The organism is Williamsia sp. (assembly GCF_036566845.1).
GTDB lineage: Bacteria > Actinomycetota > Actinomycetes > Mycobacteriales > Mycobacteriaceae > Williamsia.
In genome coordinates this window covers 1-51,481 of record NZ_DATCVM010000240.1, presented here as the reverse complement: position 1 = coordinate 51,481, position 51,481 = coordinate 1, and the positions used below count along the sequence as shown (strand labels likewise).

At 64.1% G+C, this 51,481-nt stretch carries 48 protein-coding genes, 4 tRNA genes and 1 pseudogene; 15 read left to right on the top strand and 38 right to left on the bottom strand.

The features are described 5' to 3' along the window. The 9 genes from VIQ49_RS23260 to rplJ all read right to left on the bottom strand — a co-directional run. The coding region (locus VIQ49_RS23260) for an MlaD family protein (RefSeq protein ID WP_331888959.1) at window positions 1-325 on the bottom strand (325 nt) is incomplete at its 3' end. Further along, the gene (locus VIQ49_RS23255; RefSeq protein WP_331888958.1) at window positions 325-1,359 is read right to left on the bottom strand and encodes an MCE family protein; all 1,035 of its coding nucleotides are present in this window, start codon (window positions 1,357-1,359) and stop codon (window positions 325-327) included. The genes VIQ49_RS23260 and VIQ49_RS23255, both read right to left, overlap by 1 nt. Before the next feature lie 58 nt (window positions 1,360-1,417). Continuing rightward, complete coding sequence (locus VIQ49_RS23250) at window positions 1,418-2,485, bottom strand: MlaD family protein (protein WP_331888957.1); 1,068 nt, start codon at window positions 2,483-2,485, stop codon at window positions 1,418-1,420. Beyond that, window positions 2,482-3,834: an MCE family protein gene (locus tag VIQ49_RS23245; RefSeq protein ID WP_331888956.1), complete on the bottom strand. Its 1,353-nt coding sequence runs from the start codon at window positions 3,832-3,834 to the stop codon at window positions 2,482-2,484. The genes VIQ49_RS23250 and VIQ49_RS23245 overlap by 4 nt, the downstream gene beginning before the upstream one ends. A gap of 4 nt (window positions 3,835-3,838) precedes the next feature. Then, window positions 3,839-4,708, bottom strand: a complete 870-nt coding sequence (locus VIQ49_RS23240; RefSeq protein ID WP_414731698.1) for an MlaE family ABC transporter permease — start codon at window positions 4,706-4,708, stop codon at window positions 3,839-3,841. Further along, window positions 4,705-5,511 carry an ABC transporter permease gene (locus VIQ49_RS23235; RefSeq protein ID WP_331888954.1) on the bottom strand — a complete coding sequence of 269 codons (807 nt, stop codon included), beginning with the start codon at window positions 5,509-5,511 and terminating at the stop codon, window positions 4,705-4,707. Before VIQ49_RS23235 ends, VIQ49_RS23240 begins: the two co-directional genes overlap by 4 nt. Beyond that, entirely contained in the window at window positions 5,512-6,678 is a 1,167-nt protein-coding gene (locus VIQ49_RS23230) for an ABC transporter ATP-binding protein (RefSeq protein ID WP_331888953.1), read from the bottom strand. 326 nt (window positions 6,679-7,004) lie between these two features. Then, window positions 7,005-7,388: a 50S ribosomal protein L7/L12 gene (rplL, locus tag VIQ49_RS23225; RefSeq protein WP_331888952.1), complete on the bottom strand. Its 384-nt coding sequence runs from the start codon at window positions 7,386-7,388 to the stop codon at window positions 7,005-7,007. A gap of 63 nt (window positions 7,389-7,451) precedes the next feature. Next, window positions 7,452-7,991 (bottom strand): 50S ribosomal protein L10, encoded by a 540-nt coding sequence (gene rplJ / locus VIQ49_RS23220; protein ID WP_331888951.1) that lies wholly within the window; start codon window positions 7,989-7,991, stop codon window positions 7,452-7,454. A gap of 535 nt (window positions 7,992-8,526) precedes the next feature. Between rplJ and VIQ49_RS23215 the strand changes: the two genes are divergently transcribed. After that, window positions 8,527-10,455, top strand: coding sequence for a CocE/NonD family hydrolase (locus VIQ49_RS23215; protein ID WP_414731697.1), 1,929 nt, complete (start codon window positions 8,527-8,529; stop codon window positions 10,453-10,455). A gap of 155 nt (window positions 10,456-10,610) precedes the next feature. Further along, window positions 10,611-11,630, top strand: coding sequence for a glucose-6-phosphate dehydrogenase (coenzyme-F420) (gene fgd / locus VIQ49_RS23210; protein WP_331888949.1), 1,020 nt, complete (start codon window positions 10,611-10,613; stop codon window positions 11,628-11,630). Window positions 11,631-11,645: 15 nt separating this feature from the next. Here the strand turns inward: fgd and VIQ49_RS23205 are convergent, their stop codons facing one another. Further along, entirely contained in the window at window positions 11,646-12,776 is a 1,131-nt protein-coding gene (locus VIQ49_RS23205; RefSeq protein WP_331888948.1) for an XdhC family protein, read from the bottom strand. A 287-nt stretch (window positions 12,777-13,063) separates the two neighbouring features. On the opposite strand from VIQ49_RS23205, the gene VIQ49_RS23200 reads away from it, so the two are divergent. From VIQ49_RS23200 to VIQ49_RS23190, 3 genes are read left to right on the top strand one after another with little or no spacing between them, the layout of a single operon-like run. Continuing rightward, on the top strand, window positions 13,064-14,107 hold the full coding sequence (locus VIQ49_RS23200; protein WP_331888947.1) for a sugar ABC transporter substrate-binding protein: 1,044 nt from the start codon (window positions 13,064-13,066) through the stop codon (window positions 14,105-14,107). Then, the gene (locus VIQ49_RS23195) at window positions 14,104-15,645 is read left to right on the top strand and encodes a sugar ABC transporter ATP-binding protein (protein WP_331888946.1); all 1,542 of its coding nucleotides are present in this window, start codon (window positions 14,104-14,106) and stop codon (window positions 15,643-15,645) included. Before VIQ49_RS23200 ends, VIQ49_RS23195 begins: the two co-directional genes overlap by 4 nt. Beyond that, window positions 15,642-16,643, top strand: coding sequence for an ABC transporter permease (locus VIQ49_RS23190; RefSeq protein ID WP_331888945.1), 1,002 nt, complete (start codon window positions 15,642-15,644; stop codon window positions 16,641-16,643). The genes VIQ49_RS23195 and VIQ49_RS23190 overlap by 4 nt, the downstream gene beginning before the upstream one ends. 72 nt (window positions 16,644-16,715) lie before the next feature. Here VIQ49_RS23190 and VIQ49_RS23185 read toward each other — a convergent pair whose 3' ends face one another. The 8 genes from VIQ49_RS23185 to VIQ49_RS23150 all read right to left on the bottom strand — a co-directional run bounded on the left by VIQ49_RS23185 (window position 16,716) and on the right by VIQ49_RS23150 (window position 25,918). Beyond that, entirely contained in the window at window positions 16,716-17,198 is a 483-nt protein-coding gene (locus tag VIQ49_RS23185; protein WP_331888944.1) for a (2Fe-2S)-binding protein, read from the bottom strand. Next, on the bottom strand, window positions 17,195-18,076 hold the full coding sequence (locus VIQ49_RS23180) for an FAD binding domain-containing protein (protein ID WP_331888943.1): 882 nt from the start codon (window positions 18,074-18,076) through the stop codon (window positions 17,195-17,197). The genes VIQ49_RS23185 and VIQ49_RS23180 overlap by 4 nt, the downstream gene beginning before the upstream one ends. Before the next feature lies 1 nt (window position 18,077). After that, complete coding sequence (locus VIQ49_RS23175; RefSeq protein WP_331888942.1) at window positions 18,078-20,504, bottom strand: xanthine dehydrogenase family protein molybdopterin-binding subunit; 2,427 nt, start codon at window positions 20,502-20,504, stop codon at window positions 18,078-18,080. A gap of 139 nt (window positions 20,505-20,643) precedes the next feature. Beyond that, complete coding sequence (locus VIQ49_RS23170) at window positions 20,644-22,335, bottom strand: helix-turn-helix domain-containing protein (protein ID WP_331888941.1); 1,692 nt, start codon at window positions 22,333-22,335, stop codon at window positions 20,644-20,646. 47 nt (window positions 22,336-22,382) lie between these two features. Next, window positions 22,383-23,618 carry a M20 family metallopeptidase gene (locus VIQ49_RS23165; protein WP_331888940.1) on the bottom strand — a complete coding sequence of 412 codons (1,236 nt, stop codon included), beginning with the start codon at window positions 23,616-23,618 and terminating at the stop codon, window positions 22,383-22,385. Continuing rightward, window positions 23,615-24,526, bottom strand: coding sequence for a DUF1028 domain-containing protein (locus tag VIQ49_RS23160; RefSeq protein WP_331888939.1), 912 nt, complete (start codon window positions 24,524-24,526; stop codon window positions 23,615-23,617). Before VIQ49_RS23160 ends, VIQ49_RS23165 begins: the two co-directional genes overlap by 4 nt. Then, window positions 24,523-25,359: an alpha/beta hydrolase gene (locus VIQ49_RS23155; RefSeq protein ID WP_331888938.1), complete on the bottom strand. Its 837-nt coding sequence runs from the start codon at window positions 25,357-25,359 to the stop codon at window positions 24,523-24,525. The genes VIQ49_RS23160 and VIQ49_RS23155 overlap by 4 nt, the downstream gene beginning before the upstream one ends. Window positions 25,360-25,438: 79 nt before the next feature. Further along, window positions 25,439-25,918, bottom strand: a complete 480-nt coding sequence (locus VIQ49_RS23150) for a hypothetical protein (RefSeq protein WP_331888937.1) — start codon at window positions 25,916-25,918, stop codon at window positions 25,439-25,441. A 447-nt stretch (window positions 25,919-26,365) separates the two neighbouring features. On the opposite strand from VIQ49_RS23150, the gene VIQ49_RS23145 reads away from it, so the two are divergent. The 3 genes and pseudogenes from VIQ49_RS23145 to VIQ49_RS23135 all read left to right on the top strand — a co-directional run bounded on the left by VIQ49_RS23145 (window position 26,366) and on the right by VIQ49_RS23135 (window position 28,215). After that, a complete protein-coding gene (locus VIQ49_RS23145; RefSeq protein ID WP_331888936.1) occupies window positions 26,366-27,358 on the top strand; it encodes an LLM class flavin-dependent oxidoreductase in 993 nt (330 codons plus the stop codon). Between the two features lie 177 nt (window positions 27,359-27,535). Then, a pseudogene (locus tag VIQ49_RS29025) lies at window positions 27,536-27,901 on the top strand (GAP family protein); the annotation flags it as partial. Then, window positions 27,868-28,215, top strand: coding sequence for a GAP family protein (locus VIQ49_RS23135; protein WP_331888935.1), 348 nt, complete (start codon window positions 27,868-27,870; stop codon window positions 28,213-28,215). The pseudogene VIQ49_RS29025 and the gene VIQ49_RS23135, both read left to right, overlap by 34 nt. A 4-nt stretch (window positions 28,216-28,219) precedes the next feature. On the opposite strand, the gene VIQ49_RS23130 is transcribed toward VIQ49_RS23135, so the two are convergent. After that, window positions 28,220-28,735, bottom strand: a complete 516-nt coding sequence (locus VIQ49_RS23130) for a TIGR04338 family metallohydrolase (RefSeq protein WP_331888934.1) — start codon at window positions 28,733-28,735, stop codon at window positions 28,220-28,222. Window positions 28,736-28,745: 10 nt separating this feature from the next. After that, window positions 28,746-29,567, bottom strand: a complete 822-nt coding sequence (locus tag VIQ49_RS23125; protein WP_331888933.1) for a DUF2786 domain-containing protein — start codon at window positions 29,565-29,567, stop codon at window positions 28,746-28,748. Between the two features lie 133 nt (window positions 29,568-29,700). On the opposite strand from VIQ49_RS23125, the gene VIQ49_RS23120 reads away from it, so the two are divergent. The 4 genes from VIQ49_RS23120 to VIQ49_RS23105 all read left to right on the top strand — a co-directional run bounded on the left by VIQ49_RS23120 (window position 29,701) and on the right by VIQ49_RS23105 (window position 32,611). Continuing rightward, window positions 29,701-30,294, top strand: coding sequence for a TetR/AcrR family transcriptional regulator (locus VIQ49_RS23120; RefSeq protein WP_331888932.1), 594 nt, complete (start codon window positions 29,701-29,703; stop codon window positions 30,292-30,294). Next, window positions 30,291-30,845: a dihydrofolate reductase family protein gene (locus VIQ49_RS23115; RefSeq protein WP_331888931.1), complete on the top strand. Its 555-nt coding sequence runs from the start codon at window positions 30,291-30,293 to the stop codon at window positions 30,843-30,845. Before VIQ49_RS23120 ends, VIQ49_RS23115 begins: the two co-directional genes overlap by 4 nt. Then, on the top strand, window positions 30,842-31,459 hold the full coding sequence (locus VIQ49_RS23110) for a flavin reductase family protein (protein WP_331888930.1): 618 nt from the start codon (window positions 30,842-30,844) through the stop codon (window positions 31,457-31,459). Before VIQ49_RS23115 ends, VIQ49_RS23110 begins: the two co-directional genes overlap by 4 nt. A gap of 153 nt (window positions 31,460-31,612) precedes the next feature. After that, window positions 31,613-32,611 (top strand): LLM class flavin-dependent oxidoreductase, encoded by a 999-nt coding sequence (locus VIQ49_RS23105; RefSeq protein ID WP_331888929.1) that lies wholly within the window; start codon window positions 31,613-31,615, stop codon window positions 32,609-32,611. 135 nt (window positions 32,612-32,746) lie between these two features. Here VIQ49_RS23105 and rplA read toward each other — a convergent pair whose 3' ends face one another. The 10 genes from rplA to VIQ49_RS23055 all read right to left on the bottom strand — a co-directional run bounded on the left by rplA (window position 32,747) and on the right by VIQ49_RS23055 (window position 37,739). Continuing rightward, a complete protein-coding gene (rplA, locus tag VIQ49_RS23100; protein WP_331888928.1) occupies window positions 32,747-33,460 on the bottom strand; it encodes a 50S ribosomal protein L1 in 714 nt (237 codons plus the stop codon). 75 nt (window positions 33,461-33,535) lie between these two features. Next, a complete protein-coding gene (gene rplK, locus VIQ49_RS23095) occupies window positions 33,536-33,973 on the bottom strand; it encodes a 50S ribosomal protein L11 (protein WP_331888927.1) in 438 nt (145 codons plus the stop codon). Between the two features lie 85 nt (window positions 33,974-34,058). Further along, the gene (gene nusG, locus VIQ49_RS23090) at window positions 34,059-34,862 is read right to left on the bottom strand and encodes a transcription termination/antitermination protein NusG (protein ID WP_331888926.1); all 804 of its coding nucleotides are present in this window, start codon (window positions 34,860-34,862) and stop codon (window positions 34,059-34,061) included. Window positions 34,863-34,904: 42 nt separating this feature from the next. Beyond that, window positions 34,905-35,375 carry a preprotein translocase subunit SecE gene (gene secE, locus VIQ49_RS23085; RefSeq protein ID WP_331888925.1) on the bottom strand — a complete coding sequence of 157 codons (471 nt, stop codon included), beginning with the start codon at window positions 35,373-35,375 and terminating at the stop codon, window positions 34,905-34,907. 105 nt (window positions 35,376-35,480) lie between these two features. After that, window positions 35,481-35,553 (bottom strand) — tRNA-Trp (locus VIQ49_RS23080). Between the two features lie 215 nt (window positions 35,554-35,768). After that, window positions 35,769-36,854: a fused (3R)-hydroxyacyl-ACP dehydratase subunits HadA/HadB gene (locus VIQ49_RS23075; protein ID WP_331888924.1), complete on the bottom strand. Its 1,086-nt coding sequence runs from the start codon at window positions 36,852-36,854 to the stop codon at window positions 35,769-35,771. Between the two features lie 157 nt (window positions 36,855-37,011). Then, the gene (rpmG, locus tag VIQ49_RS23070; protein WP_028463290.1) at window positions 37,012-37,179 is read right to left on the bottom strand and encodes a 50S ribosomal protein L33; all 168 of its coding nucleotides are present in this window, start codon (window positions 37,177-37,179) and stop codon (window positions 37,012-37,014) included. A 107-nt stretch (window positions 37,180-37,286) separates the two neighbouring features. Next, window positions 37,287-37,360: transfer RNA gene (locus VIQ49_RS23065), tRNA-Met, on the bottom strand. 66 nt (window positions 37,361-37,426) lie between these two features. Next, window positions 37,427-37,499 (bottom strand) — tRNA-Thr (locus VIQ49_RS23060). Window positions 37,500-37,658: 159 nt separating this feature from the next. Next, window positions 37,659-37,739, bottom strand: a tRNA-Tyr gene (locus VIQ49_RS23055). A gap of 162 nt (window positions 37,740-37,901) precedes the next feature. Here VIQ49_RS23055 and VIQ49_RS23050 point away from each other — a divergent pair. After that, window positions 37,902-38,393, top strand: a complete 492-nt coding sequence (locus VIQ49_RS23050; RefSeq protein ID WP_331888923.1) for a YajQ family cyclic di-GMP-binding protein — start codon at window positions 37,902-37,904, stop codon at window positions 38,391-38,393. A 126-nt stretch (window positions 38,394-38,519) separates the two neighbouring features. Further along, window positions 38,520-39,404 carry an LLM class flavin-dependent oxidoreductase gene (locus tag VIQ49_RS23045; RefSeq protein ID WP_331888960.1) on the top strand — a complete coding sequence of 295 codons (885 nt, stop codon included), beginning with the start codon at window positions 38,520-38,522 and terminating at the stop codon, window positions 39,402-39,404. Window positions 39,405-39,439: 35 nt separating this feature from the next. Here the strand turns inward: VIQ49_RS23045 and VIQ49_RS23040 are convergent, their stop codons facing one another. From VIQ49_RS23040 to VIQ49_RS23025, 4 genes are all read right to left on the bottom strand, one after another. Then, window positions 39,440-41,047, bottom strand: a complete 1,608-nt coding sequence (locus tag VIQ49_RS23040) for an ABC transporter permease (protein WP_331888922.1) — start codon at window positions 41,045-41,047, stop codon at window positions 39,440-39,442. After that, a complete protein-coding gene (locus VIQ49_RS23035; protein WP_331888921.1) occupies window positions 41,044-41,943 on the bottom strand; it encodes an ABC transporter ATP-binding protein in 900 nt (299 codons plus the stop codon). Before VIQ49_RS23035 ends, VIQ49_RS23040 begins: the two co-directional genes overlap by 4 nt. 138 nt (window positions 41,944-42,081) lie before the next feature. Then, the gene (htpX, locus tag VIQ49_RS23030; protein ID WP_331888920.1) at window positions 42,082-42,939 is read right to left on the bottom strand and encodes a zinc metalloprotease HtpX; all 858 of its coding nucleotides are present in this window, start codon (window positions 42,937-42,939) and stop codon (window positions 42,082-42,084) included. Between the two features lie 147 nt (window positions 42,940-43,086). After that, on the bottom strand, window positions 43,087-44,097 hold the full coding sequence (locus tag VIQ49_RS23025) for a polyprenyl synthetase family protein (protein ID WP_331888919.1): 1,011 nt from the start codon (window positions 44,095-44,097) through the stop codon (window positions 43,087-43,089). A 53-nt stretch (window positions 44,098-44,150) separates the two neighbouring features. On the opposite strand from VIQ49_RS23025, the gene VIQ49_RS23020 reads away from it, so the two are divergent. Then, entirely contained in the window at window positions 44,151-45,404 is a 1,254-nt protein-coding gene (locus VIQ49_RS23020) for a geranylgeranyl reductase family protein (protein WP_331888918.1), read from the top strand. A 74-nt stretch (window positions 45,405-45,478) separates the two neighbouring features. Here the strand turns inward: VIQ49_RS23020 and VIQ49_RS23015 are convergent, their stop codons facing one another. The 4 genes from VIQ49_RS23015 to VIQ49_RS23000 all read right to left on the bottom strand — a co-directional run bounded on the left by VIQ49_RS23015 (window position 45,479) and on the right by VIQ49_RS23000 (window position 51,399). After that, window positions 45,479-48,817: an SNF2-related protein gene (locus VIQ49_RS23015; protein ID WP_331888917.1), complete on the bottom strand. Its 3,339-nt coding sequence runs from the start codon at window positions 48,815-48,817 to the stop codon at window positions 45,479-45,481. A 156-nt stretch (window positions 48,818-48,973) separates the two neighbouring features. Then, entirely contained in the window at window positions 48,974-49,663 is a 690-nt protein-coding gene (locus tag VIQ49_RS23010; RefSeq protein WP_331888916.1) for a demethylmenaquinone methyltransferase, read from the bottom strand. Between the two features lie 79 nt (window positions 49,664-49,742). Beyond that, window positions 49,743-50,903, bottom strand: a complete 1,161-nt coding sequence (locus VIQ49_RS23005) for a glycosyltransferase family 1 protein (RefSeq protein ID WP_331888915.1) — start codon at window positions 50,901-50,903, stop codon at window positions 49,743-49,745. Window positions 50,904-50,928: 25 nt separating this feature from the next. After that, window positions 50,929-51,399 carry a DUF3592 domain-containing protein gene (locus tag VIQ49_RS23000; protein WP_331888914.1) on the bottom strand — a complete coding sequence of 157 codons (471 nt, stop codon included), beginning with the start codon at window positions 51,397-51,399 and terminating at the stop codon, window positions 50,929-50,931. Window positions 51,400-51,481: the final 82 nt, after the last annotated feature.

Sequence of the window (51,481 nt, the reverse complement as noted above, 5' to 3'; positions counted from 1 at the left end):
TGATCTGCGCGGCGCCGACGTCGGCGGGCAGATCGACGCTGCCGTCGACGCGCATCTTCACGCGAACCCGGTCACCCTGTGGGGTCACCTCGGTCACCTGACCGACCTCGACACCCAGTACCCGGACATCGCTGCCCTCGTAGATGCCGACGCTGCTGCGGAAGTACGCGGTCACGGTGGAGCTGGTGACGCGCTTGAAAACCCACCACAACGAGCCCGCGATCAGCAGCGCCAGGATCAGCGCCACGACGATGAACACGATGTGCTTGGGGGTGAACCAGCGCCCGGGTCCCCGGGTGCCTTGGAGGTCGCGTGCCGTGGTCATCATCCGCCGGCCTCCGTTCCGCCGCTGTTGAGTGTGGTGTTGTTCATGACCGGCGGCCGGGTGGTGTTCTGCTGCGGCAACGCCGGCGGCAGGATGTTGGTCACCACGGATTCGAACCAGCGGCCGTTACCGAGCACGTTGGCGTAGAGCCGGTAGAACGGGGCCATGTAGGTCAGCGACTGCCGCAGGTTCTCGTTCTGGTCCTGCAGGATCACGGTCACCTGCTTCAGGGTTTCGAGCGTCGGACCGATCTGTTCCTGGTTGTCCTTGACGATGCCCGACAACGCATCCGACAGCGTGATCGTGCTCGACAACAGGGTCGAGATCGACTGCTGACGATTGTTGAGCTCGGTCAGCAACTCCCCCGCTCCGGAGATCAGCCGCTCGAACTCCGCGTTGCGGTCGGCCAGGAGCTTGGACGTGTCCTTGGTCGCCTCCAGCAGCTCCTGCACCTTCGCGTCGCGGCTGGCGATCGTCTCCGAGAGCCGGGTCAGACCGTCGAGCGACGACCGCAGATCGGCGGGGGTTCCGGAGAATGCGTCCGAGAGGGTGCGCATGCTTGTCGCGAGCTGATCGGTGTTGGTCTCGTCGATCTGATCGGCGGCGTCGGAGAACGCCTCGATCACGTCGTACGGCGAGGTGGTGCGGCTGAGCGGGATCACGTCGTCGGGGTCGGCGATCTTGCTGCCCTGAGGATCGAGCGCGACGTACTTCTGTCCCAGAACGGTTTTGATCTGGATGGACGCCCGGGTCTGGTCACCGATCCAGGCGTTGTTCACCCGCATCGCGACCCGAACCTTGTCGCCGTCGAGGTCGACCTCTCGCACATCGCCGACCTTGACGCCGGCGACGCGTACCTCGGCGCCCGGCTTGAGTCCGGCGGCCTCGGAGAAGTTCGCCGCGTAGGTGACGCCGGCGCCCAGGAGCGGCAACGAATTGAGGAAGAAGGCCGACGAGGAAACCATCAGCAGGATCAGGATGCCGAGGAAGCCCACGGTCACCGGGCTTCTGCCCTCACCTGGTCGTTCACTCATCAACTCACCTCCCCACTGTGCGCCGTCCGGCGTGTTGTCATGTTCCCGCTTGTCCACATCACGGTGGATCCTCATTCGCCCAGCAGCGCGTCGCGGCGCTGGTGTAGAGCACATGGTTGATGTCCGGGATGGGGACCAGCGGCTGTGTCAGCAGCACGCTCTGGCCGTTGCCGGCAGTCACGTCCAAGCCGCAGAGATAGAACTGGAACCACGAACCGAATGTTGCTGCCCGGCCGATCTTCTGGAGCTTGGTCGGCAGGTTGTTCAGCGTCTGTTTGATCGCGTCCTGCTGCTCCACGACCGTGGTGCCCAGGTCGTTGAGTGCCGCGATCGAACCCTGGATCGCGGGCCGGGTGGGTTGCAGGATCGATGACGTCACCGCGGTCAGGTTCGACAGCGACGTGATCGCCGACCCGATCGAACCCTTCTGTGCGGCAAGCCCGGTCACGAACTTCTCGGTGTTGGTCAGCAGTGCGGTGAACTGCTCATCGTGTGCGTTGAGGTTGCCCAGCACCGCGTTGAGGTTGTCGATCAGGCTGCCGATCACGGCATCCTTGTCGGCGATCGTGTTCGTCAGGCTTGCAGTGTCGCGGACGAGTTCGGAGATCGTGCCGCTCTCACCTTGGAACACCTGGATGATGGACGCCGACAGCTTGTTCACGTCCTCGGCCGTCAGCTGCTGGAACAGCGGCTTGAATCCGTTGAAGAGCTCGGTGAGGTTGATCGCCTCAACGGTGTTGGACAGTCCGATGGTGGTTCCGCCGCCGATGGTCTGCGCCTGATCACCCGGGCCCTTCTCGAGGGCCAGGTACCGCTGCCCGGTGAGGTTGCGGAGCTTGATCACGACTCGGACGCCGGCGGGAAGCCGGTCGCGGTCGACCGAGAAGCTGACTTTGGCCTGGGAGCGATCGTGGATCTCCACGCCGCTGACCTGGCCGACCTTGACGCCGGCGATCCGGACGTCGTCGCCGGGAGCGACCTGGGTCGCATCCTCGAAGATCGCGTTGAAGTCGGTGCCGCCGCCTCCGCCACCGTTTGCGACGGCAAAGGCCAGCACCGAGGTCGCGAACACGGTGACCACCGCGAACACGATCAGTTTGATCAGTGGTGCAAGCAAGCCCTTCATTTGATGGTCACCTGCGTTCCCTGCATGGTGGGCGCCGCGAGGACCGTGATCCAGCCCGGGATCTCGGACGGATCTTTGCCGGCCGCGGCCGCCACGATCGCCTGCATCTGGAGCTTGTTCCGACGGTCGTTGTAGGTGGCGACAGGCGTCTGCTCGGTGGCGGTCCCCTCGGGCATGGTCGAGTACTGCGCTGCCGGCATCTCGGGAACGTTGCGCGGTCCGGCGTTACGGGACGGCGGTTGGTAGGAACCGTCGTTCACCGAACCACCCGGGTACTGCGGAAACGGCCGACCGTTGGTCGCCAGCGGGTAGCAGGTCGGTCCACGCTCATCGAGCATCCGCGGTTCGTCCTGGTTCGGCAGGTACCGGCCGCGGGGGTTGACGAACCGCAGGCTCACCCGGACACCGGGATTCTCGGTGCCCGCGCCGGTGATGACGGTGGCCTCGGGAACGAGTCCGGCGAAGTTCTTGAACGTGCAGGGAAATGCCGGTGATTGCTTTGCCAGTGCCGTGAGCAGCGGCTCGGACTCGATGGCCAGATCGACCAGGTCCTGCCGGTTGGTCACCAGGAAGTTGGTGCCGTCGATGGCGACCTGGGTGACCGCGGCGATCGTGGTCTTCAGATCACCTTGCTTCTCGTACAGCGTGTTGGTTGTCGTGCGCAGGTTGTCCAACGAATCCACAAGGTCGGGCAGCGCCTCGGAGTAGGTCTGGGAGAAACTCGCCAGCCCACGCAGAGTGCCCTGCAGTTCGGGCATGTTCTGGTTGATCTCGGTGAAGATGGTGTTGAGCTCGGTCAAGCTCGTGCCCAGCTTCTCGCCGTTGCCGGTCAGCGCCTTCGACAACGCGGACAGCGTCACATTGAGGTCGGCGGGCGGGATGGCCTCGAGGACCGGGAGCAGTTGGTCGAACAGCTCCTGGAGTTCGACGGCGTTACCCGACATGTCTTCGTCGATCGTCGATCCGGCGGACAGATGATCGGCGGAAGATGCCTCCTGGCCTTCGGGGATCTGCAACGCCACGTACCGCTCACCGAAGAGGGTCTTCGGGAGGATGCGCGCCGTGGTGTCGTCGGGCAGCAGATCGACCTTGTCCGGCTGCAGTGCCAGGGTCACGGTGACCGAGCCGTCCTCGATGTTCGGGGCGACCTCGCTGACCGTGCCGACGATCAGGCCGCGGGCCTTCACATCGGCGTTGGAGGGCAACGAATTACCCGCCGAGGTGGTCACGAGCTTCACGTCGACCGTGTCCGTGAACGACTTGTTGTACTGCATGATCGTCAGCGTCAGGAACAACGCGACAACGAGGAAGAACACCAGACCGAGGGCCCGGCGACGTAGTGCCTGCATCGGGTTAGCCCCCCACTCGTACGGAGGTGGTGGTGCCCCAGATGGCCAAGCCCAGGAAGAAGTCGAGGATCGCGATGATGACCAGAGCCGCGCGCACGGCGTGCCCGACCGCCACGCCGACGCCGGCGGGGCCGCCGGTTGCGTAGTAGCCGTAGTAGCAGTGCACGAGGATGATCACGAAGGCAAAGATCAGCACCTTGCCAAATGACCAGAGCACATCTTCCGGGGGCAGGAACAGATTGAAGTAGTGGTCGTAGGAACCGGACGACTGGCCGGTGAACTGCGTGGCTATCAGCCTCGACGCGAAGTAGGCCGACAGCAGTCCGAGCACGTACAGCGGGATGACCGCGACGAATCCGGCCAGCACGCGAGTGGTCACGAGGAACGGGATCGACGGCACCGCCATCGTCTCGAGCGCGTCGATCTCTTCGGAGATCCGCATGGCACCGAGCTGCGCGGTGAAGCCACAGCCCACTGTCGCCGACAACGCGAGTCCGGCCACGAGCGGCGCGACCTCACGGGTGTTGGCATATGCCGCGAGGAATCCGGTCAGGGCCTGCGAACCGAGCTGGTCGAGGGCGTTGGCGCCCTGCAGCCCGACCACCACGCCGGTGAAGCCGGACATCAGCACCATCACGCCGATGGTGCCGCCGATGACGGCGAGTCCACCCGAACCGAACGCAACCTCGGCGAGCAGCCTCAGCAGCTCTTTCGGGTAGCGGCGGATGGTTCGGGGCGACCAGCCGATGGCTCGTCCGTAGAACGACATCTGGTCGCCCGCACCATCGAGGATACGTAGCGGAACACGCGCGATCTTGCCTGCGCGATAACCGAGATCTCCTCGGCCTCTGGCGATCGTCACCTGTTCTCCTATGAACCCTTGGCCGGAACGATCTGCAGGTAAACCGCAGTGATGATCAAGTTCGCGAAGAACAGCAACAAGAAGGTGATGACAACACCCTGATTGACCGCATCACCCACACCCTTGGGACCGCCTTTGGGATTGAGCCCCTTGTACGCCGCCACCACACCGGCGATGACACCGAAGACGGCGGCCTTGATCTCTGCCACGTAGATGTCCGGCAACTGCGCGAGGGCGCTGAACGACGCCAGATAGGCACCGGGCGTTCCGTCCTGCACGATCACGTTGAAGAAATAGCCTCCGGCGATACCGACCACCGAGACCAGGCCACACAGGAGTACGGCCACCAGGATCATGGCCAGCACTCGGGGAACCACCAGGCGCTGAACCGGATTGATACCCAGCACCTTCATGGCATCGATCTCTTCGCGGATGGTCCGAGATCCGAGATCGGCCGTCACGGCCGAACCGGCGGCACCGGCCACGAGCAGCGACGTCACCAGTGGCGCTCCCTGTTGGATCACCACCAGCACGCTGGCGGCACCGGTGAACGATTCGGCGCCGAGCTGCCGGATCAATGACCCGGTCTGCAGCGACACGATCGCGCCGAACGGGATGGCGACAAGCGCGGTCGGCAGGATGGTCACACTGGCGATGAACCAGGCCTGCTGGATGAACTCACGCCACTGAAAAGGGCGCACGAAAGTCTGGCGTGCGACATCGACGAAAAGCTGAACAATGTTGCCGGTTTGGGCGAGCGCGCCCGTACCGGCCTTTGCAACCCGATCGACACCACGCGTGGTGGCACTGGTCATCTACAGAGCCTTGTCTCCTGGCCGATAAGCGGGGAACTGTTCGGTCTGTGCGTCCGAAGCGGGGTACTGGGGTTGGGTCTGCTCGTACTGCTGGCCCTGGTCGTATGACTGGGTCTGTTCATAGCCCGAGGCTCCGGCCGGTGCCATGCGGTGCGCGGCCTGACGCTGCTTTGCCTGCGCGGCTTCCTCGACAACAAACGACTCCTCGATTGCCTGCTGCGCCGCCGGCGGCAATGTATGCAAAATCTCCCGGACCCGGGCCTGACGACGAGCCACCGCCTTACGCTCGGGCATACCAGGCGTGGCCTGCAGCTGCGGCACGATACCGCGCACATCCTCCGCCGTTCCGCCGTCGGAATGGCCGGCATCGACCATCTCCTGCTCACGCTTCTGCTGCGCGTCGTCCTTCTCCTCCGACATACCGATCGGACCGATACGACGGCCGTTGAGGAACTGATCGACCACCGGCTCATCCGAGGTCAACAGCACCTCACGCGGGCCGAACATGACCAGCTCCTTACGGAAGAGCATGCCGATGTTGTCGGGCACCGTCCGCGCGACCTGAATGTTGTGGGTCACGATCAGGATCGTTGCGTCGATCTGAGCGTTGATATCGATCAGCAACTGCGACAGATACGCGGTACGCACCGGATCCAGACCCGAGTCCGGCTCATCACACAAAATGATCTGCGGATCGAGCACCAGAGCGCGAGCCAGGCCGGCGCGCTTGCGCATACCACCGGAGATCTCACCGGGCAGCTTGTGCTCGGCACCGGTCAGACCGACCAGTTCGATCTTGTCCATCACGATCTGACGGATCTCGTCTTCCTTCTTCTTCGTGTGCTCACGAAGCGGGAAAGCGATGTTGTCGTACAGGCTCATCGAGCCGAACAGGGCCCCGTCCTGGAACAGCACACCGAACAACTTGCGGATCTCATAGAGCTCACGCGAAGAACACTTCGTGATGTCGGTGCCGTCGATGATCACCGACCCCTGCTCCGGATGCAGCAGACCGATCAGCGACTTGAGGAACACCGACTTACCAGTACCCGACGGACCGAGCAGAACACTGACCTCACCCTGCGGGAGCGTCAGCGAGACATCACGCCAAATATTCTGCGACCCGAACGACTTGGTAAGTCCCTCAACACTGACCTCAACACCCACTGAAATGTCCCTCCAAATGAAGTCCGCCCCCGCCGCGGAACCGTGTGGTTCGGCTCACTGTAACCCACGGAAGGCAATGAATAAACGCGCTGTCCAGGTTTCACAGATTGGGCGTCATCGAAGGTGGGAGGCCAGTTGGCGGCGTGCTTCGGAGTTGTCGCTGGTAGAAGAAAAATTTGGTTACCGACGAGTAACTTCGGCTGCCGTGCGGGGTGCCCGAAATTTTTACCGAGGCGAAAAAACACAACGACCCCCAGCCGAAGCTGGGGGTCGTTGTTCGTTCTGATCGGATCCGGCAATACCTGATCCTGACGATCAGATCGGAATTACTTGACGGACACCTTGGCGCCGGCCTCTTCGAGCTTGGCCTTGGCTGCCTCGGCAGCGTCCTTGTCGACCTTCTCGAGCAGTGCCTTGGGGGCAGACTCGACGAGATCCTTGGCTTCCTTCAGACCCAGTCCCGAGACGACCTCACGGACGACCTTGATGACCTGGATCTTCTTGTCGCCGGCCGACTCGAGCACGACGTCGAACTCGTCCTGCTCAGCAGCGGCTTCAGCGGCAGCCGGAGCGCCGGCAGCGGCAACGGCGACGGGAGCAGCAGCGGTGACCTCGAAGACCTCTTCGAACTTCTTCACGAAGTCGCTGAGTTCCAGCAGGGTGAGTTCCTTGAACTGATCGATGAGCTCGTCAGCGGAGAGCTTTGCCATGGTGGCAATCCTTTCTGTCTTTCCCGGTCCACGCCGAGGCGGCGACCGGGCGGTTTTGGGGGGTTATTCGGCCGCTTCTGCGGGTGCGCCCGCGGCTTGCTTTTCTTGCAGTGCGGCCGCAAGACGTGCGACCTGCGAAGCGGGCTGACTGAACAGACCCGCGGCCTTTGCCAAGTTGCCCTTCATGGCACCGGCGAGCTTTGCAAGGAGTACCTCGCGCGAGTCGAGGTCGGCGATCTGATTGACCTCTTCCACGGACAGCGCGCGGCCGTCCATGAACCCGCCCTTGATGACGAGAGCCTTGTTGTCCTTGGCGAAGTTCTTGATCGCCTTGGCCGCCACAACCGGCTCACCTTCGATGAAGGCGATAGCGGTGGGGCCAGAGAACAGCTCGTCCAGACCGGTCACGCCCGCATCAGCTGCGGCACGCTTGACCAGGGTGTTCTTGGCGACGGAGTAGACGGCGCCTTCGCCGAGTGAACGACGCAGTTCAGAGATCTGCTTGACCGACAGGCCACGGTATTCCGTGACAACTGCTGCGGTGGCTCCCTTGAACTGCTCGGTGATCTCCGCGACTGCGGTGACCTTTTCGGTGTTTGCCATACTTCGCCTCCTCTCATGACGTGTCGGTTGGCACGTAGGAGCGCGACTGCATCGAAGTGGCCGGGGGCCCCACCAACGACAAACGCCCCGGCACAGGGCACGGGGCGCACACGGGCGAGGGGCACATGGCCACCTCACGGCGATACCTCGTTCTCCCTGCGTGGGCCGCCGACGTAAAGTCGGGCCTTCGGCCGATTCGCGACAAGCGCGCACCGGTAACCAACGGTCTCTGGTTGAACTGACATTCGCGGGCATATGACCCACGAACACCAAGGGGAAACAGTACCCGTAAGTGCCGCCCGGTCACAAATCGGCCACATACCGGTCAAATTGTGAACCCGGGATAACCCGATTGTCGCGACCGAACGCCCGCTCGGCTACATTGGTGCAACCAGTCCAGTGTGAGTCCGGTCACGAATGCCGAGTAGCACTGGCCAGCAACACGATGGAGTGTTGCCGCGACCTGCAATCCCCGGGTCATCACCCGGTTGTTGCCGGTTGTCGGCTTCCCTCCCGGCAGTGGAGAGGGAGCGCCATGGTGTATCAGATGAGCCCGTACGAGTCCGCGGTGAGCCGTGGGGTCACCCGGACCACACCCACACTCCCGCTTGGAGATCCGACCGGCGGCGCGAATGCGCGCTGGTGGCGTGAACTGGTCGACGGCGAAACCGAGTTCCCGTCGGTGTCGATCAGCCGGAACGTCGAACTGGAGATGAGTGACGGCGTCCGGTTGCGGGCCACACTCATCCGGCCGGTCGACCACGCCGGGGACGACGTCACCACTGCGCTGCCCACGGTCATCTCGATCAATCCGTACAACCGCGCCGTACTCGACCTCATCGATCAGGCCACCCACCACTTGCCGTTGCCCCCGCTGTCCGGCGGCATCCTCGACGTGTTCGGCATCAACCGCAAGCTGGTCCAGAGCGGATACGTGCAGCTTGTCGTCGATGTTCGCGGTACCGGCACCTCACATGGCCGGTGGCAGATCCTCGGGGAGCGCGAACAGCGTGACTCGATCGAGGTCATCGACTGGGCCGTCGACCAACAGTGGTGCGACGGAAATGTCGGCATGGCCGGATGGTCGTACTCCGCCATCAACTCCCTGCAGGCCGCCGGTAACGGGTCGCCGCACCTCAAGGCGGTTTTTGCGGTCGAGGGCTGCGAGGACATCGTCCGCGACATCTACATCACCGGCGGTGCGCCGTCGGCATTCATCCCGATCTGGCTGGCCGGGGTGAACCTGCTCAAGTGGCTCCCCAACCCGTCCACCGCGCTCAGCGATGTGATGGGCTCCAACGCGCTGAAGTGGCTCAAGGCCCGCCTGGCATCCCCCGCGACCGAGATCGGCTCGCTGGCAACAGGATTCCTCACCGGTGCCGATCCGAGGATCTACGACGACCCCTACTTCGACGAGCGTGATCCCAACATCGATCAGATCACCGCACCGACCTTTGTGTTCGGCGGCTGGCACGATCTGTTCGGCCGCAGCGCAACTCGCATCTACAACCAGCTGAACCTGCCCCCGGGCCAGAAACAGCTGGTCATGGCCGACGGCTATCACATCGACGCCGGTCTCGGATTCGGCGGACGGGTCTCGCCGCCGCGGGTCGACGTACTCGAGCGAGCATGGTTCGACCGCTGGCTCAAGGGCATCGACAACGGCGTCGACGAATACGGTCCGGTGACCCTGCAGCAACAGGGTGGTGCCTGGACGTCGGGACAGTCGTTCCCGCGCAACGAATCCCGGGTACAGCGCCTCTACCTGTCGGCGGCAAGCTCGGGCAGTTCGAAGCACAGCGTCCACGACGGCAGCCTCGGAAGCACGGTCAACACCGTGTCACAGAGGTTGGGAGTGCGCCCCGACGCCCGGGGCATGGTGTCGCGGGACATGACACAGGTGACCGCCGGTGCGACGCGGATCCTGGGCAAGCGATTCACCACCGACGCCCGGTTCCAGGAGCGTGGGGCGTTGTCGTTCACCACCGACCCGGTGTCGGAGCCGGTCCAGATCTCCGGATCGATCAACCTGCATCTGCGCACCACGTGCGCCGGAACCGACGCATTGTGGGCGGTGACCCTCAATGATGTTGCACCCGACGGGACCTCGACGGTCCTGACGAACGGTTCGTTGACGTCCTCCAACCGCTCCCTGGATCCGGAGTTGTGCGAATACGCCGAAGACGGTTCGCTGCTCCTGGCGCACCATCCACTGAGCCGCAAGCGCAAACTCAAGGTGGAACCGCACGTGCCGGTCGACCTCGACATCGACCTGGTCCCGACCGACGCCATCCTCGAGCCTGGACACCGCCTGCGCGTCGACGTGTACGCCGCGAGCCTGCCGCGATTCCTGGCGGTGCTCCCCGACCTGATCAAAGCCGGCTTCCGCACGCAGAAGATCGAGCTCGACCCGTTCCATCAGAGCTACCTGACCTTCCAGGCGGTCGGCACACCGACCTGGTGAGCGGATGATTCGTCCGCTCGCGGCACATCGGTGGCGGTGATCGTTCTCCGCGGCAGACAACCGTCGGGCCGAACCCTTTCAGTTCTGTCGATATCGCACCGTACCCATCTCCGACATCGTTGAGACCACAGTGACGTCAACGCCGAGGAGTAATGGTGAGTCGAGAAATAAAGCTGGGGTACAAGGCTTCCGCCGAACAGTTCGCGCCGCGTGAACTCGTCGAACTCGCGGTCCTCGCTGAGTCGTCGGGTATGGACTCGGCGATGGTCAGCGACCACTTCCAGCCTTGGCGCCATCAAGGTGGACATGCGCCGTTCTCGCTCGCCTGGATGACCGCCGTCGGCGAACGGACGCAGCGGCTGGTGCTCGGTACATCGGTGTTGACACCGACATTTCGTTACAACGCCGCAGTTGTCGCACAGGCGTTTGCAACCATGGCCTGTCTGTATCCCGACCGAATCATCCTGGGCGTCGGTTCGGGAGAGGCACTCAACGAAGTGGCCACCGGATTCGAGGGCGAATGGCCGGGGTTCAAGGAGAGGTTCGCGCGGCTTCGCGAGTCGGTGGCACTGATGCGCCGGCTCTGGGAGGGCGGCCGGGTCACATTCGAAGGTGACTACTACCGCACGCAGGGTGCATCCATATACGACGTACCCGCCGACGGGGTGCCGATCTACGTCGCGGCAGGAGGGCCGGTGGTCGCGCGGTTTGCGGGCCGTGTCGGCGACGGTTTCATCTGCACATCCGGCAAGGGAATGGAGCTATACACCGACAAGCTGATTCCCGCTGTGGCCGAGGGCGCCGAGCGGGCCGGCCGCGACATCGGGTCGGTCGACCATCTGGTCGAGATCAAGATCTCATACGAAACGGATCGTCAACTGGCGCTGGAGAACACCCGGTTCTGGGCACCGCTGTCCCTGACCCCCGAGCAGAAGCACTCCATCGAGGATCCCATCGAGATGGAACGGGCTGCCGACGAACTCCCCCTGACCCAGGTTGCCAAGCGCTGGATCGTCGCGACAGACCCGGACGAAGTGGTCGAGTTGATCAAGCCTTACACCGCGGCCGGGCTGAACCACCTCGTCTTCCATGCGCCCGGCCACGACCAGCGCCGATTCCTCGAACTGTTCCGGACACATCTCGAACCACGGCTCCGCGCACTTCCAGCCGACTGATCCGGATCGGCTCGATCAGTGGATGGGGGCGCCGATCGTGCTCAGCGAGGCACCGCTGCGACCGTGGGCACAGGCGATGACTTCTGCCATGATCGAGACTGCGGTCTGCTCGGCTGTCCGGCCACCGATGTCCAGACCCAGCGGTGAGTGAATCCTCTGCAGATCTGTCTCTTTGGCACCGCCCGCCGACAGCCGGGCGGTGCGATCCAGGTGGGTTGCCCGGCTTCCCAATGCACCGATGTAACCCGTGGGGGTTTCCAGCGCGGCCATGAGTGCTGGCACATCGAACTTGTGATCATGCGTCAGGACACAAATCACCGATCGCGCATCGAGATCCTCGGCCGCGATGAACTTCTCCGGCCATTGACAGACGACTCGACCGGCATCCGGAAACCGTTGCCGCGTGGCGAAAAGCGGACGCGCATCGCACACCACGGTTTCGTACCCGAGGTTCGTACCCAGTCGGCTCAAGGCTCTCGCGAGGTCGACAGCGCCGACGATGACAAGCCGTGGTGGCTTCGAGAAGGTCTGCACAAACGCAGCCGCAGTGGTGGTCCCATCACCGCCGTCGAATCCGCAATACCGGCGGATCTGTGATCGACCCAGCCGGAGCAGCTCTCGTATGTCCCCGGCGATCGGCGCCTGCGGTGTCTCATGTATCGGGCCGCCCGGTACATTGCTGCCCACGAAGCCCGCCGCCGTACCCACCCCGCGCCCGACCAGCCACTCCCCCACCTGGTCCGCATTGCCGGCCATCGGAAGGTCACTCCAGAGGGCACAGGAGATGCCGGCCGTCACGGCAGAGAGAAACTCCTCGAACCACGGACGACTCTGTGCATCAATGGATTCGACCAGAACCTGGATTGTCCCGCCGCAGGTGAGTCCGGCCGCGAACGCGTCGTCGTCAGCGACCCCGAAGGTTCCCACGCGTGTCCTGCCGTCAGCGATCGATTCATGCGCGGCGACCACAACAGCGGCCTCGACACACCCACCGGACACACCGCCGAGCACCTGACCATCGGGCCCGACGACCATCGTCGCACCCACCGGCAGTGGCGCGCTCCCGATCACTTCCACCACACGCGCCAGAGCGAATCTGCGTCCGCTGCCCAACAATGCCGACATGTCGGTTCCGAACTCTTTCACCGGCGCTCCCAAACCTTCGAAGATCGAACACTTGCCCCTCACCGTACCGACGTCAGACGCCGCGCGATTGTCCCTGCGGCGCAGAATGAATGGTGACCTTTGCCCGATCGGTGCAGCTCCGTCACGTCAGTGTTTCGCCGGTGTTTCCGCCAGGCCCGAGCGCGGTGTCGGTTGCCGCGATTCGTTCATGCCCGCGGGACCGGTTTGGTGCTCGCGGCAATGGTCAGCACATCAAGCGCTTCGCAGACTGATCAGAGTTCATCAACCCGATCAGAACAGGAACCTTGATGTCACCAGAACTCGAACGCCGTAGCGCCGGCAGCATCGCACGCGCCGCCGCGGTCACCGGAGCCATTGCCCTGATAGTCGCCGGTTGCTCGGATTCCGACAACGCGTCGGCCGGTCCGGATGATCGTGTGAAGATCGCTTATCTGCCTCTTGCACAGGCGAATCCGTACACGCAGGCCACCTATGAGGGCCTCAAGGAATACGCCGACGCCAACAACGCCGAAATCGTCCAGTTCGACGGTGGATTCGACAGCAACAAACAGCAGCAACAGTGCAACGATGCAGTCACCTCTGGCGAATACCAGTTGATCGTCACCATTCCGGTGACACCGACCAACCTGGTCGGCTGCGGCCAGGACGCGATCGACCAGGGAATCGCGTTTGTCAACACCGACTTTCCGCTCGGTTCGGACCCGGCATCGGGTGATCCGCAACTCGACGGACAGACCGCCAGCGTCCTGGATCCGGCCACCATCCGCGGCGAATGGATCTATGAACTGATGGAGGGTGCATGCGCGGAGAATTCCAATTGTGAAGTGGCACTGATCAACGGGACTCTGGCCGACCCCTACGGCCAGGCTGTGACACAAGTCGTCGAGGAGAAGGCCGCAACCGGTGGAACCATCAAGATCGTTGCAGTCAGGGAGGGAGGCTATCTACCGGGCCCTTCACTCACTGTTGCCGCAGACCTGATCTCGGCAAATCCAGGACTGGACGTGATCGCCACGAGTAGCGATCCGATGACCGTCGGCGCCGAACAAGCGGTGGCAGATGCCGGCAAGACCGGGCAAATCGCACTGATCGGCGGCGGGTACAGCACCGCTGCGCCCGAGGCGATCAAGTCGGGTCGGTGGTACGGAACGTTCCTGTCGCTGCCGGCCGACGAGGGTCGCCTCGCCGCCGAGTACGGGCTCGCGTCAGCCCGCGGTGACAATCAGCAGATCGGTGTCAGCGCCAGTGAGCGCAGCGGAAAGCCCACTGTCATCACCAAAGACAACATCGACGAACTGGACGACCTCGAACCACAGTGGCAGGGCGAGTGAGTGCCGCGGTCTCCGATCCTCCATTGATCGAACTGCGGGGCATCGGAAAGACTTTCGGAAAGTCGGTGGCGCTCTCCGGCATCGACATGATCGTGGAGGCCGGTACTGTCCACTGCCTGGTCGGCGAGAACGGTGCCGGAAAGTCAACGGTCGGCAAGATCATCGCCGGTGTGCACGCAGCCGACAGTGGGCAACTCCTGGTCGACGGTGTTCCCGTTCGGTTCGGTGGCCCGCACGACGCCTTGTCCCACGGAATCGCTCTGATCGCGCAGGAGTTGGCTCTGTTGCCGGCACGGTCGGTGGAGGAGAACATCTTCCTCGGCCGCGAGCCCAACAGTTTCGGAGTACTCCGCCGTGGCGCTCTGCGCCGACGCTGTACCGAGTTGATCGACCGGACCGGCTTCACACTTCGGCCCGATACCCCGGTCCGTGACCTGCGACCGGGACAGCAGATGGAGGTGGAGATTCTACGCGCCCTCTCCATGGGCAGTCGCTTGATCGTGATGGACGAACCCACAGCAGCATTGACCGAGGACGAGGCCGAACATCTGTTCACCCTCGTGCGTGAACTCAGGCTCTCCGGAACGTCGATCGTCTATGTCTCACATCGGCTGCGCGAGATCCTGGATCTGGCCGACCGGATCACCATATTCCGGGATGGCACCAAGATCCGGACGGCGACCCAACCGCAGCAGGAGACCGAAACATCACTCATCACATCGATGTTGGGCAGTCCACTCGAGTCGGTCTTTCCGGCCAAATTACCTCCGGCTCGGTGTGACACACCGGTTCTGTCGGTCCGGCAGCTCGCTTCCGGACCGGCAGTGCGGTCAGTGAGCTTCGACGTCAATCCTGGTGAGATCGTCGCACTGGCAGGCCTGGTCGGATCGGGGCGCAGCGAAACGGCGCACGCTGTGTTCGGATCGGCCAAGACCACCGGCGGGGAGATACTGATCGACGGCGAGCCGGTGCGGTTCCGCAGGCCCGGCGACGCGATCGCCCGTGGTGTTGCACTGCTCCCGGAGAGCCGGAAAACCCAAGGCCTCGTCATGACCCGGACAGTCGAGGACAATGTCGTTCTCGCGCAACTGAGCACCATGTCGAGAGCCGGATTCTTGAGGAGGTCGCGCAGCCGCGCAATGGCCGCGGACGCGTGTACCGATCTCGACATCCGCACCACAGGAACAGACGCTCCCGTGTGTTCGCTGTCGGGTGGTAACCAGCAGAAGGTGTTGCTGGGACGCTGGTTGGCGACCCATCCAAGACTTCTGATCGTCGATGAGCCCACCCACGGCGTGGACGTCGGGGCAAAGGCAACCATCTATCGCACCCTGACAGAGCTTGCCGCCGAGGGCTGCGCGATCGTGTTGATCTCCGCCGATCTCGTCGAGGTCCTCGGTTTGGCGCATCGGGTTGTTGTGCTCTCGGATGGCGTTGTTGTCGCCGAACTCGGCCCCGAAGCAACCGAAGAACAGGTTCTGGCCGCGGCATTCGACCGCCGGCGCGCCATGGAGATCACACAGGAGGAGAACGCATGACACAGACAGTTCCACACCCGCCGGACCAGAAGGTGCCACCGTCGCGGACCCGCCATCCCGGGTCCGCGACGGTCACACACGCGATCGCACACTACGGGATCCTGATCGCAACGCTGATGCTGTTCATTGCCTTGTCGCTCGCGAACAGCCGTTTCCTGACGCAGCGCAATCTGCTCAACATCGTCGATCAGCAAGCGGCTCTGGGAATCATCGCGTGCGCCGTCACACTGACCGTCATCGCAGGCGGGTTCGATCTGAGTGTCGCGGCGGTGTACGCCCTCAGCGGTGTGATCGCCGCGAAGACAGCCATCGCGTGGGGTCCGCTTCCCGGACTGATCATGGCAATTCTCTCCGGTCTGGCCATCGGTGCTGTAAACGGCCTACTCGTGACGGTCGGGCGAATCCAGTCCTTCATCGCCACACTGGCCACGTCGATTGTGGTCCGGGGAATCGCGTTGGTGGTCACGGGTGGATTTGTGCTGACGGTGAGTGACGAGGCATTCGGAAAGCTGGGAACAGAGCGTTTCGCCCAACTCCGCTACCCGGGGTGGATCCTCTTGGCGTTCATGGTCGTGACGTGGATCATTCTGCATCACAGCACATTCGGTCGGTACATCTTCGCAGTTGGCGGCAACCCCGAAGCGGCCAGGCTGTCGGGCATCCGCGTGAATCTGGTGCGCTTCTCGACCTTTGTGATAGCAGGTGGCGCAGCAGGATTGGCAGGGATGATAGATGTCTCGAGAGTCTCGTCAGCGCAGGCCGGTATCGGCGTCGGTATGGAGCTGACGGCGATCGCCGCGATCGTCATCGGCGGCACATCGATCCTCGGTGGCGAGGGAGCCATCTGGCGGACGGTCTGCGGTGTGACGTTCTTGGCCCTGGTGAGCAACGGATTCAACATCCTCGGGATCAACCCGGTATATCAGCAGATCTTCCAGGGGCTGTTGATTCTCGCGGCCATCTCGATGGCCGCATGGGCACATCGGCAGTCCCGCTGATCTCACCGCCCACGAGGCAAGGCCCGCACCGCGAAGTTCCGCGGTGCGGGCCTTGTGGCCGGTGTGCTTCAATCAGGGACCGGTGTCGCCGGCGGTCCTCGCAACGGTCGACAGCACCGCGTCGACGATGTTCTGATAACCGGTGCACCGACAAATGTTACTGGACAGTGCTTCTCGCACCTGTACCTCGTCCGGTGTTGGGTTGTCGCGCAGGAACTCGCGGATGACCATGATGATTCCCGACGTGCAGAAGCCGCACTGCAATCCGTGATGTTCCCAGAGTTGCTGCTGCAGTTCCGACATCGAGCCGACTTCGGCAACACCCTCCACCGTGGTGATCTCAGAGCCATCTGCGGTTGCCGCCAATGTCAGGCACGACCGTGCGGTGACACCGTCCATCTCGACGGTGCACGACCCGCAGGCACCGTGCTCGCATCCCAGACGCACTCCGGCCGTACCACAGTCCCGCCTGAGAAAATCGGCCAGCGATCGTCGCGGATCCACGTCGGCCTGCAGTCGGCGGCCATTGAGGTTGAGTCCGATATTGATGGTCATGTCGGGTTGCTCGCTTTCGCCGACTCAACGGCAGTCTTGATGGCTCGGAATGTCATGGTGCGGGCCAATTCCCGCCTGAAATCGGATGGCGCGTGGACGTCGGCGATCGGGTCTGCAGCCACGAAGACCGCCTCTGCGGCCGCCCGCATTGCCGCCTCATCGGGATATTGCCCGATCAGAGCCTGTTCAGCGGACCGGAACCGTCGCACCCGGTCGGAAGCGCCCGCAACAGCGATCCGCGCATAGTCCATCACCCCGTTCGAGTCGAGTCCGATCCCGACTTCGGAAGCGATGACGGCGTAATCCCGATGCCGTCTACTGAACTCCGCCACCGCCCAGTGCGCGCTCGCAGGCGGCAACGGAAACCTTATCTCCGTGACCATCTCGGTTGCCTGCAGAACCGTTGCGTAAGGACCGGTATACAGTTCCTCTGCTTTGACCACACGCATACCGGCGAAACTGGTGATGACCACATCGGCATCGAGATTCACTGCTGCGCAGGGAAACTCACCGGCCGGATCACCGAAGGAAATGCTCCCTCCCAGCGTGCCACGGTTGCGGATCGTGGTGTGTCCCACGTAGTCGATCGCCTTGGGAACCAGCGGCAGTTCGTCGGCCAACAGCCTCGAATGCTCGGCCGCGGAGTACCGGGTCAGCGCACCGGTCACGATCTGGCCATCTCTGCGTTCGATGTAGTCGAGTTCGGCGACCCGGTTGATGTCGACGATGACCGCGGGCCGAACCGCACGCCTGCCGAGCAATTGCAGCAGGCTCTGACCTCCGGCCAGGATCTTGACATCCGAACCCGACTGGCTCAGTGCATCGATCGCCTCCGCGACGGATTCGGCGCGAACGTAATCAAATGGGGGAAACTTCATCTCACGCACCTTCTGCTGCGACGATGGACCGGCGTAACCGCACAGGGGTCACCGGGATCTGGGTGAGTGTGATGGCGTGATCTGGTAGCGCATCCTCGATGGCGGCACAGATCGCCGAGGCGGCCCCGATCGTTCCGCACTCACCGACCCCCTTGAAGCCGCCCGGAATCGCACCGGCAGGGGTTTCCAGATGTTTGGTGTGGATCCTCGGGACGTCGGCAGCGCTGGGCACCAGATAGTCGAACAACGAACTGACCTGCGGGTAACCCCCTTCGTAGACGAGTTCCTCATAGAGTGCACCACCGATCCCCTGCGCCGCGCCACCATGTACCTGGCCGTCGACCATCATCGGATTGATGACCACTCCGCAATCATGAGACACGATGTAGCCCAGGGTATGTGCTCGTCCGGTCTCCACATCGACCTCCATGAGAGCAGCGCTGCAGCCGTTGGAGAACGCGACGTTCTCCGGCTCGAAGACCACTCTGCCTTCCAACACGGGCGATTCGCCTTCGGGCAACCTGCCCAGGAGCCGCCGATACGATGCGTCGCCGATCTCGCGCATGCTGACCGAACGAGATGGGGCACCGACGATCGACACCACCCCATCGGTCACGACCAGATCATCCGGGCTCGCCTCCAGTAGGTGTCCGGCGATCCGGAGGATCTTCGTCCGCAGATCCACCGCCGCGGCCATGGCTGTGGCTCCACCCATCGCGGCCCCTCGGCTCGCGCCGGTTCCGTATCCCGTGTAAGGACAGCTGTCGGTGTCGCCCTGCACCACCGTCACCGTATCCAACGGCACGCCGAGGGTCTGGGCGGCGACCTGGGCGATCGCCGTCTGCACACCCTGACCCATTCCGATCTGCCCGGTGAACACGGTGACACCGCCGGTCGAATCCATCCGAACCACTTCTTCGTCGAAGGTCGCATGCTGCAGGCCCGCCGCGTTCATGATGCGCGAGGGCCCGAACGCGGTGATCTCCACATGGAACCCGTATCCGATCCCGACCGACCGGCCCTGCGCCCGTGCATCTTCGACGACCTGGTCCCAGCCCTGCTCCGCGACCGCCTCCTCGGCCAGTTCGAGACAGCGGCGATAGTCGCCACTGTCGAACAGGAACACCTGACTGAAGTACGGGAACTCGGTGATCAGATTCCGGCGCCGGATCTCGTTGGCAGGCAATCCGATCTCGCGGGCCAGCAGCTCGATCAGCCGCTCATGCGCGAAGCAACCCTTGGGCTGCCCCCATCCGCGATAAGACCCGTACGGCGGACGATTGGTGAGCACCGCCTTCAACGTCACCTCGGCGTTGGGGATGGCATAGGGGCCGGTCATGATCGCGGTCGCCGCCCACGCCGGACCGACACCGACGGTCCCCAGGACCGCGCCGAGCACCTGGTAGACCGTGCCCCTGATACCGGTGATCTTGCCATCACGCGTCGCGGCGAGTTCCACGTCAAGCCGCTGGTTTCTGGAATGAACTGTCGCGACAAAACTCTCGGCCCGATCCTCGATCAGTTTGACCGGGCGACCGGTCCGCTTCGACAACATCGTCGCGATGATCTCCTCACCGTAGAAGTCGAACTTGTTTCCGAATCCACCGCCGACGTCGGGTACTCGTACCCGGATCTTCTCTATCGAGATCCCGAGCACGTCACCGAGAAGATCCCGGGCCAAGTTCGGCGCCTGCGACGACATCCAGATGTCGAGTTCGTCGGTGATCGGATCCCAGGTGCTGACAACTCCGCGAGTCTCCAGCGGAGTTCCCATCTGGCGTCCGTAATCCAACGTGGTGCGCACGATCACATCGGCGTCGGAGAATGCCGCCGCCACATCCCCTTTGGGAACGGTGGTCACCCCGGATATATTGCTGTGCCCATCCCACACCTGCGGCCCATCGGGATCCAATGCGGTATCGAGATCACCTGCGGCGGGAAGTACTTCATAGTCGACATCGATCAACTCCAGCGCATCCTCGGCCACATAGCGATCCACGGCGGCCACCGCCACCACCGGCTGCCCGACCCAGCGCACTCGATCGGTGGCCATGGCGTAATGCTCGGGTATGAACTGATCAGGGATCATCTGCCAGATCACCGGTTGGACATCACACACAGCCTGCACGTCGAGGCCGGTGAGGACACCGAACACTCCGGGCAGGACCAACGCTCTGCTGGTGTCGATACGAAGGATCTTCGCGTGGGGATGCGGGCTACGCAGGACCGCCGCCTCGAGCATCCCCGAGATCATCACGTCGTCGATGTACTTCGTTCGTCCGGTCAGAATCCGTGGGTCCTCGCTTCGTCTGACGCGTGCCCCGACGAGTTCGTCACTGGACGGGGCCCCGGGACCGCTCCGGGGCAGGTTGTGGCCACTCCTCCTCGCTGGTGGTTCTTCGGTAGTCGGCGGGATCGTAATACTCACGGCAAGTGGACCTTTCGCTGGGCTGGCGATATCGTCCCCTCAAGACTCGCCCATCGGGCCCGCGCTGTCACTGACAGGATCGACTAATTGCGTTCACACTTTCTGCAGCCTCGGCGAAAGGTACCGGCACTTCCCGCGATCACACCGCGGTCTCGTCGTCGAATTCCACCGACGCGCTCTCGATGGCCGCTCGTGAATCGGGACTTGCGACGAAGAACCGGGTCTGCAATTCGGCCACCAGACGTTCCTCGGGCACCTCGAGGTCGATCCCCGAGAGGTCGTGCATGCGGGACAACCGGTATTTGAGTGTGTTCCGATGGACAAAGAGGCGCTTTGCCGCCGCGGTGAGGTCACAACTGCAATCGAAGAACGTGTGCAGCGTGTTGAGATACTCCGTGCCGCGCTGGCTGTCTATCGCGACCAGGGTCGCCACACCGCCATGCAGCAAACGCGGCCGGTCGACGAAGAGCTCAGCGAGTTCGGCCAGGATCGTCTGCGACCTGGAATCGTCATAGCAGGTGATCGAATTGTCTCCGGGTACCGGCGGGAGCCGCAGCAGGCGTTCCAGATCCTTTTTGCCGGAAGGTATTTCACTCACACCCGCCACAACCGGCCCGATCGCGGCGCGTAGTCGGACCTTGATCTGCCGGTCACCTCGGCCGATGATGTCTCCCGCCCAGCGCTTGGCCCGGGACAATCCGCGTTCCGCCGGCTCTGGAAGGAAGACATAGATCGTCCCGTCGACCCCGGTGACCGCCGAACGCGGGACCAACGCCTCGAAGTGCCAGGCGATCAACGATTGCACGGTGAGTTTCGTCAGCTCCTGGTCGCCGGCGACATCGCCCGCGACAAAGGCCAGCATCCGGAACTGCGAATCCGGGTCGACGCCCAACCGGGCCGCAAAGGTCCGCGGGTTCCCACGTCCCGACAGCATCCCCCGCAGCATGTCCTCTCTGACGCGTCGGTCCATGTCATCGTTGACCCGGGACCGCAGAATCTGCAGTGCCGCAACCCGGGCGATCTCAGTGAGGGTGTCTGCTGCATCCTGGCCCAGCGGCGCGACCCCCTCCGAAACCCAGAGGTACCCCAGAATGTCGCTGCCCGCCTTCACCGCGATCACCAACCGCTCGGCACCACCGTCGGGTGTGACCTTGACCGGGCGCATACTCTGACGCACCCGCGGCAGAATGCCGCTGGACTCGCACCAGTCGATGAAGTCCCGTGGCGGCCGACGTTGCAGGATCGACTGCCTCCTGATCTCATCGATCGGATCGTCGAGGTTCGAGAAGGCGATCACCTCGAGATTCTCGTCGTCGAGAACCACCGGTCCCTCCAGCATCGCCGCAGCCGCGTTGGCCAACGCGAACAGGTCGCCGTAGGGAACGCCGTGGGTGTCCACCGTCGACACAGATCCGGTCGACAGCGCCGTCCGGACGAGGGTGAACAGCTGATCCCAGGACATCTCCCGGCTGATCGCCAATGTCGGCAGGCCGCTTCGAACGGCCTCCGCCGCCAGAGCCGCCCGTTCCTGATCGGTGCTGACCTTACAGGCCAGCGCCACAGCACCGGCCCGTACCGCATCCGCCATGGCCGTCGCCAGGGAACCCGTGCCCGGGACCAGTCCGATCGCCAGCACGAAGTCGCCCTGATTGAGATTGGGGGGCGCGGCGGCGTCGTAGATCATCGCCGAATGGATCTGCCGGTCGAGGTCACCCGGTTCGGAATGAACAAGCTCGAAATACTCGCCGCCGACAAGCCCGAGCAGTCGGTTGAGTGTCAATCCCCTGGATGAAACCGGCTTCGCGCTGGGGAATCGAGCGTCGATCTGCATTGTGTCCGGAACCTCTCATACCGTGTCCCCCGATACGTGGTTCCAAGCTATGCGCCGAACATCTCCATTGGTGACGTTTTCTGTTTCGGGCCAGTAAAGTTGCTGAACAAATGTGCGTAGACAGCAACCGCCGTGACAAGATCGTCGATCTCCACGTACTCATCGATCGTGTGCGCCAACGACAGATCACCAGGACCGAAGACAACCGCGGGCAGACCCAACTGATTTCGGATGAAGCGGGCGTCGGTGGTGAACGGGAGTCCGGTGAATGCCGCATCGCGTCCGGTCATCTCGCGGAACGACTTGCTGAGTATACCGACAAATGGGGCATCAACGCTGATCTCGGACGGCTCGCAGTAGGTCTGAACCTCGAGGTCGTACTCGTCCGGTTCCAGACCGACCGTCGCGATCCGGTGTTCGATGCCCGCGATCAGCGAATCCAGTGTGTCCCCGGGAATCGCCCGCCTGTCGATCAACAGCTCACACGATTCAGGTACCACATTCGGCCCACTGCCTCCCCTGATCATGCCCACATTGCAGGTGGTCCGACCGAGCAGAGGATGCGAATCCGCCGAAAACGTACTGCCGTGCAGGGATTCCGCAATGGCCGCGGCCGACATGATCGCGCTACGGCCGCGTGAGGGCTCGCTTCCGTGCGCGGGGACGCCGATCGTCGTGATCCGCGCGAACAGCAGTCCACGCTCTGCCAAGCAGAGTTTCAAGCTGGTCGGCTCGGGGATCAACGCCGCGTCGGCCACGATCCGACCGGTCTCGAGCAGATGTGCAGTGCCGTGTTTTCCACCGAGTTCTTCATCGGACACGAAGTGGAACACGAGTTCACACGGGAGCGGCATTCCGATCTGACGGCAGACGGCGTATGCAGAGATTGCTGCCGCAACACCGCCTTTCATATCGGTGGTGCCCCTCCCGTAGATCCGGCCGTGGTGCACTTCGGCTGCGAACGGGTCGTGGCTCCACGAACTCGGGTCCGCAGGAACCGTATCGATGTGTCCGTTGACCAGCAAGATCGGCTTCCCCGTCTCCCGCCCATCGCCGGTCATCGCGAGAACGCTGACGCGACCCGGTGCGGGTTCGACGATTTCGGTGCTCAGCCCGAGATTCTCGAGTACCTCGACGAGGTGGGCCGCGACCGCCGACTCATCACCCGGCGGATTCGCCGACGGGATGGCGACCAGCGCTCTGGTCAGGGCAACAACCGCATCCACGTCAATTGCCTCGTGCAATGCCGAAGCCCGTGCATCAGACTCGTTCTTCGTAGTCACAGAACCGCTTTCATCGTGGCTGCGTCCACGAATCCGGCGGCCGCGACCCGCTCGGAAAACTGACGCAGGTGTGGATTTTCATCGAACAGTGCCGCAAACCCGGCGCGCGCGTCGTCTGTGCGCCCTGACCGCAGCAACAACATTGCCCGCCAGAAGAGCGGTTCGGGATTGGGGGCCAGCACGTCAGCGGCGGACAACAGCGCATCCAGGGCCCGGTCGAGGTCACCGGCAGCTGGTTCCCGAAAGTCCCCGACCATCAATCCCGGCGCGAACATGGCTGCCGACACAGCGTCGAAGGAACGTCGCAGCGTCAACAATCTGGTGAGTTCGCAGATCGGATCGGGATGATCCTCGACCCGCAGGTCGATCGGCTTGTGATCCCACGGATCATCATCGACGGTGCCGTCCACGACCAGCAGGCTCGCACCCTGACTGCCTCGGGCGTCACCACCGGCCTCTTCGGCTGCAACCATCGCAGCCAGCAAACGGTCCGCGAACGGCAGCCGCGACGAGCGGTAGCCCTCGATCATCGCCGGCAGGACATCGTTGTTCGCCAACATGTTTCCGGCCACCGCGACGTCGCCGTCGACGATGTCGCCACAGGATTCGATACATGACGAACCGGTGTGTGCGGCGGCAATTCCGTCGGCGCCGACCATGAGCACCTGGCGAACCTCAGGGTGCCGGTCGGCGGCGAGCATCTCGCGGAGCACCAGCGGTGCCGTCTCGTCGCCCAGCCTGGCGGTGCCGGCGCCGCCATAGCCACCGCGGACAAAGGCCTGCGTGGCGACCGCACCGTACCCGGCCCGCGCCCAGGTCACCGACGCACCCGGCGCGAAGAAGTGTGATTGACATGCGGTCCCGAACGAACCGGTGACCGGATCACGAGCGACGATCGAATAGGTCATCGCCCTTCCTCCGACGATTCGAGACCGGCAAGGAACGTGCTCACCAAGTCTGCGGCTTCACCTGGTGTCTCGAGCATCGGCAGATGACCGACACCCTCCATCGTTGTCACGGTCGCCGACAGATATCCGGCCAGGTCGGCCGCCATCGTCGGCGGGCAGGTGGGATCGTCGCGACCGACGACAACCAGGGACGGCGGAACCGATCCGCTCCTGGCCAACGCATCGGCCACGGGCCGGGAATCAGCCTTGCCAAAGGTTGTCGTCAGAATCTCGATGACAGCCTCGATGTCCCGGCCCGCGGCCAGTCGGACAAGCGTCCCCGGCGCATCCGGTGCGGCCCGGTGCCCCAGGATCTCCCCTCCGTGCTCCCCGAACCACTGCCGAACACCCATCTGCCGCAACGCATCCACCATCGGTTCCAGCTGATCCGCGGCGAGTCCTAGATGGAGGGTGGCTCCGAAGAGCGAGATACTGGCAACCGCGTCCGGATTCGCGACCGCGAACTCCACGGCCACAGCCCCACCGATCGACCCTCCGAGCAGGTGTACCTTCTGGTACCCCAGAGCGGCGAACAGTGCCAGCGCGTCGCTCGCATAGTCGACCGGGAAGTAGGGGCCACCCACAGCCGAATGACCGTGCCCTCGATAGTCGATCGCCACGACGTCCCGATCGGGGAGCCCGGCGATCATCTCGGTCCACACCGCCGCGGCCGTGTTGACCGGGTGCAGGCACAGGATCGGGGCCCGCTCGCTATCAGCGGACCAACGCAGGTAGGACAACTTCCCGGCCGGCCCATCCAAGCTCATCCGGACCGGGACGGTGTGGGTGCTCATCTGTTCCCTTCTTGACACAAAATCCACGAATTCAGTTCCTCTGTAACAGTTTTGCGTGCCGCCGGTCTCCTACCGGAGATCAGCTCTCCTGAGGGAATCTGGGCGTCGACGGTGGTGCGATCGGGGACGCATGGAAATGCCAGATCTTCCAGACCGGGTTTCCGGTGCCGTCGTCACGTCGATACACCTCGGTGACGCGGAAGACGGTCGGCTCCTCATCGACCTTCATGAGCCCGGTCGAACCCGTCCCGGTGACGATCGCGCTCCAGATCGTGGTCAGATAAGCGAGGTCACCCTCGGCATGGATCGCGGGCTCTTCCACGATCTTCATGTCGGCCAGACTGAAACCGATGCCGTGCAACCCCTCCCAGAGTTTGACCTTCTCGTCGACGCTGGTGTACGTGTGCCCGTTCAAATTGAATTGCAGATAGCCCGGATTCGCGAAGTTCGGGTACATCTTCTCGATCACCAGGTCGTTGTTGGATTCGAGCCAAGACATGTGTACCGCCAGAATTTCGGCGACGTCCTGCGCGGCGTTGACAACCTTCTCGGTGTGCATGACTTCTCCCAGATCAAAAGTCGGTGGGCGGTAGGCCCGGATGTGTTCGATGACATGTCGATCATCGCCGAACCGTGCCGCCGCCGAATATGCACACGGTTGACAAACCAGGTGCAAACCTTAGGCAGATCGTGCAACGCCGGGCGCGCCACCTCACGACACTCGTCGTAGAGAAATCGGGTGACCCACGGGCGTCACCGTCGACCGATTCGCCGGACCTCATGCACTCGCTGCCGGCCGTCCTCGGCGGCCCGGGCCTGGCCGGCCCAACAGGTCATCGGCACTGACCGAATCGCCAAATCGCGGGCGCCGAGATTGGCCGCATCGTGGATGCGGACACAGTCCGAGGGGTCCACTGTTGGAGTAGTCGTCACGAACGGTGTCAACGCCGGGACGCGGGTTCCGGTCGATCCCGCACAGTCCGGTTCAGCTCGCAAAGGAGTCACAATGGCAGGGAATCCACTCGGTGTGTTCATCGCGACATCGACGCCGCCCGAACAGATCGGCCCGAATGCCCGGCTGGCCGAAGAGCTGGGATACGGCGAGGTGTGGGTCGCCGAAGACTACTTCGCGTACGGCGGCTTCACCGCCTCGGCCGCTGCCCTGGCGGCCACTGACGAGGTCCGGGTGGGCCTGGGAATCGCCGCTGCTGTCGCACGGCACCCAGCAGTCACCGCGATGGAGATCGCCAATCTCGGCCGCATCTTCCCCGGCCGGTTCATCCCGGGGATCGGCCACGGCGTCCCCGTGTGGACCGATCAGATGGGGTTGACCGCGACCTCGCCGCTCAGTGCACTGCGTGAATGCGTCACCTCCATCCGGGCGCTGCTCTGCGGTGAGACCGTGTCGCTCGAAGGCAAGCAATTCACGTTCCACGACGTCACTCTCGCTCACCCGCCGACCGTGATCCCTGACATCGTGACCGGTGTGCTGGGTCCGAAGTCGCTCCAGTTGTCCGGGCGGTACGCGGACGGGACCGTCATGAGTGTGCTCGCCGGGACGGACTATCTCGAATCGGCTGTCAAAGACATCCGTATCGGCATGGAGAAGGGTTCGCGTTCGGGCGGTACACACTCCGTACCGACCTTCGCGCTGTTCAGCATCGGGACCGACGGTGCGGCGGCAAAGGAAGCCGTCCGGGCCCCGTTGGCGGCCTATCTGGCGGCGGTCGGGCCACACAACCCGCTCTCCGGCGCCTTCGGATACAACGAGCGGCTCGCCGAGCTGCTGCCGCTCGGTGTCGACGAACTCGCCCGCCGGATGCCCTCAGAATGGATCGACACGCTGGCAGTGGCCGGCGATCCCGATCAGGTCAGCGCCCGGGTATCCGAGCTGCTCACCGCGGGGGCCACCTGCGTGGTGCTGTCCCCGGTCGATCCTGCCACGGCGGCCGACTCGCTGACCCTGACCGCAAAGGAAGTCCTTCCCGTCTTCAACTGACCGGGCCGCAGCGCTCGACGTGGGTGAGCCACCGGCGGACCGTCTCCGGGCCGAAGCGGTGGTGTGCCCGACCACGCAGCGCGCCGCATGGTCTATCCATCTCGCGGCTACCATCGACCGTGCTGATGACACCACCGACTCCGCCGATCACACCGACCATCAGAAGGGCCGGCGGTCGTGGTTGACGTTCAGTTCCTACCGACCGCATTCGGCTTGATCGTTGTCTCGCTGCCGATCGCCGTTGTGGTCTTGGTGTTGGTATCGGCGGGAGACCACCGAGCGGTAGCCGCATTCTTGGCGGGATGGATCGTCGGCATCATGTCCCTGTCCGCACTGACGATCGCGATCGTCGACGTGTCGACGAGTCGACGTGTCGACGTAGCAGGCCGGAGACGATCGGTCTTGTGGGCCAACATACTTCGCATCGTGGTCGGTGTCGTGGCCCTGGCATCGGCCGCGAAGAGCTGGTTCGAGCGTCCGAAAGGTGATGACGACCCGCCGATGCCCAAGTGGATGTCGGCGTTCGAATCGATCCGGCCCCGAAAGGCCGGCATGCTGAGTTTCGCTATGGTCACGGCGAATCCGAAGAACTCCGTCATGGTGACTCGGGGGCGACGACCATCGCGGCGTCGTCAGAGGTGGTGGTGCACCAGGTCGTGGCCCTTGCGCTCTTCGCGATGGTCGCCACCCTGGGTGTCGCGGCGCCCGTCATCGCGACGGTGCCCTTCGGTGATCGGGCGACGTCTGCGCTCAACGCCACCAAAGACCGGATGATCAGGCACGACAATCTCGTCATGTCTGCGGTGTTGACGATCATCGGTGTGGTGTTGATCGTCAACGGACTCACCGAAGTCTGAATACTCAGCCGACTCCGATCCCGCTGTCGCCGAAGGTGATCCGGTAGACGAGCGCCGCCTCGGGTCCGAGCACCAGACCCACGAGGTCGATCAGCGTGGCGGCAAAGCGCGGACCATGCTTGTCGGTCGACGACCCCGGGCTCAGGTGGTGGGCCAGCTCGTGCAACACCACCAGCTCGCGCATCGCCCAACGTCCCTGCGTCGCAACCGGAACGGCGATCACGCCGGCACCACCGGCGGGGTCGTATTCGTAGTGGGCCTGATGCTGTCCGCGACGGGTACGCACGCTGACCGGCGTGCGGGCGCGCTCGAATCGGTCGATCACGGGGGCCATCGCCACAACCCGGTCGACGTAGTGACGCACCGAATCCACCGACCCGAATCGTGCCTCCGGTGGCAGGGTGATCGTGGTCCCGGCGATGGTGAGCGTGTTGCCGCCGCCCGCCGCCCGCTCGAAGACGTTGAAGACCAGCCGTTCTGCCGCATACAGCGCCGACCGCTGACTGTCTCGCTCGGTCAAGGGGACGTGCTCATGGCTCGAGTGCCCCGCGTGGGCCGCCCAGGGCGATGTCTTCTCCTAGGCGGGCGCGCCGGCCGGCCCGATCCCCGGCCCGGCGCGCGCCCTCCGAATAACCGGCCGATGCACTGTGCGAACGCCAGGTTCCCCTCGCGGTCGATACCTCCCGATGAAAGTCCCGGACCTCGATCTCCTTGTTGCGCAGGACCAATGCGGTACCGGCGCCATTGTTGCCCCCGTCTGCGGCGACGGCCTGCTCCCGCGCCTCGTCGCGCGCCTGAACAAGCCGCTTACCGATCCGCTCGGCGAAGGCCGACTGGAAGTTCAGCCGGGCCGTGATCGGCGACAACGGCTTCTCCTCGACAACCCGCCGCGAGAAACGCCCCCGGCGCTGCGTGACCACGCGGGCAAAGGTCTCTCCCTTGTAGTCCCCCGATTTCAGATATCCGTCGCTGGCGGCGACCATCTGCACCACCAGCGACCCGTACAGCGCCTCACACGAGTCGATGTCGCCGGGAAATCCGTAGGCGTAGACAAAGGTCGAGTTGCTCGCGACGTCGCAGGTGATGTCGTTGGCGCGAGCAATGGCGACGAACAGCTGCACATAGGTGCGCAGGCCGCGCTTGCCGGCCTCTCCGATTGCGATGTTGCGTTGTTCCGGTGCCACTCGCTGGTTGCCGTTGCCATGCGCCCGAGCGACGGCGAGGTCGATGGAGGCCGCGGTTGCCAACCGCTGGGCCGCCTGCATGAATGCCTGGGCCTCGTGTTCGTTGTCTGTGCCTTCGGCTTGGCGCAGCAGACCCGCGATCTTGGTCAGAAGTTTGTTGTCCTGCACCCGTCCAACCCTAGGCGGTGGCCGCGAACTCACCATTCGAGCAGCTCCGGGCTGGGGACCGAATCCGGTGGTGTGGACAGTGCCAGAGGGCATCTGGTGGCCAGAGTTAGGAAATCATGATTTACTAACCCCTGTGGCCCGACCTCGCGTAACCACCGACACCGCACTCCTCGACGCCGCCGCTGCGGTGCTGGCCAGAACCGGCTCGACGGGATTTACCCTCGAACTCGCTGGTCAGCAGGCCGGCGTATCGGCGGCAACGCTGGTCAAGCGGTTCGGATCCAAGCGCGGACTCCTCATCGCCTCGTCGCAGCGCTGGATCGATTCGATCGAGCCCGAACCCGACTCGTCGCGTGGCGAGTCACCGCTGGCAACGCTGCACCGCCTGTCGGTGCGGTCATATATCGACCACTCGCAGCCCGACGACGCCGCCCTGCACGTGTCGTCACTCGCCGCCGACCTCGGAGATCCCGAGCTGACCCGGCTGCTCGCGCTGGGCTGGGCCCGCAAACGCTCGCAACTCGAACGACTCATCCGCCGAGCGATCGACGCGGGTGAACTGCGCAACGCACCGGCTCCCACCATGGCCGCGCGAACGTTGTTCGCCCTCCTGGAAGGGAGCTTCCTCGGCTGGACCGTGGACCCGAGCGGGCCACTCCTGTCGATCCTCGACACCGAGTTCGACAACCTCATCGCCTCTTGGACTCAGAAGGAGCCACCACAATGACTTCGACCACCACCGTCACCGGCGCCGTGTTCATCGCAACCAGCGTCGACGGCTACATCGCCCGCAAGGACGGCGGCATCGACTGGCTGACCAGACGCGATGACGACATGAGCGAGACCGGCTACGACGAGTTCGCCGCGTCCGTCGACGCGATTGCCATGGGCCGCAACACCTACGAGGTCGGTCTGACGCTCGACCCGTGGCCCTACGAGGGCATGCGGGTCCTCGTGGTGAGTTCGCGACTCGACCCCGATTCCGACACCCGCGTCACCGTCCACCGCAGCATCGACGACCTACTGGAGACCGCTACGACCGAGGGTCTGGGGCACCTCTATGTCGACGGCGGGCAACTCATCACCGCCTGCCTCAACCGCAAGATCATCACCGAACTCACCATCACGACGGTTCCCGTCCTCCTCGGTTCCGGGCTTCCCCTGTTCGGGGCCATCGCCGACGACGTGTTCCTCGAACACCAGCGGACCACGACATTGAGCAAAGGCCTGGTGCAGTCCGTATATCGCGTGAGCGCGGATGCCATGCTGGAAGCGTGAATCGAGACCTTGAACCGAACACCGAGCGAACCCTCTTCGACGAGAGCAACACCTCGGCGGGAGGCTTCTACAAGTTGCTCACCACCTCCGTCGTCCCCCGGCCGATCGCGTGGGTGTCCTCGCGCAGCGCCGACGGTGTCGACAACCTCGCGCCGTTCAGCTTCTTCTCGGTCAGTTCGACGAATCCGCCGATCGTGCAGTTCACCACGGTGGGCGGCTTCAAGCACAGCTCCGACAACGCCAGGGCCACCGGCCAATTCGTCATCAACATCGCCACCGAGTCGATGATCGACCAGGTCAACGCCTCGTCCGCCGGATTCGCCGAGGACATCAACGAGTTCGACGCGGTGGGCGTGACGTCCGAACCGGCAGCGGTCGTCGACTGCCTGCGGGTGAAGGACAGCCCGGTCTCCATCGAATGCGTGCTGCATCAGATCATCGAGGTCGGCAACTCGCGGGTGGTGATGGGGCGGGTCGTGGCGGTCAGCGTAGACCCCCGCGTCGCCGCCGCGGACGGCCACCCCGACTTCACCAAATTGGCCCCGCTGGCACGACTGGGCCGCACCGAGTGGGGTCTGCCGGGCAAGGTGGTCGTCCGCGACCGTCCGAGCTGACTTCGGCGTGCGTCAACCGGGCGGGCCGGGGGTCGACAACCGGCCACCTCCGTGAGTCCGGCCACCTTTCCTGAGCACCTGGGAAGCGCAGCGGGCTACTGCGCGTTGACACAGAGGTATGACTATTCCCGAAATCAGCAGTGAGGTATCCGCATGTCAGTGACCCTGTCCATCCTCGACCTTGCGCCCATCGCCCCCGGACAGACAGCGCGCGAGACTCTCGCGGGCAGTGTTCAACTCGCCCGCGCCGCAGAACGGCATGGCTACAAACGTGTCTGGTACGCCGAGCACCACAACATGGAGACGATCGCATCATCGGCGACGAGTGTGCTGATCGCACATATCGCCGCACATACCGAATCCATCCGGCTCGGTGCCGGTGGGATCATGCTCCCGAACCATGCGCCGCTGACCATCGCCGAACAGTTCGGCACGCTCGAAACTCTTCATCCCGGACGCATCGACCTCGGGCTGGGCCGGGCTCCCGGCAGCGATCAGGCGACGATGCGGGCCCTGCGCCGCGACAACAGCTCCGCTGACCGTTTCCCTCAGGATGTGCTGGAACTACAGGGCTTTCTCGGTGACGAGTCGCGGATTCCCGGGATCACCGCTGTCCCCGGCGTCGGTACCCACGTGCCGTTGTACATCCTCGGATCGTCCCTGTTCGGAGCCCAACTCGCGGCACACCTCGGTCTGCCGTACGCGTTCGCCTCACACTTCTCGCCTGATGCCCTGCAACAGGCCGTCACCCTCTATCGCCGCGACTTCAAGCCGTCGGCGCAGTTGTCCGAGCCGTACGTCATCGCCGGTGTGAACATCGTCGCCGCCGACGACCCGGCGGTCGCGACCGCGGACTTCGAAGCACTTCGGCGAATCCGGTTGCGGGGCTTGATCTCCCGGGGTCCGGCAACGCCCCAATACAGCGACGAGGAGATCGACGCGTTCCTCACCACCCGTGAGGGCCATCAGCTTGCGTCGATGATGAAGTACACCGGAGTCGGCACCGGCGACGACGCCCGACGCTACCTGGAGAACTTCGCCGAGATCGCTCAGGCGGATGAGCTGATGGTCTGCCATCAGTCGGTGACCATCGAAGGTCGTTTGCGCTCACTGGAACTCACCGCCGACGCGATGAAGGCCGCTCAGGTCTGATCCGCCCTGAAAGCTGTCGAATACGGGGGTCGGACGGAGCACTTTCCTCCGACCCCCGTATTTCGCAGTTTTCTCCGAATGCACAAGGCCGGGACCCCCTGTGGGGATCCCGGCCTCATGTCAGATCAGAAGCGCTCAGGCTTCGTCCTCGAGGTAGTTGCGGTTCACCGAGGGATCCACCTGAATGCCCGGTCCGGTGGTCGTCGAAACGGTGACCTTCTTGAGGTACCGGCCCTTGGCCGTAGACGGCTTCGCACGCAGGATCTCGTCCAGCGCGGCACCGTAGTTCTCGGCCAGCTTCTTCTCGTCGAAGGAAGCCTTGCCGATGACGAAGTGCAGGTTCGCGGCCTTGTCGACGCGGAAGTTGATCTTTCCGCCCTTGATCTCGTTGACGGCCTTGGTCACGTCAGTGGTGACGGTGCCCGTCTTCGGGTTCGGCATCAGGCCACGCGGTCCGAGGACGCGGGCGATGCGGCCGACCTTGGCCATCTGATCCGGGGTGGCGATGGCAGCGTCGAATTCGAGCCAGCCTCCCTGGATCTTCTCGATCAGGTCCTCTGCGCCGACCTCGTCAGCTCCGGCGGCGAGGGCCTCATTGGCCTTGTCGCCGGCGGCGAAGACGATCACACGGGCGGTCTTACCGGTGCCGTGCGGAAGGTTGACGGTGCCGCGCACCATCTGGTCGGCCTTACGAGGATCGACACCGAGACGGACTGCGACCTCGACGGTCGAGTCGGTCTTGGTCGAAGAGGTCTCCTTGGCCAGCTTGGCAGCCTCCAGCGGACTGTAGAGCTTGGACTTGTCGACCTTTTCAGCTGCGGCCTTGTATGCCTTGCTGTTCTTGCTCATATTCGCTCTGTCTTTCTCCGCAACTACTGCGGTTTGGTGGTGCGGACCGAGCCGGCCCTCCCACGAATGTCTGAATCAGGCTTCGACGGTGATGCCCATGGAGCGGGCGGTTCCGGCGATGATCTTGGCAGCCTGCTCAACGTCGTTGGCGTTGAGGTCTTCCTGCTTGGTCTTGGCGATCTCACGGACCTGGTCCATGGTGACCTTGCCGACCTTGGTCTTGTGAGGCTCTCCCGAGCCCTTCTGCAGACCGGCGGCCTTGAGCAGCAGCTTGGCGGCCGGCGGGGTCTTCAACTTGAAGTCGAAGGAACGATCTTCATAGACGAAGATCTCCACCGGCACGACGTTGCCACGCTGGCTTTCTGTCGCGGCGTTGTACGCCTTGCAGAACTCCATGATGTTCACGCCGTGCTGACCAAGTGCCGGACCCACGGGCGGTGCCGGGTTGGCGGCGCCTGCCTGGATCTGGAGCTTGATGATCCCGGAGATCTTCTTCTTCTTCTTGGGGGGCATCCTTTTCCCTGTTTCTGATTGATGTCGCTTGGGCTGATGACTTGCTTCAGCCCGATTTCACGCCCGCTGGAGACGTGAAAGTCTCTTAGATCTTTTCGACCTGATTGAAGGCGAGTTCGACCGGGGTCTCGCGACCGAAGATCGAAACCAGCACCTTCACCTTGCGCTGCTCTGCGTTGACCTCGCTGATCGACGCCGGCAACGTGGCAAACGGTCCGTCCATGACGGTGACCGATTCGCCGACTGCGAAGTCGACCTCGACAACCGGCGCGCTCGCGGCGGCCAGGTCTGCTCCACCTTCGGCACCTGATTTGGCGGAAGCCTTCTTGGGCTCGGTGCGCGGCAGCAGGAACTTGAGGACCTCGTTCATCGACAACGGCGACGGACGCGAGGTCAGACCCACGAAACCGGTGACGCCGGGCGTGTTGCGCACTGCGCCCCACGACTCGTCGTTCAGTTCCATGCGAACGAGGATGTAGCCGGGCAGCACCTTGCGGTTGACCTTCTTGGGCTGACCGTTCTTGATCTCGGTGACCTCTTCGGTCGGAACCTCGACCTGGAAGATGTAGTCGCCGACATCGAGGTTCTGCACACGGGTCTCGAGGTTGGCTTTCACCTTGTTCTCGTACCCGGCGTAGGAATGGATCACGTACCAGTCACCGGCAGCCCGCTTGAGGGACTTCTTGAGCGCCTCGACCGGATCTTCTTCTTCGGGCTCGGCGGCCTCTTCGACGATCTCCTCGACGGCGACGTCGTCGCTGTCGGTGGCTTCTTCGGTCGGTTCGGAGTCGGAGATGCCACTGTCGACAGCGCCCGAATCACCGACCGCCTGATCGATGGTGTCGGTTTCGGTCTCGCTGAATTCAGCGTCGTTCTCGGGGGTGCTCACTGCAGCCCACGCTCCCTTTCTTCGAAGCAGCCGTACGGGTGGTTACCCGAACAACCACAAAACTCCCTTTGCAAAAGCAAGGTCCAGTACCGAGATGAACGTGACCATCAGGATCACGAAGATCAGCACGATGATCGTGTACTGGATCAGCTGCTTTCGCGTCGGCCAGATGACCTTCTTGAGCTCACCGACAACCTGTGTCAGGAACACGTACAGCCGCGTGAACGGATTGCGGCTGTCGTCCGACTTGACCCGCTTGCGCTTCTCGGCTTTGCCCGCCTCTTTGGTGGACACGGCCGACGTCGTGGAATCGGCATCGTCGTCACTCTTGGCGAGGCTGGTCCGCTTGCCACGCGGCGAACGCTTGCCCGTAGGACGTGCCTGCGTTGCGGTATCACCGCTGGCGGCGTCGTCCACCGAATCCGTTGCGGAGTCCACAGAAGCGTCGAGCTCGACCTCATCGGTCGACTCGCCCGCGTTCTTGGCGCGTTCGGCACGGTCGCGCTTGCTCAACTTGATCCTCTCGTGGCTGAAGTCCGTTGCTCCGTGTGGGCCTGGGCCCTGCCACACAACAACTGACATCGGTTGCCCTTCCGGTGTGAAACACACCGCCAAGGGCAGGGGCGACAGGACTTGAACCTGCAACCTGCGGTTTTGGAGACCGCTGCTCTGCCAGTTGAGCTACGCCCCTTTGGATCGTCTCGGCTTCGCTGACCACGTGATGGCCCTCGAGTCCTCGTCGACCCGGCGTCTGGACTACACAAAACCAACGCGCCACCCTCAGGGCAGCGCGCAAGTATGAGTAAGACTCAGACTTTAGAAGTGTACGTCACCAGGTGGGTCGAACTCCAACCAGCTCTGTGAGCTGGGCTTTGTCGGTTGACAACCCGGTTCGGTACGAGAGATTCAGTTGAACTGCACGGTGGCGAGTGCGCGCCCGAAGATCTTGCGCTCGCCTTGTTTTGCCACCATCGCGATCTGACCGCGCCGGGTTTCCGGATCGAGCGACTTCACCTTGCCGGTGAAATCAACCGATGCGTAGTCGTCTGCGGGTACGTATACGGGGCTCGTGAACCGCACGTTGTACTCACAGATCGCGGCCGGGTCTCCGATGAACTCTCCGAGGAAACTCGCTCCGAGACCCATCGACTGCATGCCGTGGGCGACCACGTCGTCCAGGCCGGCGACCTTGATGACCTCATCACTGTAGTGGATGGGGTTGGGATCGCCTGCGACACCCGCGTAGTTGATCAGGTTGCCGCGGGTCAGCTTGAAGGTCCGCGGCGGGAGTTCCTGTCCGACGGTGAGCTCATCGAAGCTGATGGCACCGTAGGCCCCGGGGGATGTGGTGGGGTCCGGGTCGTCGTACCGGGCGAACGGCCCCTCGACGGTCTTGCCCGGGTTGATGCCTGCGGGTTCCCGCATCATCACGTGCTCGAGTTTGTCGACGAGAGCCGGGTCCGCTTCCACCGCGGCGCGTGCGGCCAGGCTGGTGAAGGTGGTCATCACCGGTTCGCCCCGCTGGTTCCAGATGACGTTCTTGGTGACCATCAGGTCGGTGCCGGACATCTGCCGGAAAGACTCGAGGGAGACGTCGCACACGAGCTGGTCGCCGACCTTGATCGGCTGGTGGAAGACGAGCCGCTGATCGCTCTGCATGATCTGCCAGAGGTCGTAGCCGGTGACGACGTCTTCGAACAGACGGCGCTGAGCGATGATCCCGAGGACCGAGACGAACGTGGGGGCGGCGACGAGGGTGTCGTGGCCCATTTCGCGGGCCTTCTCCTCGTTCCAGTGCACAGGGTTGTTGTCCTGCACGGCACGGGCGTGTTCGCGCACCTTCTCGCGTCCGACCTCGTAGTAGTCGTCGACGGTGTACTTGAAGCCGACCATCGCCTGCGTGTGCGCTGCGATCTGTTCGGGAGTCGATTTCTGGCCGACACCGGACTCTTCTAGGCCCTGCTCGACCTGTACTTCGCTCGCGTTCGTCACTCGACCGACCTCATCTTTCGACTATCAATCTCGACACACCGACCTGGCTGTGGAGGCGGGCTGGCATCGCCCATCGTTCCGCTTCAACACCAAAGACCGGGAACACTGACGCGTCCCCGGTCGAATAGGCAGTCAGCGACTGACCACCAGATGGTGGCTAGCGCGATTCCTTGTGGTTCTGGTGAGTTCCGCAGTTCGGGCAGAACTTCTTGATCTCAAGACGATCGGGGTCGTTACGCCGATTCTTCTTGGTGATGTAGTTGCGGTGTTTGCAAACCTCGCAGGCCAAGGTGATCTTGGGGCGCACGTCTGTTGAGGAGGCCACGGGATTGCCTTTCAGGTGGATCGTGTGGTGTGCCTCCGGAGAGGGAGGCACTCGGTGGTCATCGCCGTAGCGATACTGCTAGCGCGTTGCCGGAGGCGACACTTCTGTAGCGATGGCCGGACTCGAACCGGCGACCTAACGATTATGAGTCGTTCGCTCTAACCAACTGAGCTACACCGCCATGGCCCGGAATCGACCGCGGCGGGGCGGCGTAAAGCAGTCCCACCGCTCGATCCTGAGTCCAGCGAGCCCCCTGACGGAATCGAACCGTCGACCTTTTCCTTACCATGGAAACGCTCTACCGACTGAGCTAAGGGGGCGTGGCTCTGTGCTCCGGCGCCTTGCGGCACCCTTGCGTTAGGGCCTCATCGAGATTACACAGCGCGCCCGGTTGGTGCCAAATCCGCTGTTCATCTCTGCTTTCGCACCAAACGGCCTCTCACTGAAACATCCAGTTCGAGACCGTTTTTCTGGCGCTGTGGCAGGTATAGGATTCGAACCTATGTAGCTTGCGCGGCGGATTTACAATCCGCTCCCTTTGGCCGCTCGGGCAACCTGCCGTGCCACTTTCCGTTGTCTTTTGGACCGTCGGAAAGCAACGCGGGAAACATTACATCCAGTACCCCCCATATTCACAAATGCGCTGCTCAGGGGCATCGGATTGACGCCTTTCGGGCCAGGATGCAACGTTTCGGACAGGCACCCGACTAGGCTTGTCTGTTATGGCAGATTCCAGTTTCGACGTGGTCAGCAAACTCGACCGCCAGGAAGTCGACAACGCGCTCAACCAGGCCGCCAAAGAGCTGTCGCAGCGCTACGACTTCCGCGGCACCAACACCACCATCGAGTGGTCCGGCGAAGAGAACATCGTGATCACCTCTGACGCAGAGGAGCGGGCCCAGGCCGGGCTCGAGGTGTTCAAAGAAAAGCTCATCCGCAGAGACATCTCCCTCAAGGCGTTCGATGCCGGCGACGTGGTGGGCTCGGGAAAGACCTACAAGATCACCGGGTCCCTGGTCCAGGGCATCGATTCCGAGAAGGCCAAGAAGATCACCAAGGCCATCCGCGACGAGGGTCCCAAGGGTGTCAAGGCACAGATCCAGGGCGACGAACTCCGCGTCTCCAGCAAGAAGCGTGACGATCTCCAGGAAGTGATCAGCCTGCTCAAAGGCAAGGACTTCGAGATCGCCCTGCAGTTCGTCAACTACCGCTGACTCTTCGCCGAAATCGTCCCCCTCATCGCCGGCCGAGGGCATATTTCCCTCGACCACCGATCAGGGGGACGATTTCGGTCACGTTCGGGCGGTTGATGCCGCAGAATCAGCCCCGTGCAGGTCGGAATGACGATGCCGGTGATGGAACCGGACCTAGATGCGGCAGTGCTCAGAACGTGGGCGAGGAAGATCGACGAAGGCCCGTTTTCGTCGCTCTGCTGGGGTGAACGGATCGCCTTCGACAACCCCGACAGCCTGACGCTGCTGGGTGCGATGACGGCATGGACCGAGCGGGTGCGCCTGGTGACCACCGTGATCGTGCCGCAGTTGCACGATCCGGTGATGCTTGCGAAAGCACTCGCCACCGGCGATGTCCTCTGCTCAGGACGCCTCACGGTGGGTGTCGGTGTGGGTGGTCGCCATGAGGACTACCGGTCGGTCGGCGCTGATCCGAAAACCCAGACGATGCGGCAGATGGCCGATCGGGTCGGCGTCATGCAGCGCGTGTGGGCCGGTGAGCGTCAAACCGACTCCGTGTTGCCGGTCGGTCCCGCGCCGGTCCAGGACGGCGGACCCCCACTACTCGTGGGCACCACCGGACCCAAGACCCTGCGCAGCGCGGCCGCCTGGGCCGATGGATTGGCCGGAATCTCCCTCGACCTCGATGTCGGCAAGCAGCGAGAGCTGTTCGACGTCGCCACCACGGCCTGGTCCGAGGCGGGCAAGAAACCGCCGCACCTCGCGACGTCGTTCTGGTTTGCTCTCGGCGACCCCGAACCCGCTCGCGCCCAGATACACCAGCATCTACGCCGCTACATGAACTGGATCCCGGCCGATTTTGTCGACGCGATCGCACCCACGACCGGCTGGTCCGGCTCGGAGGACGAACTCGCCGCCGTGCTCGGGGAGTTCGCCGCGATCGGCACCGACGAAGTCCACCTCATCCCAACCAGTTCCGACACCGGCCAGCTCGACCGCGTCAGCGAGATCGTCAAAGATCTTCAGCTGTAGGGTCGCCCAGTTCCGCCAAGGACGATCGATCGCCGTCAGTCCATGTCGCGGCGCATCAGGCCAAGGGTTCCGGCTGCCGTGAGAATCACCGCCACCGCCGCGAGCCACAACAACGGCACCAGGTCGAGATCGACTGCCGGTACCTGCGGCACGTGCGAGAACGGTGAGATGTTGCTGACCCACTCCGGGATCCGCAACACCGGTGCCAGGACGTAGATCGCGACACAGAACACGAGTCCGATCCAGGCGATGGCGGTGTAGCGGTTCGCCCAGCCGTACACCACGGCGACCACACCGGAGAGACAGAGCAAGGCCGGCAGGTAGGCGATGGGTGCACCGGCGAGTGATCCCGTTTCGGACCAGTCCCCCGTGAACGTCCCGTACCCGAGCCCGAGCCCGATTCCGGTGGCCACGAGTGCCAGCAACGCTCCGGCCAGGGTCATCAGTCCGTGCGCGCCGGCCCATCGCAGCCGCGAGAGTCCGGTCGCGAGCAAGGCCTCGGTCCGGCCCTCACTCTCTTCCCGGTGTGGTCGCATCGCCGACGACACGGCAAACCCGGATGCGATCAGTGCCAGCATCAACACCGATGACGCGTAGAACGAGTCGGTCAGTGACGGTCCGGCCTGCCCGAAAAGGTCACTGGCATAACCGGAGTCGCCGATCACCGGCTCGACGTCGTCGCCGATGGTTCCATATGCGAAGCCGCACAACAGCATTCCGAAGGACCATCCGACGATCGAACCCCGCTGCAGACGCCAGGCCAGGCCGACGGGCCCGGACAGTGTTCGTCCAGCGGTCGACGGGCCGGGTCCCGGTGTCCAGAGTCCGGCACCTTCGTCCCGCCGGTCGAACATCATCACCACCAGCACCGCGGAGATCACCACTGCTACCACCGAGAGCAGCGCCGGCCACCAGATCTCTCCTGCGTAGGGGCGCATGGCCTGTCCCCATCCGATCGGTGACAGCCAGGACAGCACACCGTTGCCGACGTCGCCGATGGCGCGCAGGACGTAGGCGGCTCCGATGAGCCCTCCCGAGGCGGCGTACACACCTCTGGTGGTCGGGAAGACCTGCGCCATCACCGCAGTGGCGGAACCGAACACCATGCCCGCGAGCGCGGCCGACAATCCGAGCGACACCGAGCCAGCCACCGGTAGTCCGAACGCCACCAGGCTCGCGGTGATCAACACACCGACGAGCACTGTGGCACCGGCGGTCAGGATCGCGGCAGCGGTGGCGGTGGCCAGTCTCCCGACGGGCAGCGCCAGTACCAGCTCGCTTCGACCACGTTCTTCGTCTTCCCGGGTGGTGCGCCCGACCAGGAACATCGCCATGAGCCCGATCGCGACAGAGCCGAATGCCGATGCCTGCCAAGCCGTCTGACCGCCGACGGTGTCGAGGGCCCGCGGCGGTCCGGCCATCGCCACGAATGCGTTGTTGGCGCTCATCGCCGCGGCGGCCGAATCCAGATCCGCCTGTGTGGGATACAGCGAATCGACGCCCGCGGCGGTGGCGTAGTAGAGCGCGACGATCCCGATCGTCCACCACAGGACCATCGAACGGTTGCGGCGCAGATGGAATCGCAGGAGGATTCCGGTTCGGGCAGCCGCCGTCGGTGCCGGAAGTGTTGCGGCAGAAATCATGACGACGCTCGGGCGGGATCTTCGTAATGCCGCAGGAAGAGCTCCTCGAGTGTGGGCGGCGAACTCGTCAGTGTGCGTATGCCGAACGTGCCCAGAACCTCGAGTGCCGGCCCCAGCTGGTCGGCATCGACCTGAAACTTGATCCGGGTGCCTTCCACGACAAGGTCTTCGACCGTGGCCCGGCTTCCGAAATCGGTGGGCGCCGTCGTCAGTTCAGCGGTCACCGCCGTTCTGGTGAGGTGCCGCAGTTCTGACAAGGTGCCGGTTTCGACCGTCTTACCGTCACGGATGATGGTCACCCGATCACACAGGTGTTCCACCTCGGCGAGGATGTGGCTCGACAGCAACACACTTCCGCCGGCATTGCGAAAGTCGTCGACCAGTGCCTGGAATCGGGACTCCATGATCGGATCGAGGCCGGAGGTGGGTTCGTCGAGGATCAGCAGTTCCACATCCGATGCCAGTGCGGCCACCAGTGCGACCTTTTGCCGATTTCCCTTCGAGTACGCCCGCGCCCGTTTGGTCGGGTCCAGTGCGAACTGTTCGATCAGTTCGTCGCGCTTGCGCTGGTCCACTCCCCCACGCAGACGGGCGAACAGGTCGATCACCTCGCCGCCGGTCATGTTGGGCCACAGGTTCACGTCGCCCGGGACGTAGGCGATCCTGGTATGCAGCGCGGCCGCATCTCGCCAAGGATCACCGCCGAGCATCGACACCGCGCCCTCGTCCGCCCGCAGCAGCCCGAGGAGGACCCGAAGTGTGGTCGACTTCCCGGCACCGTTCGGTCCGAGAAACCCGTGCACCTCACCCGGTGCGACATCGAGATCCAAGTGGTCGAGCGCGGTGAACCGCCCGAAACGTTTCACCAGTCCGCGGATCTCGATGACGCCGTCCATGAACACCTCCGAAAGTCACTGCAGTTCGGACTCCGATGGCGAGCGTAACCCGCCGCGCGTGACGAAACGCTCCATCTACACGAAGACGCTCCGGGTGCAACCGGAGCGTCTTCGTGAAGGTGGAGCGTTTCTCTGGGGTCAGCCGTGGCCGCGCGACATCTCCTCTAGACGCCGGATCCGGTCCTCCATGGGCGGGTGGGTGGCGAACAGTTTGCTCATCTTCTCGCCGGTGCGAAACGGGTTGGCGATCATCAGGTGGGACTGCGCGGTGATCTCGGGGCTCGGTGGCAGCGGGGCCTTCTGGACGCCTCCGGAGATCTTGCGCAACGCCGAAGCCAATGCCAAAGGGTCACCTGTCAACTCGGCACCCGATGCGTCCGCCTGGTACTCCCGGGACCGCGACACCGCGAGTTTGACAACGGTCGCGGCGATGGGACCGAGAATCGTGATCAGCAGCAGCACAATGGGATTTGCACCACCGTTTCGGTTGCCACCCAGGATGAAGGCGAAGTTGGCGATGCCCGTGATCACGGCCGCCATCGCGCCGGCGATCGACGAGATCAGGATGTCGCGGTTGTACACGTGCGAGAGTTCATGGCCGAGAACGGCTCTGAGTTCCCGCTCATCGAGGATCTGGAGGATTCCGGACGTGCAGCAGACGGCCGCGTTTTTGGGGTTGCGTCCGGTCGCGAAAGCATTGGGGGCTTCCGTCGGGCTGATGTACAGCGCCGGCATCGGCTGGCGGGCGGTGGTCGCCAATTCACGAACGATGCGATAGAGCACCGGGGCCTGAACCTCTGTGACCGGCTGCGCACGCATGGACTTGAGCGCCATCTTGGCGCTGTTGAAGTAGACGTACCCGTTGAGGCCGATCGCGAAAAGGATCGACAGCAACAAGATCGCCGGACTCCGGAAGACCGCTCCGATTCCCACGATGATGGCCGACATCAGGCCCAGCAGCAGAACTGTTTTCAGTCCGTTGGCGTGGCCGCCCATTGAACACTCCTGTCTGTTGTGCTGGAGTCACAACGAACGAACCCGGCGTCCAGGTTCCCGGCCCACCCCGATGATGTGGCCTTCTGGCGAAGAAAACCCCAGGTGAGCACCGCCAGAAGGCCACATCATCGGGGTCTGTGGGGGGCGTCAGCCGATGCGGTCGATCGTGTAACGAACCAGCGAGCTCATCGCGTCGTGCGCGGGACCTTCCGGCAGGCCCGCCAATTCCTTGTAGGCGGCGTCGGCGTACCCCTGCAGGGTGGCCTTCGCCTTCACCAGACCGTCGGACTTGTTCAGCAATCTCAGGGCCTCGGCGACCTCGTCGTCCGAGGTGAGTGCGCGCGGGCTGCCGTCGGCGGCCACCACGAGTTCCCGCAACCGGGCTTCGGCCGGATCTGTGAGCGCATAGAGCACGGGCAGGGTGTGCACGCCTTCGCGCAGGTCGGTGCCCGGGTTCTTACCGGAGTCATCCGCTGCCGAGCTGATGTCGATGATGTCGTCGGAGACCTGGAAGGCCACACCGACGGCGTCGCCGAGCCGCGAGAGCCGTTCGATCTGCTCGGTGTCCGCTCCCGACGCCATGGCACCGAATCGGCCACTGGCCGCGATCAGCGAGCCGGTCTTCTCCCACACGACCCGCAGGTAGTGCTCCACCGGATCGACCTTGCCACGGGCGCCGACGGTTTCGCGCATCTGACCGGTCACGAGTTCGGCGAAGGTGTCGGCGATGATCAGGACCGCGTGGGGTCCCAGTGTCGAGACGAGGCGGGAGGCACGGGCGAAGAGGAAGTCGCCGGCCAGGATCGCCACGCTGTTGCTCCACCGGCTGTTGGCGCTGAGGGCGCCACGGCGAAGCTCGGCTTCATCCATCACGTCGTCGTGGTACAGCGTCGCGAGGTGGACCATCTCCACGACGGTCGCCGATGTGATCACCTCGTCGGCATGCGCCTGTGGACCGAAGTGCGCCGACAAGATCGCGAAGATGGGGCGGAACCGCTTGCCCCCGGCTTTCGCGAGATGTGTGGCGGCTTCGGTCAGGAAGTCCTCGCCGGAGGATAGTTCTCTGAGCAGGAGCTCCTCGACCCTCTCCAGCGACTGCGCCACGTCCTCGGCGAAAGCCTCGGAACCCATTTCAAGACCTGCGAACGTTGTCTTCACGCCTGACCTGCTCCCGTCATAGGGAGAGCCTAATGGTGCGGGATACTTGCCGGGTGAGTGCACCCATCCGCGTTCCCGCGCGCACCGAGGTTCTGGTTGTCGGCGCAGGTCCTGGAGGCTCGGCCGCTGCTGCTGCCGCTGCGTCCGCCGGCCGCGAGGTCACGTTGCTCGATTCGGCGGTGTTTCCCCGCGACAAGACCTGCGGCGACGGGCTGACCCCGCGGGCGATCGCCGAACTCGATCTGCTCGGGCTCGGCGATGCCTTCAGCGGCCCCCGGATCGAAGGCCTCGACCTACAGGGCTGGGGTGGACGGCAGCAGGTGCGCTGGCCACAGAGGTCCGGGCATTTCCCCGCGTACGGCAGTGCGGTCGCCCGAACCGAACTCGACGACCGTATCCGGCATCACGCGCTCGAGGCCGGAGCCCGGATGGTGTCCGGGGTGAAGGCGGTGGGGGCAACCATCATCGGCGGCAAAGTGACTGCGGTACAGGTGAACACACCCGACGGCCCGGCGCAGATCGAGGTCGACAAGGTGATCGTCGCGGACGGGGTCCGGTCGGCACTGGGCACGTCACTGGGCCGTAGCTGGCACCGGACCACCGCCTACGGTGTCGCGGCGCGCGCCTACGTCGAGTCCGACCGCTGCAACGACACCTGGATGGGATCGCACCTCGAATTGCGCGATGGCGCAGGCGAATTGCTACCCGGCTACGGCTGGGTCTTCCCGCTCGGCACAGAGTCGGGGCTGGTGAACATCGGCGTCGGCGCACTCGCCACCGAGAAGCGGCCGGCCCACATGGCGCTGCGACCCATCATCGAGCACTACACCAATTCCCAGCGCGACGACTGGCAACTGCACGGCAAACCCCTGCGCATCGCGTCGGCCCTCCTGCCGATGGGCGGGGCCGTATCCGGGGTGTCGGGAGCGAACTGGATGCTGATCGGTGACGCCGCGGCGTGCGTGAACCCGCTCAACGGCGAGGGCATCGACTACGCCCTGGAGACCGCGCGCCTGGCCTCCGAAGTGCTTGGGGAGAACGACTTCTCGACGTTGTGGCCGGACCTTCTCCGGTCGCGCTACGCTTTGGCGTTCTCCGCCGCCCGACGCCTGGCCGCGGTGTTGACCGTTCCCCGTGTGGTCCCGCTTCTGGGTCGTCCGGGTATCAGGTCGACCGCGCTGATGGAGATGGTGGTCCGGGTGATGGGCAACCTGATCACGGAGGACGACTCCGATCTGATCGCCCGCGCCTGGCACGTCGCCGGCCTCGCCAGCGCCCGCCTCGACACCCGCCCGCCCTTCACCTGACCCCCGACCTCCCGATTTGGTGGGTTGTGGCGAGCATTCGCCCAGGTAGAGACCACCAAGACCCACCACTATCGCTATTCGAGCATCTTCCGGATGTCTTCGGCGTCGACGGCGGAGGAGAACATCTCTCCGTCGTCGACGACTGCGGTGAACAACTCACGTTTACGATCCTGGAGCGCGATCACCTTCGCCTCGATCGTGTCGGCGGACACCAGCCGGTAGACGGTGACCGGCCGGGTCTGTCCGATCCGGTGCGTGCGGTCGATGGCCTGGGCTTCAGCGGCCGGATTCCACCACGGGTCGCAGACGAAGCAGTAGTCGGCCTCGGTGAGGTTGAGGCCGAATCCGCCGGCCTTCAGGCTGATCAGGAACACCTGTGTCACACCCGACGTGAAGTTGCCGATGGCAGCGGTCCGTTCCTTCGCGGTCAGCGATCCGTCGAGGTAGCTGTACCGGATGCCGTCCGCTTCGAGTGCCTTTCGCAGGACGTCGAGGAATCCGGTGAACTGGCTGAAGACAAGTGCGCTGTGACCTTCTGCAATGAGCTCGGGAAGCTGTTCACGGATGAACTCCACCTTGGCCGAGGCCACGTCGCCGTCGGCCGGATCGACGAGTCCGGCGTGCAGACTCAGCTGCCGGAGCATCGTCAACGAACGAAAGATCTGGAAGCGGTTCTTCTCCCAGTCCCCGAGCAGTCCCAGCACCACTTCGCGTTCCCTGATCAACCGGGTGTCGTAGATCTTGCGGTGCTTCGTGGACAACTCGACCTGTAAGACCTGCTCCTGCTTCGCGGGAAGATCACGCGCAACCTGATCCTTGGTGCGGCGCAACATCACCGGCTTGATCCGCTTGCGAAGCACCGGCAGCCGTTCTGGATTCTCACCCTTCTCGATCGGTTTGCGGAAGAACTCGGTGAACGTCCGGGGGTTGGGGAACAGGCCCGGCACCGTGATCGACAGCAGCGACCACAACTCCATCAGGTTGTTCTCCATCGGCGTGCCGGTGACGGCGAGCTTGAACGGGGCGCGGAGGCGGCGGGCGCACTGATGAGCTTTGGAGTTGTGGTTCTTCACGAACTGTGCCTCGTCGAGAAGCATTGCTGCCCAGTCTTGTTCGTCGTAGGTGTCGAAATCGATGCGGAGCAGGGCGTAGGTGGTGATCACCACGTCCGCGTCGGCGATCTGCTCGGCCATCGGAGTGCGGCTCCGCGCCTGGGAGGCGCTGATGGTGACTGCCTTCAGGTCGGTGAACCGGTGGCACTCCGATGCCCAGTTTCCGACAACACTGGTGGGGGCAACCACCAGAAACCGTCCGGTTTCCCCGTTCTCACGGGCGCGGGCGAACAGCGCCAGTGTCTGCAGGGTCTTGCCCAGTCCCATGTCGTCGGCCAGGACACCGCCGAGTCCGTTGTCCCAGAGGAACGACAGCCAGTCAAGGCCCTCGCGCTGGTAGTCGCGCAGAGTGGCCCTGAGCATCGTCGGTGGTTCGACGTGCTTCGGCGGTCTCGCAGCGCTGAGCTTCTCCACCCGTTCGGCCCACTGCTCGAGTTGCTCGTCGACCACCCCGAGTTGCAGGAGTTCTTCCCACAGTGTCACATTCGCCGGAAGTACCGGGACCCGGCCGGAGTCCAGCTCCCCCAACGTCTCGGCTTCGGTCATCAGCTTCCGGAGCTTGGTCAGCTCCGGGGTGTCCAGCGGGAAGTAGACACCCGAGGGCAGCAGCATATGAGTTGCCCCACTGGACAATTCAGCCAGCACGTCGGCGACCGGGACCTGCTCGCCGTCGACGTCCATGGTGATGGCGAGGTCGAGCCAGTCAGACTCCCCCGCGCCGGCGGCACTGAACCGCAACCGCGCACGCTCGGTGACCTGTCGAAAGCGCGTCGTGACCTCGGCAACATCGAGAACCAGATCGTCGCGATCGGTCAGGCCCGGCAAGATCTCCGCGAACAGCCGAGCCGTCTCGACCGGCGTCAGCTGCAGGTCGCGGCGCAGGACCCCGATGGTGGTGGCATCGATCGCGGCGACGACGTCGGCGGGCTGCAGCTCCTCGAGCGCGGGGTACCCGCGTGTCCCGGGCGTACCGCCGATGTACGCCACCAGGATTCGGTAGGTCGCCACCTGGGAGACGAAGGCAACGTCGGCCATCACCCGCCGGAGACCCTCCCACTGTTGTTGTTCGACGTCCAGGTCTCGCCACTGCGGTCGCGCGGTCCAGCTGTCGACGAAGTCGTGGACCGTGTCGTTGACCAGATACCTGGTGGCCCAATGGGTGTGGGCCACGTCGTTGACGAGCCGGACGACGAGGACAGGAAACGGCCCGGAGATCACCGGCGGTGTGAACAACGATTCGTCGACCCGCACCGGCACCGTGTCGCGCAGGCGTGGCAGCATTTCGGCAGCGAAGATGCCCGCGTCGGCGGCGGGTATGACAACCGGCGGGCCGTCGAGCAGTTGCGCGATGGCACCGTCACGGGGATCGAACGGCGCCAGCGTGAGCACACCGTCGTCGTCGACGTACGCGGCACCATGCGGGACAGGCTTTCCCAGAACTTCCGTGAACTCCGACGGCAGCGGCATCCCGTCGATGTCGATCTCGATGTCGACCCGCGCATCGCCGCCGAAGTCGCCATCGATCGTCAGAGTGAGGCCCGCCCTCTTGCCGATCCGCACCTCCTCGATCGACGAACTCGGATCGCCGAGTATCGGGATCCCGGCGGCCGCGATGAGGTCGAGGTGCTGCCAGATGGTGGTCGGAGCTGTCTCGAGGACCAACGCGCGCGGATGAGCAAAGCCCGTCGCGTGCAGGGTCTCGCGGGCCATCGCCTGCAGCACCGCGAGTTGAGCGAGCTCAAATGTTCCCGCGTCGAGACCGATCAACGTCGGCCAGTCGATGCCCGAGCGGATCCACTGGGTGCGGGTCCCCGGACGCAACAACCGCAGAGCCAGCTGCGCCGGTTCGATTCGACGGCCGCTGCGCACGGGTTCGGTGAGGAAGACCTGCACCGCCAGCGACTCGGGTGCTGTGGGCCGTGTTTCCTGGAACAGGGGCCGCAGCCGCTGCTCCCACGGCCGGGCCTGCTGCGCAACGAACGCCGGTAGGCCGGCATCGACATCCTCGGCGAACGTGAGCAGCAGCGCCACGGCATGTTTGCAGAAATACCCGATCGGACAGGTACAGGACGCATCCGCGATCTTCCAGTCGACACCCATGTTGCTGAAGACGATCCGCACACCGTAGGTCGAGACCCCCGAACCCCGGCATCGTCCCGTCAGCCGGTGTTTGGCGTCGTCCCAATCCACCGATGCGAGGCGGCGTTGTTTCGCGTACGCGGACCCACGGATGATCGTCCCGGGGTCGAAGTCGTCGGACAACGACGCCGGGGTGATCAGATGTGCCCAGTCGGTGGTCATTGATTGCAGGTTAGCGAGGCCATGCGACGCACCCGCGGCCCCGCGGCGCACCGGGCACATTCATCCACAGTTCCGTCCGTCCTCCACACCCCGATGATGTGGTGTTTTGGCGGTTAAAAGCCCAGGTGAGCATCGCCAAAACACCACATCATCGGGTTATCTGGGCTTGATGCCCCGATGCAGTGCGGTGATACCGAAGGTGAGATTGCGCCACCGCACCTCTTCGAATCCGGCCTTGCGCATCTGCTGCGCCAACGCCGGCTGATTCGGCCATTCACGGATCGACTCCGCGAGGTACACGTAGGCCTCGGGATTACTCGACACCTTGGTGGCCACTGCGGGCAGCGCCTTCATCAAGTACTCCATGTACAGCACCCGCATCGGCTCGAAGACCGGGGTGGAGAACTCGCAGATCACAACGCGCCCACCGGGTTTCAGAACACGGAACAGTTCGGCGAAAGCCACGTCGACGTCGTTGACGTTGCGCAGACCAAACGAGATGGTCGCGGCGTCAAAGGTGTTGTCGCCGAACGGCAGATGCAGCGCGTCGGCCGCGACCTTCGGCACCGGACGCTTCGCCCCGGCCCTGAGCATGCCGAGGGAGAAGTCGGCGGCAACACACTGGGCACCTGATCGCGCGAGTTCGACGGTCGACACGGCAGTCCCGGCCGCGAGGTCGAGCACAACATCGCCGGGGCCGAGCGCCAACGCCTTACGGGTGGCCACCCGCCAGCCGCGATCCTGGCCGAACGACAGGACGGTGTTGGTCAGGTCGTAGCGCCCCGCGACACCGTCGAACATGGCCGCGACGTCTGTGGGATTCTTGGCCAGCGATGCTCGTGACATGACCGCAACCGTACCGGCTCGCCCATCGGTGGCCGCGGCTCCACCCGCTGGCACCCTCACAACAACTTCCGGCTCCGTCTCAGGCTGCTCGTCGGCGCGCGGCCCGGTCCCGTCCGAGCACCACGTCGTAGTGCTCGAGGAGCTGATCGGTGATCGCCGACCACGTCTTGCCCTGCACACTCCGGCGGGCGGCCGCACCGAACTCGGCGCGCACATCGGCGTCGCCGAGAGCCGTGATCGCATCGGAGAGACGCTCGGAGAAGCCGTCGAGCCCGAGCAGAAATCCGGTTCGACAGTGGTTGATGAGATCACGGGGTCCGCCGGCGTCGGGGGCGATGGCGGGGACGCCACTCGCGAGCGCCTCCTGGACCGCCTGACAGAACGTCTCGTGCTCACCGGCGTGGACGAACACATCCAGACTCGCGTAGGCCCGGGCGAGTTCGAGGCCACCGAGTTCACCGGCGAACACCGCGTCGGGCATCAGTGCTTCGAGCTGCCTGCGTTGCGGACCGTCGCCGACGATCACCAGCTGCACGTCGGCACGGCCGGACAGGATCGCCAGCCGTTCGACATGCTTCTCCGGCGCGAGCCGGCCGACGAACCCGACGACGAGTTTGCCTTCGGGACTCCACCGGGCACGCAGGGAGTCGTCACGGCGGGAGGGATGAAAGCGGATGTCGTCCACGCCACGACCCCAGTGGTGAACACGCGGAACACCCCGGTCCCGAAGAGCTTTCACCGACACCGACGACGGGGCCAGGGTGCGGTCGCAGGCCTTGTGGAGTTGCCGGGTCCAGGCCCAGGCGGCCCGGGTGCCGAGCTTCATCCCGTAGCTGGCGGCAAACCCGGCGACGTCGGTCTGGAACACCGCGATCGTCGGGACGTCGAGCCGGCGAGCGCAGGCCGCCCCGGCTGCCCCGACCACAAACGGGGAGGCGAGGTGGACGATGTCGGGGCGGAAGTCGGCCAGCTCTCGATACATCGACAACGCCGGTACTCCGATCGGCAACGAGCTGACCAGGGGAACCATCACCGACGGGAGATATTTCACCGTCGCCTCCGACACCTCCCCGGGTCCCGGTTGCTGCCGTCCCGAGCGTTTCGCCGACCAGGGGATGTCGGGCGCGATGATCAGGACCTCGTGTCCGTGGCGCTCGAAGTTCTCGGTCACCCGAAGGACCGAGTTCACGACACCGTTCATGTTCGGGAGGAAGCTCTCCGTAACAATTGCCACTCGCACCATGCCAGTGTCGGACTCCAAGTTGTCAGGCGGTGTTCGATGCCGTGACGGGGGGAGAAACCGAAGATGAACGTCCATTGCCCCGCCGGCGGTTGATCTCGGCCAAAAGCACCATGATCCCGCCGATGACCAGCCAGGAGTACACCAGCACCGACAACGCCGGAAGTATCGACAGGCTCGCATCGCGACCGGTCACGCGGACGAGTTCGGGGTCGGACCGCGAGTAGTCGACGCTGATGCGCTGACCCTCCGTCAGACCGCCCGGATAGAAGACGCCCAGGCGAGGGCTGTGGAACATACCGTCCGGGGTGGAGAACGAGACCGACGCCTTGGTCGGGCCGGCGCTGGTCACCTCGGCCACCGTCGTCGCCTTGTCCGAGTTGATCAACGCGTCGTTGCGGTACGCACCGGCAACCATGGTCGCCATCATCGTGGTGATGATGATCCCGACAGTCAGCAGCCCGATCTGAACACGGCGCAGCACGGTCGGAGACATTCCGCCACCATAGTCACCCGGTCGCGACACCCCAATTCCTCGTCGCCGACCGGACGTCTCTGGTGAGCCCGGTCAGAGGCGG

What these genes read in the sequence shown, in the direction of transcription:
- VIQ49_RS23245 (WP_331888956.1), bottom strand. Translation starts at nt 3,834, where the DNA reads ATGCAGGCACTACGTCGCCGGGCCCTCGGTCTGGTGTTCTTCCTCGTT.
- VIQ49_RS23185 (WP_331888944.1), bottom strand. Translation starts at nt 17,198, where the DNA reads ATGACCATCAATATCGGACTCAACCTCAATGGCCGCCGACTGCAGGCC.
- VIQ49_RS23235 (WP_331888954.1), bottom strand. Translation starts at nt 5,511, where the DNA reads ATGACCAGTGCCACCACGCGTGGTGTCGATCGGGTTGCAAAGGCCGGT.
- rplA (WP_331888928.1), bottom strand. Translation starts at nt 33,460, where the DNA reads ATGAGCAAGAACAGCAAGGCATACAAGGCCGCAGCTGAAAAGGTCGAC.
- VIQ49_RS23105 (WP_331888929.1), top strand. Translation starts at nt 31,613, where the DNA reads ATGTCAGTGACCCTGTCCATCCTCGACCTTGCGCCCATCGCCCCCGGA.
- htpX (WP_331888920.1), bottom strand. Translation starts at nt 42,939, where the DNA reads ATGGGCGGCCACGCCAACGGACTGAAAACAGTTCTGCTGCTGGGCCTG.
- VIQ49_RS23045 (WP_331888960.1), top strand. Translation starts at nt 38,520, where the DNA reads ATGACGATGCCGGTGATGGAACCGGACCTAGATGCGGCAGTGCTCAGA.
- VIQ49_RS23215 (WP_414731697.1), top strand. Translation starts at nt 8,527, where the DNA reads ATGGTGTATCAGATGAGCCCGTACGAGTCCGCGGTGAGCCGTGGGGTC.
- VIQ49_RS23155 (WP_331888938.1), bottom strand. Translation starts at nt 25,359, where the DNA reads ATGAGCACCCACACCGTCCCGGTCCGGATGAGCTTGGATGGGCCGGCC.
- VIQ49_RS23145 (WP_331888936.1), top strand. Translation starts at nt 26,366, where the DNA reads ATGGCAGGGAATCCACTCGGTGTGTTCATCGCGACATCGACGCCGCCC.
- rplJ (WP_331888951.1), bottom strand. Translation starts at nt 7,991, where the DNA reads ATGGCAAACACCGAAAAGGTCACCGCAGTCGCGGAGATCACCGAGCAG.
- VIQ49_RS23050 (WP_331888923.1), top strand. Translation starts at nt 37,902, where the DNA reads ATGGCAGATTCCAGTTTCGACGTGGTCAGCAAACTCGACCGCCAGGAA.
- VIQ49_RS23255 (WP_331888958.1), bottom strand. Translation starts at nt 1,359, where the DNA reads ATGAGTGAACGACCAGGTGAGGGCAGAAGCCCGGTGACCGTGGGCTTC.
- rplL (WP_331888952.1), bottom strand. Translation starts at nt 7,388, where the DNA reads ATGGCAAAGCTCTCCGCTGACGAGCTCATCGATCAGTTCAAGGAACTC.
- VIQ49_RS23180 (WP_331888943.1), bottom strand. Translation starts at nt 18,076, where the DNA reads ATGAAGTTTCCCCCATTTGATTACGTTCGCGCCGAATCCGTCGCGGAG.
- VIQ49_RS23015 (WP_331888917.1), bottom strand. Translation starts at nt 48,817, where the DNA reads ATGACCACCGACTGGGCACATCTGATCACCCCGGCGTCGTTGTCCGAC.
- VIQ49_RS23150 (WP_331888937.1), bottom strand. Translation starts at nt 25,918, where the DNA reads ATGCACACCGAGAAGGTTGTCAACGCCGCGCAGGACGTCGCCGAAATT.
- VIQ49_RS23010 (WP_331888916.1), bottom strand. Translation starts at nt 49,663, where the DNA reads ATGTCACGAGCATCGCTGGCCAAGAATCCCACAGACGTCGCGGCCATG.
- VIQ49_RS23250 (WP_331888957.1), bottom strand. Translation starts at nt 2,485, where the DNA reads ATGAAGGGCTTGCTTGCACCACTGATCAAACTGATCGTGTTCGCGGTG.
- VIQ49_RS23035 (WP_331888921.1), bottom strand. Translation starts at nt 41,943, where the DNA reads ATGGACGGCGTCATCGAGATCCGCGGACTGGTGAAACGTTTCGGGCGG.
- VIQ49_RS23000 (WP_331888914.1), bottom strand. Translation starts at nt 51,399, where the DNA reads ATGTCTCCGACCGTGCTGCGCCGTGTTCAGATCGGGCTGCTGACTGTC.
- rplK (WP_331888927.1), bottom strand. Translation starts at nt 33,973, where the DNA reads ATGCCCCCCAAGAAGAAGAAGAAGATCTCCGGGATCATCAAGCTCCAG.
- VIQ49_RS23160 (WP_331888939.1), bottom strand. Translation starts at nt 24,526, where the DNA reads ATGACCTATTCGATCGTCGCTCGTGATCCGGTCACCGGTTCGTTCGGG.
- VIQ49_RS23190 (WP_331888945.1), top strand. Translation starts at nt 15,642, where the DNA reads ATGACACAGACAGTTCCACACCCGCCGGACCAGAAGGTGCCACCGTCG.
- VIQ49_RS23170 (WP_331888941.1), bottom strand. Translation starts at nt 22,335, where the DNA reads ATGCAGATCGACGCTCGATTCCCCAGCGCGAAGCCGGTTTCATCCAGG.
- VIQ49_RS23040 (WP_331888922.1), bottom strand. Translation starts at nt 41,047, where the DNA reads ATGATTTCTGCCGCAACACTTCCGGCACCGACGGCGGCTGCCCGAACC.
- VIQ49_RS23200 (WP_331888947.1), top strand. Translation starts at nt 13,064, where the DNA reads ATGTCACCAGAACTCGAACGCCGTAGCGCCGGCAGCATCGCACGCGCC.
- VIQ49_RS23115 (WP_331888931.1), top strand. Translation starts at nt 30,291, where the DNA reads ATGACTTCGACCACCACCGTCACCGGCGCCGTGTTCATCGCAACCAGC.